The 47,781-nt window shown below is 72.4% G+C and carries 43 protein-coding genes; 18 read left to right on the forward strand and 25 right to left on the reverse strand.

Going from position 1 to position 47,781, the window contains the following annotated elements; translation table 11 throughout:
- Positions 1–140: 140 nt before the first annotated feature.
- From ACZ6TB_RS04215 to ACZ6TB_RS04240, 6 genes are all read right to left on the reverse strand, one after another.
- Positions 141–2,132: a tachylectin-related carbohydrate-binding protein gene (locus ACZ6TB_RS04215; protein ID WP_465550423.1), complete on the reverse strand. Its 1,992-nt coding sequence runs from the start codon at positions 2,130–2,132 to the stop codon at positions 141–143.
- Between the two features lie 129 nt (positions 2,133–2,261).
- On the reverse strand, positions 2,262–3,149 hold the full coding sequence (locus ACZ6TB_RS04220) for an SDR family oxidoreductase (protein ID WP_465550425.1): 888 nt from the start codon (positions 3,147–3,149) through the stop codon (positions 2,262–2,264).
- Positions 3,146–4,252, reverse strand: coding sequence for an amidohydrolase family protein (locus ACZ6TB_RS04225; RefSeq protein WP_465550427.1), 1,107 nt, complete (start codon positions 4,250–4,252; stop codon positions 3,146–3,148). The genes ACZ6TB_RS04220 and ACZ6TB_RS04225 overlap by 4 nt, the downstream gene beginning before the upstream one ends.
- A complete protein-coding gene (locus ACZ6TB_RS04230) occupies positions 4,249–4,701 on the reverse strand; it encodes a hypothetical protein (protein WP_465550429.1) in 453 nt (150 codons plus the stop codon). The genes ACZ6TB_RS04225 and ACZ6TB_RS04230 overlap by 4 nt, the downstream gene beginning before the upstream one ends.
- A complete protein-coding gene (locus ACZ6TB_RS04235; protein WP_465550431.1) occupies positions 4,698–5,183 on the reverse strand; it encodes a nuclear transport factor 2 family protein in 486 nt (161 codons plus the stop codon). Before ACZ6TB_RS04235 ends, ACZ6TB_RS04230 begins: the two co-directional genes overlap by 4 nt.
- A gap of 75 nt (positions 5,184–5,258) precedes the next feature.
- Complete coding sequence (locus ACZ6TB_RS04240; RefSeq protein ID WP_465550433.1) at positions 5,259–7,574, reverse strand: transketolase-like TK C-terminal-containing protein; 2,316 nt, start codon at positions 7,572–7,574, stop codon at positions 5,259–5,261.
- 96 nt (positions 7,575–7,670) lie between these two features.
- On the opposite strand from ACZ6TB_RS04240, the gene ACZ6TB_RS04245 reads away from it, so the two are divergent.
- From ACZ6TB_RS04245 to lon, 6 genes are all read left to right on the forward strand, one after another.
- The gene (locus ACZ6TB_RS04245) at positions 7,671–8,420 is read left to right on the forward strand and encodes a GntR family transcriptional regulator (protein WP_465550435.1); all 750 of its coding nucleotides are present in this window, start codon (positions 7,671–7,673) and stop codon (positions 8,418–8,420) included.
- Between the two features lie 202 nt (positions 8,421–8,622).
- Positions 8,623–9,486 carry a fumarylacetoacetate hydrolase family protein gene (locus tag ACZ6TB_RS04250; RefSeq protein ID WP_465550437.1) on the forward strand — a complete coding sequence of 288 codons (864 nt, stop codon included), beginning with the start codon at positions 8,623–8,625 and terminating at the stop codon, positions 9,484–9,486.
- An 8-nt stretch (positions 9,487–9,494) separates the two neighbouring features.
- The gene (locus ACZ6TB_RS04255) at positions 9,495–10,385 is read left to right on the forward strand and encodes an alpha/beta fold hydrolase (protein WP_465550439.1); all 891 of its coding nucleotides are present in this window, start codon (positions 9,495–9,497) and stop codon (positions 10,383–10,385) included.
- A complete protein-coding gene (locus tag ACZ6TB_RS04260; protein ID WP_465550441.1) occupies positions 10,386–11,942 on the forward strand; it encodes an FAD-dependent monooxygenase in 1,557 nt (518 codons plus the stop codon).
- 1,974 nt (positions 11,943–13,916) lie between these two features.
- Positions 13,917–14,726 (forward strand): hypothetical protein, encoded by an 810-nt coding sequence (locus ACZ6TB_RS04265; RefSeq protein ID WP_465550443.1) that lies wholly within the window; start codon positions 13,917–13,919, stop codon positions 14,724–14,726.
- 64 nt (positions 14,727–14,790) lie between these two features.
- Positions 14,791–17,100: an endopeptidase La gene (gene lon / locus ACZ6TB_RS04270; RefSeq protein WP_465550445.1), complete on the forward strand. Its 2,310-nt coding sequence runs from the start codon at positions 14,791–14,793 to the stop codon at positions 17,098–17,100.
- Positions 17,101–17,105: 5 nt separating this feature from the next.
- Here lon and ACZ6TB_RS04275 read toward each other — a convergent pair whose 3' ends face one another.
- From ACZ6TB_RS04275 to ACZ6TB_RS04290, 4 genes are all read right to left on the reverse strand, one after another.
- Complete coding sequence (locus ACZ6TB_RS04275) at positions 17,106–17,753, reverse strand: response regulator (protein WP_465550447.1); 648 nt, start codon at positions 17,751–17,753, stop codon at positions 17,106–17,108.
- The gene (locus ACZ6TB_RS04280; RefSeq protein ID WP_465550449.1) at positions 17,750–19,798 is read right to left on the reverse strand and encodes a sensor histidine kinase; all 2,049 of its coding nucleotides are present in this window, start codon (positions 19,796–19,798) and stop codon (positions 17,750–17,752) included. Before ACZ6TB_RS04280 ends, ACZ6TB_RS04275 begins: the two co-directional genes overlap by 4 nt.
- Positions 19,799–19,880: 82 nt before the next feature.
- Positions 19,881–20,549, reverse strand: a complete 669-nt coding sequence (locus ACZ6TB_RS04285; protein ID WP_465550451.1) for a hypothetical protein — start codon at positions 20,547–20,549, stop codon at positions 19,881–19,883.
- Positions 20,550–20,675: 126 nt separating this feature from the next.
- Positions 20,676–21,443: an Ltp family lipoprotein gene (locus ACZ6TB_RS04290; RefSeq protein WP_465550453.1), complete on the reverse strand. Its 768-nt coding sequence runs from the start codon at positions 21,441–21,443 to the stop codon at positions 20,676–20,678.
- A 285-nt stretch (positions 21,444–21,728) separates the two neighbouring features.
- On the opposite strand from ACZ6TB_RS04290, the gene ACZ6TB_RS04295 reads away from it, so the two are divergent.
- A complete protein-coding gene (locus ACZ6TB_RS04295) occupies positions 21,729–23,588 on the forward strand; it encodes an alpha/beta hydrolase-fold protein (RefSeq protein WP_465550455.1) in 1,860 nt (619 codons plus the stop codon).
- A gap of 4 nt (positions 23,589–23,592) precedes the next feature.
- On the opposite strand, the gene ACZ6TB_RS04300 is transcribed toward ACZ6TB_RS04295, so the two are convergent.
- Complete coding sequence (locus tag ACZ6TB_RS04300) at positions 23,593–24,357, reverse strand: DUF899 family protein (protein WP_465550457.1); 765 nt, start codon at positions 24,355–24,357, stop codon at positions 23,593–23,595.
- 121 nt (positions 24,358–24,478) lie between these two features.
- Here ACZ6TB_RS04300 and ACZ6TB_RS04305 point away from each other — a divergent pair, with 121 nt between their 5' ends.
- A complete protein-coding gene (locus ACZ6TB_RS04305; protein ID WP_465550459.1) occupies positions 24,479–25,282 on the forward strand; it encodes a hypothetical protein in 804 nt (267 codons plus the stop codon).
- Here ACZ6TB_RS04305 and ACZ6TB_RS04310 read toward each other — a convergent pair.
- Entirely contained in the window at positions 25,267–26,211 is a 945-nt protein-coding gene (locus ACZ6TB_RS04310; RefSeq protein ID WP_465550461.1) for a DUF3500 domain-containing protein, read from the reverse strand. The two genes, ACZ6TB_RS04305 and ACZ6TB_RS04310, sit on opposite strands and share 16 nt — an antisense overlap.
- A 75-nt stretch (positions 26,212–26,286) precedes the next feature.
- On the opposite strand from ACZ6TB_RS04310, the gene ACZ6TB_RS04315 reads away from it, so the two are divergent.
- Entirely contained in the window at positions 26,287–26,988 is a 702-nt protein-coding gene (locus tag ACZ6TB_RS04315) for a hypothetical protein (RefSeq protein ID WP_465550463.1), read from the forward strand.
- 6 nt (positions 26,989–26,994) lie between these two features.
- Here ACZ6TB_RS04315 and ACZ6TB_RS04320 read toward each other — a convergent pair whose 3' ends face one another.
- Entirely contained in the window at positions 26,995–27,483 is a 489-nt protein-coding gene (locus tag ACZ6TB_RS04320; protein ID WP_465550465.1) for a hypothetical protein, read from the reverse strand.
- Between the two features lie 78 nt (positions 27,484–27,561).
- Here ACZ6TB_RS04320 and ACZ6TB_RS04325 point away from each other — a divergent pair, with 78 nt between their 5' ends.
- Together ACZ6TB_RS04325 and ACZ6TB_RS04330 are read left to right on the forward strand one after the other, a co-directional pair.
- On the forward strand, positions 27,562–27,768 hold the full coding sequence (locus ACZ6TB_RS04325; protein ID WP_465550467.1) for a hypothetical protein: 207 nt from the start codon (positions 27,562–27,564) through the stop codon (positions 27,766–27,768).
- A 99-nt stretch (positions 27,769–27,867) separates the two neighbouring features.
- A complete protein-coding gene (locus ACZ6TB_RS04330; protein ID WP_465550469.1) occupies positions 27,868–29,262 on the forward strand; it encodes a right-handed parallel beta-helix repeat-containing protein in 1,395 nt (464 codons plus the stop codon).
- A 29-nt stretch (positions 29,263–29,291) separates the two neighbouring features.
- Here the strand turns inward: ACZ6TB_RS04330 and ACZ6TB_RS04335 are convergent, their stop codons facing one another.
- The 4 genes from ACZ6TB_RS04335 to ACZ6TB_RS04350 all read right to left on the reverse strand — a co-directional run bounded on the left by ACZ6TB_RS04335 (position 29,292) and on the right by ACZ6TB_RS04350 (position 32,945).
- Positions 29,292–30,329, reverse strand: coding sequence for an ABC transporter substrate-binding protein (locus ACZ6TB_RS04335; RefSeq protein WP_465550471.1), 1,038 nt, complete (start codon positions 30,327–30,329; stop codon positions 29,292–29,294).
- A 3-nt stretch (positions 30,330–30,332) separates the two neighbouring features.
- A complete protein-coding gene (locus ACZ6TB_RS04340) occupies positions 30,333–31,382 on the reverse strand; it encodes an ABC transporter permease (protein WP_465550473.1) in 1,050 nt (349 codons plus the stop codon).
- On the reverse strand, positions 31,379–32,143 hold the full coding sequence (locus ACZ6TB_RS04345) for an ATP-binding cassette domain-containing protein (protein ID WP_465550475.1): 765 nt from the start codon (positions 32,141–32,143) through the stop codon (positions 31,379–31,381). The genes ACZ6TB_RS04340 and ACZ6TB_RS04345 overlap by 4 nt, the downstream gene beginning before the upstream one ends.
- Before the next feature lie 73 nt (positions 32,144–32,216).
- The gene (locus ACZ6TB_RS04350; RefSeq protein WP_465550477.1) at positions 32,217–32,945 is read right to left on the reverse strand and encodes an SDR family oxidoreductase; all 729 of its coding nucleotides are present in this window, start codon (positions 32,943–32,945) and stop codon (positions 32,217–32,219) included.
- Between the two features lie 121 nt (positions 32,946–33,066).
- Here ACZ6TB_RS04350 and ACZ6TB_RS04355 point away from each other — a divergent pair, with 121 nt between their 5' ends.
- The 3 genes from ACZ6TB_RS04355 (at position 33,067) to ACZ6TB_RS04365 (ending at position 37,075) form a co-directional block, all read left to right on the forward strand.
- Positions 33,067–34,191: a serine hydrolase domain-containing protein gene (locus ACZ6TB_RS04355; protein WP_465550479.1), complete on the forward strand. Its 1,125-nt coding sequence runs from the start codon at positions 33,067–33,069 to the stop codon at positions 34,189–34,191.
- 99 nt (positions 34,192–34,290) lie between these two features.
- Entirely contained in the window at positions 34,291–35,577 is a 1,287-nt protein-coding gene (locus tag ACZ6TB_RS04360) for a cytochrome P450 (RefSeq protein WP_465550481.1), read from the forward strand.
- 34 nt (positions 35,578–35,611) lie between these two features.
- The gene (locus ACZ6TB_RS04365; RefSeq protein WP_465550483.1) at positions 35,612–37,075 is read left to right on the forward strand and encodes a tetratricopeptide repeat protein; all 1,464 of its coding nucleotides are present in this window, start codon (positions 35,612–35,614) and stop codon (positions 37,073–37,075) included.
- Here ACZ6TB_RS04365 and ACZ6TB_RS04370 read toward each other — a convergent pair.
- A complete protein-coding gene (locus tag ACZ6TB_RS04370) occupies positions 37,072–37,893 on the reverse strand; it encodes a class I SAM-dependent methyltransferase (RefSeq protein ID WP_465550485.1) in 822 nt (273 codons plus the stop codon). The two genes, ACZ6TB_RS04365 and ACZ6TB_RS04370, sit on opposite strands and share 4 nt — an antisense overlap.
- Before the next feature lie 9 nt (positions 37,894–37,902).
- On the opposite strand from ACZ6TB_RS04370, the gene ACZ6TB_RS04375 reads away from it, so the two are divergent.
- Entirely contained in the window at positions 37,903–38,115 is a 213-nt protein-coding gene (locus tag ACZ6TB_RS04375; RefSeq protein ID WP_465550487.1) for a hypothetical protein, read from the forward strand.
- Here ACZ6TB_RS04375 and ACZ6TB_RS04380 read toward each other — a convergent pair.
- Together ACZ6TB_RS04380 and ACZ6TB_RS04385 are read right to left on the reverse strand one after the other, a co-directional pair.
- Entirely contained in the window at positions 38,102–38,383 is a 282-nt protein-coding gene (locus ACZ6TB_RS04380; RefSeq protein WP_465550489.1) for a hypothetical protein, read from the reverse strand. The two genes, ACZ6TB_RS04375 and ACZ6TB_RS04380, sit on opposite strands and share 14 nt — an antisense overlap.
- A 5-nt stretch (positions 38,384–38,388) precedes the next feature.
- Positions 38,389–39,978, reverse strand: a complete 1,590-nt coding sequence (locus ACZ6TB_RS04385; RefSeq protein WP_465550491.1) for an MFS transporter — start codon at positions 39,976–39,978, stop codon at positions 38,389–38,391.
- A gap of 70 nt (positions 39,979–40,048) precedes the next feature.
- Between ACZ6TB_RS04385 and ACZ6TB_RS04390 the strand changes: the two genes are divergently transcribed.
- Positions 40,049–40,270, forward strand: coding sequence for a DUF6910 family protein (locus ACZ6TB_RS04390; RefSeq protein ID WP_465550493.1), 222 nt, complete (start codon positions 40,049–40,051; stop codon positions 40,268–40,270).
- Positions 40,267–40,416, forward strand: coding sequence for a hypothetical protein (locus ACZ6TB_RS04395; protein WP_465550495.1), 150 nt, complete (start codon positions 40,267–40,269; stop codon positions 40,414–40,416). The genes ACZ6TB_RS04390 and ACZ6TB_RS04395 overlap by 4 nt, the downstream gene beginning before the upstream one ends.
- Here ACZ6TB_RS04395 and ACZ6TB_RS04400 read toward each other — a convergent pair.
- Positions 40,394–42,649 (reverse strand): ATP-dependent Clp protease ATP-binding subunit, encoded by a 2,256-nt coding sequence (locus tag ACZ6TB_RS04400; RefSeq protein WP_465550497.1) that lies wholly within the window; start codon positions 42,647–42,649, stop codon positions 40,394–40,396. The two genes, ACZ6TB_RS04395 and ACZ6TB_RS04400, sit on opposite strands and share 23 nt — an antisense overlap.
- 199 nt (positions 42,650–42,848) lie before the next feature.
- Between ACZ6TB_RS04400 and ACZ6TB_RS04405 the strand changes: the two genes are divergently transcribed.
- Complete coding sequence (locus ACZ6TB_RS04405; RefSeq protein ID WP_465550499.1) at positions 42,849–43,616, forward strand: hypothetical protein; 768 nt, start codon at positions 42,849–42,851, stop codon at positions 43,614–43,616.
- On the opposite strand, the gene ACZ6TB_RS04410 is transcribed toward ACZ6TB_RS04405, so the two are convergent.
- The 4 genes from ACZ6TB_RS04410 to ACZ6TB_RS04425 form a co-directional block, all read right to left on the reverse strand.
- Positions 43,617–43,928, reverse strand: a complete 312-nt coding sequence (locus tag ACZ6TB_RS04410; RefSeq protein ID WP_465550501.1) for a hypothetical protein — start codon at positions 43,926–43,928, stop codon at positions 43,617–43,619.
- Entirely contained in the window at positions 43,925–45,589 is a 1,665-nt protein-coding gene (locus tag ACZ6TB_RS04415; protein ID WP_465550503.1) for an MFS transporter, read from the reverse strand. Before ACZ6TB_RS04415 ends, ACZ6TB_RS04410 begins: the two co-directional genes overlap by 4 nt.
- A 103-nt stretch (positions 45,590–45,692) precedes the next feature.
- Complete coding sequence (locus tag ACZ6TB_RS04420; RefSeq protein WP_465550505.1) at positions 45,693–46,853, reverse strand: sensor histidine kinase; 1,161 nt, start codon at positions 46,851–46,853, stop codon at positions 45,693–45,695.
- Positions 46,850–47,497, reverse strand: coding sequence for a response regulator transcription factor (locus ACZ6TB_RS04425; protein WP_465550507.1), 648 nt, complete (start codon positions 47,495–47,497; stop codon positions 46,850–46,852). Before ACZ6TB_RS04425 ends, ACZ6TB_RS04420 begins: the two co-directional genes overlap by 4 nt.
- Positions 47,498–47,781 lie beyond the last annotated feature (284 nt).

The following is a 47,781-nucleotide window of genomic DNA, read 5'->3' on the forward strand; positions in this document are numbered from 1 at the left end:
ACCCCGTTCGAGGAAAAAACAGGTTTGACAACGGAAAGCTACACCGAAAGGGGAAATAGAGCCGCCCCCTGCAGAAACGGGGGCGGGCGCTGCGGGGGGGGGGGGGGGGGGGGGCCCCCCCCCCCCCCCCGCGGCTCATCTCAGTTCGCCGGCTCGGCCGGCAGCGTGCGCGCGGTGAAGCCGGAGGTGGCCGACTTGCGCAGGCTCGTGGTGGTGCCCGAGACCTGCGTCCGCTCGTACACCCGGGTGGCGTCGTTGGCGTTCCGGAAGACGATCATCCAGGTCTGCCCGCTCGAGTTGCTGAACGGAATCACCGTCGGGTCGGTGGCCGCCGGGTCGGACGTGTCCGGGTTGAGGCGCTGCCACGTGCCCCACGTGCCCGAGCCCTGGGTGGTCTCGAACACCAGGTAGATCTCGCCGTCCGCGCCCCGGGCGACGACGGCCATCCGGCCCAGCACCGGGTCGAGGATGGCCGCCGGCGGACCGGCCGCCGAGAACGTGCCGACCGCGTCCCAGACGCCGGGGAAGACGCCCGCCGCGTCCTGCCGCTGGGTCACGATCTGCCCGTCCGCCGTGCGCGCGAAGATCCGCAGGCTCGGACCGGGCACCGCCACGATCGACGGCGTTCCCGTGCCGCCGGCGCCCAGGCTGGTCCAGGCCGTGAGCGTGCCGGCCCGGTAGGTGGCGGTCCGCAGCGTCCCGGCCGAGTCGGCGACCACGAGCAGGGCCGAGCCGTTCGAGGTGGCCAGCACGTACGGGTCGCCGGTCATCCCGGTGCCGCCGCCGGCGAGCGGGCGCCACGGCAGCAGGTCACCGGCGCTGCCGTCCTGCGACCGGTACCAGAGCTGACCGTCGGCGTCGAGGGCGAAGGCCGCCAGCGTACCGTCGGAAAGCTTGACCAGAGCGGGAGCGGACCGCATGGCGCCACCCAGCGACACGCCCGCCTGCCAGGTGGTGCTCGGCGACGCCGCCCGGGTGAACGACCAGATGTCGCCGTTGGCGTTGTGGATCAGGGCCTGCAGGTTGTTCTGCCCGTTCGCGACCATCGCGGGCCGTCCGGTGAAGGCCTGATCCGTGGGGATCGTGGTCCACTGCGCCGAGCTGAAAACATCGGGATTCGACTGGTACGCGTGACGCAGCCGCCCGATGTTGTCGGCGTGCAGGTACTCGACCGGCCCGACGGCCGCCGTCCCGGCCGGGCCCTGCACCACGGTGCTCGGGCTGTACTGGGCCACCGGCGTGGCGGTCGAGGCGGGCACGTGCCGGTCGGTGAGGCGGCACGTGTTGGTGAAGGCGAACGCGTTGGCGAACGTCTGCCAGCCGTTGTCGAGGTCGCGGGCCAGCAGCGGCCAGGTGTTCGTGTCCTCCCGGTAGCGGTAATGGAAGATGTCGCCGTCGGCCTGGATGCCGAACAGCGTGTCGCCGCCGACCGAGAACAGGCCCTTGGTGAAGCCGTTCCAGCCGGTGCCGACGTGGGTGCCGGTCGTCAGCCAGCGCTGGCTGTTCGGCTCGAACCGGTAGCGGTAGAGATCGCCGGCGGGCGTGCGGGCGAAGAGCACGCCGGGACCGGCGGCGACGATGAGGTCGTACTTGTCCCAGCCGTTGTCGAGCACGCGGGCGTTGATGGTGAACTGGCGGGTGCTCTCGTCGTACCGGTACCAGCGGAGCTTGCCGTTGCCGTCGACCAGGTAGATGTCGCCGATCTCGTCAATGGTGATCTTGTTGCGGAAGGCGGCCGTGGCGTACTGGGTGAAGCCCGTGCTCAGCTGGAACCGCTGGCTGCCGTTCACCGTGTCCCAGCCCGAGCCGTTGTAGCGGTAGCGCCAGACCCCGGTCGAGTTGATGCCGTAGACGCGGCCGTCCGGGCCGCCGAGCACGCGGCCGTACGTGTTCCAGCCGGCGCCGATGTCGGCCCGGGTGCCGAGCTTGCTGGTCGCCGTCCCCGGCGTGGTGAACGGGTATTTCCAGAGCTTGCCGCCGGTCTCGGCGGCGAGCAGGGTCGCGTTGCCGGTGCAGGCGAACGTGTCGGCCGCCTGGGCCGGCTGGGCGACGGCGAGCAGCAGGGGCGTCGCCGTCAGGGCGACCGCCAGCCCGGTGAAGGCGCGGCGCCATCGGGCCGCGTACGAGTTCATCGAGGGGTGTCCTTTCGCAATGCGTGGGGTGGCCCGGGGCAGGAGGTGCCCGGGTGAACCCGTGAAATGCGCATGCGAGATCCCCGTGACATGCCAGTCCTCCCCGTGTCGCTGGCAAGCACCACGAGGCTAGACGGTCGGCCGCGAAATCGACAGGCCTGGATCGAATTCCCGGCGGACGAACTGCTCGAACGTCGTCGGTGGACGGCCCAGCAGCCAGGTGAGCACGTTCGGGTTGCCGACGAAGTCGTGGCTGCTGTAGCGGGAGGTGATGGCGCGCAGCACCCGCACCTGGTGGGTGACCTCCCGCGGGTCGGCGTCACCGACCCAGGCCTTCAGGTAGGTGTCGGCGTCGATCTCGCGGACCTCGATCGGCCGGCCGAGCACGCGGGAGATGATCTCCCCCAGCTCGTACGCGGTGAAGCGTCCCGGCCCCACCAGCTCATAGGTGGCTCCGGTGTGCGCCGGGCCGTCCTCCAGCACCAGGCGGGCCACGTCGGTCACGTCGTGCAGGTCCACCATCGACTGGCGGCGCGTCAGCGACCAGGACAGCTCGAACACGCCGCGCTCGAGAACGGGCCGGAGCTTGAGCGGGAGCATGTAGTTCGCCGGCTGGAGGATCGTGAACTCGAGCCCGGACGAGAGCAGGTGCTCCTCGACGTCCCGCTTGATCTCGTGCTGGACGAGGTCGGTGGTGATCGCGTGCAGCACCGAGCTGAAGACGAAGTGCCCGACCCCCTCGGCCCGCGCGGCGTCGACGAAGGCGAGGCCCATCTCGCGCTCGCGGGGGTGGATGGTCGGCCCGACGTGGTAGACCTTCGTGACCCCGCGGATCGCCGCGGCCAGCGTGTCCGGTTCGGCTAGGTCGCCGGCGACCACATCGGTGACGCCCAGCGCGCGCAGCCGGGCGGCCGACGACTCCGAGCGCACGCAGGCCCGCACCGGCAGGCCGGCGGCGAGCAGCTTGGGTACCAGCAACCGGCCCTGGTTGCCGTGGGCCGCGGTGACGAGGATCAACGCTCGCCGCCGATCCAGACGCCGCGAACCGCCTTGGTGGCGGCGATGTCGCGGGTCGGGTCGCCGTCGACGAGCACGAGGTCGGCCCGGCGCCCGGCGGCGATCACGCCCCGGTCGTGCAGCCCGAACGTCTCGGCCGTCAGCACGGTCGCCGCCCGCAGCGCCTCGACCGGGGTGAGCCCGGCGCCGACGAGCCGGCCGAGCTCGTCGTGCAGGGACGGCCCGTGCGGGACCTGATAGGGCGCGTTCGGCTCGTCATTGGCGTCGGTGCCGGCCAGCACGACCTTCCCGGCGCGGTGGAAGGCGGCCACGGTCGCGACGGCGTGCCGGTAGCGCATCCGCAGCGCGGGGACGAACAGCGACATCAGCCGGACCGGCGGGCGCCCGCCGATCGCCCGGGCGACGCCGTCCATCATGCCCAGCGTCGGGATGATGGCGACCGGCCGCTCCGGGAGCCGGATGCCCTCCGCCTCGGCGGTCAGCGCGGTGTGGGTGACCACGTCGACGCCGGCGGCCAGGGCGGTGTGCATCGTGCCGGCGCTGACCACGTGCGCGACCGTGATCAGGCCGGCGTCCCGGGCCGCGGTGACGATCGCCGCGACCGTCTCCGGGCTCAGCGGCTTCGTGCCGGGGAACCGGGGATCCTCCACAATGATCTTGATGTAGTCGGACCCGTCGGCGACCCGGTCGGCGACGAAGCGGGCCGCGTCGTCCGGGCCGGCGACCGCCGACGAGGCCGGATGGCCCATCCTGGTGACGAACATCGAGCCCGGCCCGCTCGCCGGGCGCCCGGCGGACAGCAGCGCCGGCAGCCCGGGCTGGTGCTTCAGGGCCATCGTGGCCTCGAACGCCGGCGCCGCCATGTCGAGCACGGTGGTGATGCCGCAGGACGCCATCGCCGCCAGCTCCGAGCGCCGCTGGACGTGGGCGTGGGCGTCGATCAGGCCGGGGAGCAGGGTGGCGCCGCCGCCGTCCACGACGTCGGCACCGGCCGGCTCCGGGCCGTCGACGATCCGGCCGTCCGCGAACGCCACGCTCGTGCGGCCGGTGAGCTCCCGGCCGTCGAAGACGCGGACGTCGCGGATGACCGTCGGGCGGCTCATCCGGCGGGCCGGGTCCGGCGCTCGTACGCCGCCCGCACGCCGGGAAGCAGCGCCGACGCGGCGGCGAAGTCGGCGTGGGCGGCACGCAGGTTGAGGATGTTGGCGCCGCGCAGGTCGGCCGGCACGTCGGCGCCGCGGGCGGCGACCAGCGCGTGGAAATGCGGCCAGTTCTCGCCGAAGACCATCAGGTACGTGGTCGGCGCCGCGGTGACCTCGGTGACGGCGGCGACGAGATCCTGGGCGCGCCGCCCGAACGAGGCCAGCTCGGCCGGGTCGAGCCCGGTGATGCGCTCGGCGTGGCGGCGGGCGCGCAGGATGAACCAGCCCGGCACGTCGTACCCGGCGACGATCTGCGCCGCCCAGTGCTCGTCCCGGAACACGGTCGCGCCCGGGTCGGCGTCCTCCAGCTCGCACATGAGGCAGCCGGGCTCGCTCATCACGTCCCTCACTCGAACACTTCGACGTGCGCGCCGGCCGGGACGTCGTCGTTGACCCGGGCGGTGTCGTCGGCCCGCCGCCAGATCTCGTAGCCGTTCTCGCGGCAGATCTTCCCGTCCCGGCACTGGAACGCGTGCAGCAGCCGGATGCTGACCCGGGTGCCGACCGGGTAGGGGCAGTTGCGGAAGCCGTCGCCGGTGATCGTCCACTCGAAGATGCTGTCGTCGAAGACCCACTCCTCGGTCGCGAACCGGTAGAGGTTGGTGATCTTGTGGATGTTCATCGACCCGAAGATGGCGAGGTACTCCTGCTTCACGTCCTCCCGGTCGCGCAGCACGAGCCCGCGGGCCGGCACCTCCCAGACGATGTCGTCGGTGTACTCGGCGATCGCCTTGTCGATGGTCTCGGGGGTCTCGTTGTGGAAGTGGGACTCGACCGCGGCGAGGTTGCGGGCGATGAGCTCGTCGCGGGACAGGGCGCTCTCCGTAGCCATGGGTGCTGCTCCGATCTGAGATGGGGTCCCCGAAGGGCCGTGAACGTAACAAATATATGTGATAACAGCAACGGTTCAGACGAGGTCGAGAGCGGCTCGCACGATGCTGTCGGCGTCGACGCCGTGCCGCCGGTACACCGCGTCGAGCTCGCCGGACTGGCCGAACTCGCTGACCCCCAGATGCCGGGCCGGCACCCGGTGCGTGCCGGCCAGGAAGGCCAGCGTGTGCGGGTGGCCGTCGAGCACGGTGACCATCGGCGCGGCCCGGGCCGCGGGGAACGCGGCGTCGACGATCCAGGACTCGGCGACACCGTGCCCCGCGCGCGCCTGCACGGCCCGGAAGAGCAGGCCGGGGCTGGTCACGCAGACCACGTCGGCGGCGGCGCCGAGCGCGGCGAGCCGGTCGGCGGCGGCCAGAGCCTCGGGCAGCAACGCGCCCATGGCGGCAATGGTCACCGCCGGCCGGCTTGGGGCCCGGCGCAGCAGGTAGGCGCCCGCGACCGCCTGCCGGCGCCGGTGTTCCCGCGCCGCCGGGTCGGCCGGCACCGCGGCCAGCGCCTGGTCGACCGGCCGCGACGACAGGCGCAGGTAGGCCGAGGCGCCGCCGGGCCGGCCGAGGCGGGCCAGCGAGGCGAGCAGGGTCCACTCCAGGTCGATGGTGAAGGCCGGTTCGTACGCGACGCACCCGGGCTGCTCGAGGCCGATCGACGGCGTCTTCACCGACTGGTGCGCCCCGCCCTCGGCCGCCAGCGTGACGCCGGCCGGGGTGCCGACCAGGATCGACTGCCCGCCCGCGTAGATGCCGAACGACCACGGTTCGAGCGCCCGCTCGACGAACGGGTCGTAGAGCACGCCGATCGGCAGCAGCGGCCGGCCCCAGCGGCTCCAGGTGGCGCCCAGCTCGCCCAGCAGCCCGACCAGGTTGACCTCGGCGATGCCGAGCTCGATGTGCTGGCCCGTCGGCCGCTCCCGCCAGTGCAGGATGGTCTCGGGGTCGTCGTCGAACCAGTCGCGGCGGTCGTCGGCCGACCACACGCCGACCTTGTTGATCCAGCCGCCGAGGTTGGTCGACGACGCGACGTCGGGGGCCGCGGTCACCACCCGCCGCGCCACCTCCGGCGCCCGCCGGGTCAGGTCCAGCAGCGCGCGGCCGAGCCCGGCCTGGGTCGACGCGGTTCCGGCCGGGGTGCGGCCGAGGTCGGCCGGCACGTCCGGGGCGGACCAGGGCACAGCGGGCGTACGCCGCAGGCGCTCGGCCGCCTCGGAGCAGAGCCGCCCGGCCGGGGAGTCGGCGCCGAACCGGGCCCAGGGCGCGTCGAGCGACATGCCGACCCGGTCGGCGAGCAGCCGCATCTGGGGCTCGGTCAGCATCGACGAGTGGTTCTGCGGGTGGCCCTCGGTCGCCAGGCCGTAGCCCTTCACGGTGTACGCGAAGATCACCGTCGGCCGGCTGTCGTCGATCGCCGCCAGCGTCTCGCTCAATGTCCGCAGATCGTGGCCGCCGAGGTTGCGGAACGCGGCGGCCAGCGTCGCGTCGTCCAGCTCGTCCAGCAAAGCCCGCAGCGCGGGGGCGCCGTCCTCGCCGGGCAGCCGCCGGCGCAGCTCGCCGGGCGCGCACCGCAGCAGCCGCTGGAACTCGGCGTTCGACATCTCGTCGATCCGGGCCCGCAGCGCCTCGCCGCCGGGCCGCTCGAAGAGCGCGCCGAGCAGCCGCCCGTACTTCGCGGTCAGCACCTGCCAGCCCGCGGCCTCGAACATGGCCCGCAGCCGGCCGGCGGCGATCTGCGGCACGACCCGGTCGAGGGACTGGCGGTTGAGGTCGACGATCCAGCAGACCTCGCCGAGCCCGGCGACCATCGGGTCGAGGATCGCCTCCCAGCACGCGCCCTCGTCCAGCTCGGCGTCGCCGACCAGCGAGTACTGCCGGCCGGTGCCGGCGTCGCCGCCGACGTAGCGGCGGGCCAGGGCGCCCCAGATCGGGGCGGTGGCGCCGATGCCCACCGACCCGGTCGAGTAGTCCACCGGGTCCGGGTCCTTGACCCGGCTCGGATAGCTCTGCAGGCCGCCAAACGAGCGCAGGGTGGTCAGGTAGCGCTCGTCCAGGGCGCCGAGCAGGTAGTTGATCGCGTGCAGGACCGGCGAGGCGTGCGGCTTCACCGACACGCGGTCGGCCGGTTCGAGGTGCTCGAACCAGAGCGCCGTCATGATCGTCGCCATCGAGGCGCTCGACGCCTGGTGACCGCCGACCTTGAGCCCGCCCGGGTTGGGCCGGACCCGGTTGGCGTGATCGACCATCGCGGTCGCCAGCCACAGCACGCGCTGCTCGATCTCGCGGAGCACCGCCCAGCGGCCGCCATCATGGCCGTCCTCGTCGCCGTTATCACATATCACGGTAGTATCGTCGCGGACCGCCGCGACCCGCGCAAGGGCCGGGAGCGTCCGTGTCGATATAGTTGATGCCGTTCAACGCCCTGAGCAGGAGGCGGAGTGTCCGTGGAGCGCGCCGGCGCGGCTGTCCGCCCGATCGAGGACCGATCCGTCGCCGAGCAGGTGATGTCCGAGCTGCGCCGATCGATCCTGGCCGGCGACATGGAGCCGGGCCGCGAGTTCTCGCTGCGCGAGGTGGCCGAGATGCTGCAGGTCAGCATCATTCCCGTCCGCGAGGCGCTGCGCAGCCTGGAGAGCCAGGGCCTGGTGCAGATGCGCCCCGGCCGCAGCGCCGTGGTCGCGCCGCTCGATCTCGACGAGCTGCAGGGCATCTACCGCCTGCGCCGGCGGCTCGAGCCCGAGATCGCCCAGCGCTCGTGCCGGCTGCTGACCGCCGCCGACCTCGACCGGCTCCAGCACGACGCCACCGACTTCGGCGACGAGAACCGCACGATCCACGAGATCTACGAGGCCCACCACCAGTTCCACCTGGCCCTGCTGGCGCCCGCCGCGACCAGCTGGGACCTGCGCATCCTCATCACCCTGTGGCGGGCCGCCGAGCGCTACATCCGCATCGGCTTCGGCCGGCTCGACCCCGACCCGCACGAGCACTGGCGTCGCGAGAAGGCCCACCAGGAGCTGCTCGACGCCTTCCGGCAGCGCGACCCCGAGGTGGTGGCCGCCGCCGTGCACCAGCACCTCGCGCACAACGAGCAGATCGCGCTGCTCGCCCTGAAGGACCAGCCGCAGAACCCGCTTCCCCCCAAGCGCACCCGCCGCCGGACCGGCCCGCCCGCACCCGCCGCCTGAGCACCTGCCGGACCGGCCCGCCCGCACCCGCCGCCTGAGCACCCGCCGCCGCCCACCGCGCCCAGCCGCACCCGACCCACCCCTGCCCCGCACTCCCCTCCCGCCCTTCGCCGCCCCGGCCTATTGCTGTTATCACATATACGGTCTACGGTTCCGCTAGCCCGCCCCGCCGGATCGGAGGCGGTTCAGCGGGAGGCTCCGCATGCGCATCTACAACCTCGACGGCCGGCTCGCGCTCGGCGCCGGGGACGGCGGCGCCGTCGACGTCGAGAAGGCCAGCGACGGCCGGTTCGCCGCCGACGTCCAGGCCGTCTACGCCCGCTGGGACGAGTTCGCCGCCTGGGCCGCGGCGTTCGACGGACCGGCCACGCTGACCGTCGACGAGGACCGGCTCGGCCCGCCGGTGCCGCGCCCGCCGCAGGTCTTCGGCATCGGGCTCAACTACCGCGACCACGCCGCCGAGTCGGGCCTGGCGCTGCCGCCGCAGCCGATGGTCTTCACCAAGTTCCCGGCCTCGATCACCGGGCCGTACGGGCCGATCACCCGCCCGCCCGGCTCGGTCGACTTCGAGGCCGAGCTCGTGGCCGTGATCGGCCGCCGCGCCGAGCACGTGACCGAGGCCCGCGCCTGGGCGCACGTCGCCGGTCTGACCGCCGGCCAGGACCTCTCCGAGCGGGAGCTGCAGTTCGCCGGTTCCGCGCCGCAGCAGTTCAACCTGGGCAAGTCCTTCACCGGCTTCGCGCCGATCGGGCCCGCCCTGGTGACCGCCGACGAGTTCGCCGACCCCGACGACGTGGGCCTCGGCTGCGCCGTCAACGGCCGCACGATGCAGGACGGCCGCACCCGGGACATGATCTTCTCGCTGCCGCGGCTGATCGCGTACCTCTCCTCGATCGTGCCCCTGCTGCCCGGAGACCTGATCTTCACCGGCACGCCGAGCGGCATCGGCTGGGCGCGCGACCCCAAGGTGCTGCTGCAGATCGGCGACGAGCTCGTCACCCGCATCGACGGCATCGGCGAGATGCGCCACCACTTCGTCGCACCCCGTTCCGCCCACCAGAGCTAGGAGTCCCGATGGCCGACGACCCGCAGTCCCTCCTCGAACTCACCGTCGACGGGCTGACCATCTCCGCCCGCACCGCCGGTCCGGCCACCGCGCCGCGCCGGCCGCTGATCGCCGCCCTGCCCGGCGGCACGTACAACGGCAAGTACTTCGCCATAGCCGGGTCGGGCCGCGGGTCGTTCCTCGACACCGCGGCGAGCGCCGGGTACCGGGTGGTCGCCTTCGACCGGCCCGGGTACGGCGGAAGCACCGCGCTCGACCCCGCGGAGAACACCTTCGACCGGCACGCCGAGCTGCTCGACGCGGCGATCGCCGGCGCCGCCGAGCACTTCGACGCCGATCAGGTCTTCCTGGTCGGGCACTCGATCGGCGGCATGATCGCCATGATGATCGCCGCGGACGGGCCGTCGTTCCCGCTGATCGGGCTCTCGGTGACCGGCATGGGCGCGGTCATCAACAGCAACGGCGCGGCCGAGGCCCTCGCGAGCCTGCCCGCCGACGCCACCATCGACCTGCCGTACGAGGAACGCGACAAGGTCATGTTCGGTCCCGAGGGCACGTTCGCCTCCGAGGCGGTCGCCGCCGCCCACGAGTCGTACGCTCCGGTTCCGGTCCGCGAGCTGATCCAGGCGCCGCGATGGCCCGTCGAGCGCCTGCCCGGTCTGGCATCGTCGGTGACCGTGCCCGTCCACAACGCGCTCGCCGAGTTCGACATGCTCTGGGACAGCTCCCCGGCCAACGTCGAGCGCTTCGCCGCCATGCTCACCGGCGCGCCGTTCGTCGACGCCTCCGTCGCCCGCGGCACCGGGCACAGCATCGACCACCACCGGCTCGGGCACGCGCTGCACCTGCGCCAGCTCGCGTTCGCCGAGGAGTGCGCCGCCTGGGCGGAACGGCCGTAGGTGCTTCCCGACCACGTACCGGTGCTGATCGCCGGCGGCGGCCCGGTCGGCCTGGCCGCCGCCGTCGAGCTCGGCCGGCGCGGCATCCGCTGCCTCGTCGTCGAGCCGCGCACCACCGTCTCCCACGCCCGCCCGCGCTGCAAGACGGTCAACGTCCGGTCGATGGAGCACCTGCGCCGGTGGGGCATCGCCGACCGGCTGCGGTCCCGCGCCCCGCTGCCCGTCTCGTGGTCGCAGGACGTGGTGTTCTGCACCTCGCTGGCGGGCCGCGAGCTGTCCCGCTTCACCGGCGTCCTCGGCCTGAGCGCCGAGGGCGACCGGTTCCCGGAGCTCGGCCAGCAGGCGCCGCAGTACGTCCTCGAGGAGGTGCTGCGCGAGGCCGTCACCGAGCTGCCGGCGTGCCACCTGGCCACCGGCTACCAGGTCACGGGCGTCGAGCAGGACGACAACCGGGTCCGGGCGACCGTCACCGGCGCGGACGGCACGTCGTCGGTCGTCGAGGCCGAGTACCTGATCGGGGCGGACGGCCCGCGCAGCCTCGTACGCGCGGAGATCGGCGCCGGATACGTGGGCGGCCGGGCATTGCGCCCCAACTTCGGCATGGTCTTCGAGGCGCCCGGGCTCGCGGCGCACGTCCGGCACGGCCCGGCCGTGCACTACTGGGTCATCAACCCGCACGCCCCCGCGCTCGCCGGCCCGATCGACCGCACCGGCACCTGGTGGCTGATCGCCTTCGGCGTGGACCGGGAGTCCGGCGAGGCGAACGCCCGTGCCCTCATCGACGCCGCTGCCGGCCGGCCCGTCGACGCCCGGGTGCTCTCCACCGACCCGTGGACGGCGCGCATGCAGATCGTGGACCGGATGCGCGCCGGGCGGGTCTTCCTGGCCGGCGACGCCGCGCACCTGAACCCGCCGTTCGGCGGCCACGGCCTCAACACCGGCCTCGGCGACGCCGTCGACCTCGGCTGGAAGCTCGCGGCGGTCCTCGACGGCTGGGGTGGCCCGGCGCTGCTCGACAGCTACGAGACCGAACGCCGCCCGGTCCAGGAGCGGGTGATCCGCGAGGCGACCGCCAACATGGCCGTGCTCTCCACCGAGCTGCTCGCCGACAACCTCGAGGCCGCCGACCTCGCCGGCGAGCGGGCCCGGCAGGCCGCGCACCGCCGCATCCAGGAGACGAAGAAGGCCGAGTTCCACTCGCTGGAGCTGGTGCTGGACGTCGAGCTGACCGGCGGCGCGATCGACCACGGCGGCGGCGCGCGGCTGCCGCACGCCTGGCTCGGCGCGGGCCGCTCGATCTACGACGAGCTCGGCCCGGCCTTCACCCTGCTGATCCTGGACGGCGCCGGCGGCGGCGGAATCCCGGACGCCGCCCGCAACCTAACAACGCCCCTCGCGGTGCTCGACCTGCGCGCGCGCCGCCTTCGCGACCGGTACCGGGCGAACCTCGTGCTGGTCCGCCCCGACCAGCACATCGCCTGGCGCGGCGACGCGCCGCCAAGCGATCCGGCCGCGCTGCTGGACCGGGTCCGCGGCGCTTCGCCCCGGCCTCGGTGACGCGCAGAAGCGCGGGTCACCGGGCCGCAGCTCGCCCCGGCCGTCGATGTAGAGGCGGTCGGCCGGATGCCGCTCGATCAGGTCGCTCCGGCGCCAGTTCTCGATGCGGCCCATCCATTCGCTGTGGTCGAGCGTGGCGATCAGGACGGTCAGCCGGCACCGGATGGTCGCGCGGTTCTGCGCGGGCAGGATGATGTGCACGGCGACCACGAGCTTGTCCAGGTCGTTGTCCCGGGTCAGCTCGACCAGATCGCTGGCCGTGCGGATGCCGAGCTCCCGCAGCGCGCGGCGCACCCCCGGGCCGCCGGACTCGTCGGTGTTGAGATACATGGCCAGGATCGCCTGATCCACCCAGTCGACCAGCCGCGCCGCCGGGATCCGGGTCTTGAAGAACAGGTCGAGCAGGTCGTGGTGGGCCAGCGCCTCGACCGAGGTGATGCCCTCCTCCCAGAGCCGGGTGCGCTCGTAGAGGTCGATGCCCTCGAGCTCGGTGAGCTGCTGCTGCCGGTCCTGGTTGAGGACGGCGCCGAGCTTGGGCAGGGCCTTCTCCCAGAGCAGGTGCAGCACCCGGTCGGGCACGAAGCCCGCGGCGAACGCGAGCAGATACAGCGGCTTGGAGTTCGCGCTGGCGCCGGTCGTTCCCTCGATGAGCCAGGCGAGAACGACGACGACAAGCACCCGTACGGCAATCGTGGTGTAGGTCTTGGGGCGCAGGTCCGCCCGTACGTAGCCCTGCCAGACCAGCTGCAACGCGAAGAAGTAGGCGCCCAGGAAGGCGAAAGTGATCATGGATTGGTCGGGGTCGAGCAGCGCGACGAACGACAACGCCGGCCCGACGTCGATGTGGTCGCCGGCCTTGAGCAGGATCAGCAGCCAGCCGAACGCGAGCACGAGGGTGGCCAGGATGATCGGTGAACGGCGCCCGCGGGTGAGCCGGCCCCGGCCGTCGCCGAGTCCGCCGTACGCCTCCTCCAATTGTTTTCCGTATTTGGCGTAGACGTCGGAGGTCGTGGCCACCGCCGGGTCGAGCCGGAAGACGTTCTGGATCCACCGGTCGCGCAGGGTGCCGAGACGTTCGGCGTCGAACTGGAAGTACATGAGGGCCGGCAGCAGCGTGGCGACGGCGATGAACGTCAGCTGCATGAACCGCCCGATGAGCACCAGCGGCTGATCCATGTCGATGTGGAAGCCGTCCGGCCAGATCGAGATCACGTTGTTCAGGTCGGTGGCGAAGTAGAGAACGGTGACCGGCATCAGCAGGCCGACCAGCACGACCATCGCCATCGTGGCGTTGTACCAGGTGCGGCGGCGCGCCTGACGGCCCGCGCGGCGGCGGGACGGCCGGATCACCAGCAGCAGGAAGGCCAGCGCCGCGCCGATGCCCAGGGCCGTGCCGATCCGCAGCCACCACCACGTCGGCAACGGCCAGAACGAGGCCAGCCACAGGAACGCGACGACGAGGGTGACGCGTACGCAGGTGGACAGGAGGCCGTCGCCGACCGGGACCGCGCCGTGTTGCCCGATCTCCACCTGGCGCCGGTCCTCGAGCCGCCGCAGGTCCGGAAAGGACTCCCGGGGATCGCCGGTGCGCCACGTCCGCTCCTCGAGCGGGGCGAGGACGAAGACCCGCCCGCGATGCTCGAGCCAGATGGGGCGCGGCGTCTTGTTGCGCACCCACCAGGGCGGCGGCTTGGGCGGGACGGCCGGTTTCTTCTTCTCGACAGCCGGGGCTTCCACGTGGTGATAGCCGTTGGTGGGCTTGCTCTCCCAAACGATGGTCATGGCGGGTCCCCCTGTTGGATTGCCGATTACGGTCGTCGCCGCCCATCGGTCGTGTCCAAGGCCTGGTGTTCCGGCCTACGAGAGGAAGAGGACGGGATCGGCGCCCTGATACGTCAACCGCGACCGAAACACCTCCAGCGCTGGAGGTCCTACTCTGGAGCCACACGTCGGCGCGCCGGAGCGGAGGCCGAGATGGGCGACGACAACCTTTCGCCGGTGCTGGTCAACGTCGCCGCCGACGCGCGGCCGGCCACCCGCGAACGCATCGCGAACAGCCCCGAGACCCGCGAGTTCCTCGAGATCGGGTTGCTCCTGCTGCGCGACGACCTCCTTGATCACCGCGGGCCGGACCTCCAGGACGACCACGACAGCGGCACCTGCCTGTTCGCCGGGGTGTCGCAAGCCCGACTGATCGAACGGGCGCAGCGGGAGGGCGCACACGACGCGCGGCCGAAGATGCTGACCGTCGGCATGTTCCGCGATCGCTGGCGATACAAGAGCCGCTACACCGAGGACCTGATCTCCTACCTCTTCCGCCCGGCGATCATCGACGCGTACATGCGGGATCTGCGCGAGGTCGCCGGGAAGCTGGCCAAGGACGTCCCCTACCCGGAGCTGATCCGCCGGCTGGCCGACCAGGTCATGGCCACCACGGTGCGGGACCCGCTGTGGAGCATGCAGAACATCATCTGGGTGGCGTTGCCCAATCACCCGCGCATCCAGACCTTCATGCGGACCGGGTACGAGCGGTGGATCGCTCACTGGGCCGCGCTCTATCAAGAACTGGCGGCCGCGTACGGGCTGAAGCTCCGCCCCCGCTACACCTGGCTCGACGTGGCCGAGCTGTTCGACGCCGTCGCCGGCGGCACCCGCGTCCGCGCCCGCGCGATCGGCGCCCCCGCGCCCCTTTCCACCGGAGACAACGTCCTGGTCGGCGCCATCCAGGCAATGCTGCCCGAGTTGTTCCTCAACGCCTCGGGGGCAGTTTTTCGCTCGCAGTGAACGCCGGAAGAGGAGCGCGGCCTTCGCGGTTGAGTCGGCCGTACTCAACTTCTCGGAGGTACCGATGTCCGGCAAACGACTTCCAGTGCTGTTCCTCGACGACGTCGTCCTGCTCCCGGGCATGGTCGTCCCCATCGAGCTGGACGAGGGCGCCCAGGCCGCCGTCGACGCGGCCCGCACCTCGGCCGGCGACGAGCTGCTCATCGCGCCGCGGCTCGAGGATCGCTACGCCTCGTACGGCGTGGTGGCGAGCGTCGAGCGGGTCGGCAAGTTCCGCGGCGGCTCCCCCGCCGCCGTCCTGCGCACCGGCGTGCGCGCCCGCATCGGCAGCGGCGTGACCGGGCCCGGCGCGGTGCTGTGGGTCGAGGCCGAGCCGGTCGAGGCCGCCGCCCCCGGCGAGGCCGCCCGCGAGCTGGCCACCGAATACAAGCAGTTGGTCGTGTCGGTCCTGCAGCGCCGCGAGGCGTGGCAGGTCATCGACTCGGTCAGCGCCATCGACGACCCCGGTGACCTGGCCGACACCGCGGGCTGGGCCGCCTACCTGGCCAACGACCGCAAGCGCGAGCTGCTGGAGACCCCGGACGTCGAGGCCCGGCTGCGTCTGCTCATCGAGTGGACCAAGGACTTCCTGGCCGAGTCCGAGGTCAGCGACACGATCGAGAAGGACGTCCGCGAGTCGGTCGAGAAGCGCAACCGGGAGTACCTGCTGCGCGAACAGCTCAAGGCGATCCGCAAGGAGCTCGGCGAGGGCGAGGCCGACGGCACCGACGACTACCGCACCCGGGTCGAGGCGGCCGACCTGCCCGAGGCGACCCGCGAGGCGGCACTGCGCGAGGTCGACAAGCTCGAGCGGGCCGGCGACCAGAACCCCGAGGCGGGCTGGATCCGTACGTGGCTCGACACCGTTCTTGATCTGCCCTGGAATGTCCGCACCACCGACGCCACCGACCTCGCCGCCGCCCGCGCGGTGCTCGACGCCGACCACCACGGCCTGGACGAGGTCAAGGAGCGCATCGTCGAATACCTGGGCGTGCGGGCCCGGCGCGAGTCCCGTGGCCTGTCGGTCGTCGGTGGCCGCGGCTCGGGCGCGGTGATCCTGCTGGCCGGGCCGCCCGGGGTCGGCAAGACCTCGCTCGGCGAGTCGGTCGCGCGCACGCTCGGCCGCAAGTTCGTCCGGGTGGCGCTCGGCGGCGTGCGGGACGAGGCGGAGATCAGAGGCCACCGGCGCACGTACGTCGGCGCGCTGCCCGGCCGCATCGTCCGGGCCATCCGCGAGGCCGGCTCGATGAACCCGGTCGTGCTGCTCGACGAGGTCGACAAGGTCGGCAGCGACTACCGTGGCGACCCGGCGGCGGCCCTGCTCGAGGTGCTCGACCCGGCGCAGAACCACACGTTCCGCGACCACTACCTCGACCTCGACCTCGACCTGTCCGACGTGCTGTTCATCGCGACCGCGAACGTGCTGGAGACGATCCCGCAGGCGCTGTTCGACCGGATGGAGCTGATCGCGATCGACGGCTACACCGAGAACGACAAGGTCGCCATCGCCCGTGACTTCCTGGTGCCCCGGCAGCTTTCGCGGGCGGCGCTGTCGGCCGACGAGGTGACCGTGTCCGAGGACGCGTTGCGCGAGATCGCCGCGAACTACACCCGGGAGGCGGGCGTACGGTCGTTCGAGCGCCTCCTCGCGAAGGCCTTCCGCAAGGTGGCCCTGCGCGACCTGCCCGCGACGATCGAGGCCACCGACCTCAAGGAGCTGATCGGGCGTCCCCGGTTCACGCCGGAGTCGTTCGAGCGCACCGCCGTTCCGGGAGTGGCCACCGGCCTGGCGGTCACCGGCATGGGCGGCGACGTCCTCTACATCGAGGCGTCGCTGCTGCCCGGCGACAAGGGCGGCCTGTCGGTGACGGGCCAGCTGGGCGACGTGATGAAGGAGTCGGCGCAGATCGCGCTGTCCTACGTGCGGGCCCACGCCGAGGAGCTCGGCATCTCGCCCGAGCAGCTCGACCACCCGGTCCACCTGCACGTGCCCGCGGGCGCGGTGCCCAAGGACGGCCCGTCGGCGGGCGTGACGATGACGACCGCGCTGGTCTCGCTGTTGCTGGGCCGCGAGGTGCGGGCCGAGGTCGGCATGACCGGCGAGGTGTCGCTGACCGGCCGCGTCCTGCCGATCGGCGGCGTGAAGCAGAAGCTGCTCGCGGCCCAGCGAGCCGGCCTCACCGAGGTCTACCTGCCGCAGCGCAACGAGCCCGACCTCGACGACGTCCCCGCCGACGTCCTGGAGGCGCTGACCGTGCACATCGTCTCGGACGTGCGCGAAATCCTCGGCACCGCCCTGGAGCCGGTGACCGCCGGCCTGGTCGCCGCCGCCTGAGGCAGCTAGGAGCCCAGGCCGGCCTGTCGTGCTCGGACGACGGCCTGGGCTCGGTCCTCGACCCGCAGCTTCGCGACCACGTTGGACGTGTGGTTGCGAACGGTCTTCTCGCTGAGCCGGAGCCGGCGGGCGATGTCGGCGGTGGTGAGGCCGTCGGCGACGAGCCGGAGCACTTCCATCTCCCGGTCGGTCAGCTCCGGGAAGGGCCGCGCCGCGCGGCCGCCGGAGGGTGCGGCGGCGAAGTAGGCGAGAGCGCGCTCGGCGATGCCCGCGCCGAATACCGCCTCCCCGGCGGCGACGGCGACGATCGCGCGTACGATCTCGTCCTGCTCGGCGCCTTTGACCAGGTATCCGCGAGCGCCCGCGCGCATGGCGGTGAACAGCGACTCGTCGTTGTCGAACATGGTCAGCACGAGCACGGCCACGGCCGGCGCGGCGCGGTGGATCTCCCGGGTCGCGTCGATGCCGGTCGTGCCCGGCATGTGCAGGTCCATGAGGATCACGTCGGCGGTGCCGCCGAGCGCGGCGGCGACGGCCGCGGCCCCGTCGGTGGCCTCGCCCGTCACGGTGACCTCGGGGGCGTCGGACAGCGCGGCCCGCAGGCCACGCCGGAACACCGGGTGGTCGTCGGCGATGACGACGCGGACGGTCATGTCGGACGTCGCAGCGGGAGTCTTGCCCGGACGACGGTCCCGCCGGCCGCGCCCGCCTCGACGGTGGCCGCTCCGCCCAGTTCGGCCGCGCGCTCCGCGATCGACCGCAGCCCGAGCCCCGGTTGCCGGGCGGCCGGGAGCCCGATGCCGTCGTCGCAGACCTGGATCACGAGATCGTCGCCGGTGACGCACAGGGACACGGTGCATCGGGTGGCCCGGGCGTGCCGGGTGACATTGGTGACCGCCTCCAGCGCGATTCGGTAGGCGGCGACCTCCACCTCCGGCGGCAGTCGCAGTGTGTCCGGCGCCCGCACCGCGACGTGCAGGCCGCCGCCGCTGCGGATGGTGACGGTGTCGGCATAGCCGTGGAGCGCGGGGATCAGCCCGATCTGTTCCAGCGTGGTCGGATGCAGATCGGCGACCAGACGCTTGACGTCGTCCAGGCTGTCCTTGACCTCCGCTTCCAGGCTGCTCAGCAGTTCCTTGTTCGCCGTCGTGGTGGCGGCGCGCCGGGCCGCGCCGAGCCCGAGCGCGACACCGGCGAGTGTGGGGCCGAGCCCGTCGTGCAGGTCGCGCCGGATCCGATGCCGTTCCTCGTCCCGGGCCGTGGCCAGGCTGTCCCGGGATCGGCGCAGGTCATGGGTGAGCCGAACCCCGTATGCGGCCGGCCCGATCTGCTGGGCGAAGCCGTGCAGCAGCCGTTCGTCCCCGGGGTCGAGGGACGAACGACCGCCGGGCGCCCCGACGCTCAGGGTCCCGACCGCGGTGCCGGCGTGCAGCAGGGGCAGGTCGACGGTGACGGCCGGCGCCGTACCGCGGGCGGCGGCCGGTCGCGGCTCCCCGGCGAGGGTGACCGCCGCGTACGGCAGGCGCAGCGCGTCGGCGACCGCGTCCACGACGACGGGCAGCACCTCGTCGGGTGCGATCGTCCGGGCCAGCTGCCGGCCGAGCCGGGTGAGCACGGTGTACGGGTCGCGGGGCTGGCCGTACAGCATCCGGTCGACGCCGCGCTGGACCAGCTCACGGGCCGGCGCCACGCCCAGCGCGATGACGACCGCGGCGGCGACCGCGCCGGCGCCTTCGCCACCGAGCCGGTTCGACCCGAGCCCGATGGCGAAGCCGAACACACCGGCGATCGCGAGGGCGAGAGCGAGCGACACCAGCGTGCGGCTGAGCAGCCGGTCGCCGTCGAACAGGCCGTAGCGGAGCATCGCCACGCCCAGCCCGACCGGGAACAGGGCCCACGCCACCAGCGGAATCACCGGGCTCACCGAGTCGAGGAACTGGCCGATCACACCGACCAGGAACGCCACGAAGAACCACCCGAGCCGGCGTCGCCGCGCCGGGGTTCCGCGCCGCATCTGGATCAGCAGGGCCACGCCGCCGAGCAGCCCGCAGGCGGTCGCGGCCACTTGCAGGACGGTCGCTACCTGGGCGAGGACGGGCTGGGCCGGGGCGGGCAGTTCCAGGGGGCTGTCCCACTGCGGATAGGCGCCGGCCGGCAGGTCGATGAGCCAGACCCCGACGAAGGCGAGCCCGGCCACGACCGAACCGGCCCACACCAGCGGCCGCCACCGCTTCGAGGCCGGCCGCCCGTCCGGGAACAGCGGGGTCACCAGCGCGACGGCAATGATCGCGCCGGGCAACCAGATCCGCTCGCCGATCAGGCCGCCGAGGCCGGCCAGCGGCGGCGCCGGGCGGCGGGCGGCGTACGCGGCCCCCAGCCCCGCGACCGCCTCCAGCAGCGCGGTGGACAGGAACACCCAGCCGAGGGCCTGCGTGGGATGCCGTCGCAGCACCGTCGCGCCGACCGCACCGAACGACAGGGCGATGACGGCGCCGACCAAGTCATGGCCGGCCACCAGCGCATCGATGCCCGGCCGATTGGAGATCATCAGCGCCACCGACAGCACGACCGCGACGCCCGTGAGGGCGGCCGTCGCCATCGCGGCCCACCGCAGCGCCGCGATGCCGGCACGTATCGGGCCGTCGGACCCGACGCCGAGCGCCGGATCCGGCAGCCACATCGGGTTTGCGGTCGTCACGCCGACTCCATCTCGCGCCGGCAGGCCATCCGAGCGGACGCGCATCGCCGCCGCACCACCCGCAGGGTACCGCGGACGCCACTCATCGCGAGGTCGTCATGCCGACCGGCGCCGTGGGTGGGCTCGCCGTGGCGGAGCGTGCCGCCGAGCGCCCGGCGATTCCCCAGGCCCAGAGCATCGGCAGCAGCGCGGCGCCCATCGCGATCAGCGAGCTGAGCCCGAAGAACAACGGCAGCCAGGCGGCCAGCAGCCACGCCGTGGCGCGCGGCCGGAAGCCACGACGCAGCAGGACGACGCCGAGCACCGTCGAGCCCAGAATGCTGGTCAGAATGGCCGGGATGCCGACGAACGCGAACGTCTGATCCATCCACGGCGTGTAGTAGTCACCCACGGTCGACAGCGTCGCCACGACATAGCCGACGAGCGTGATCCACCATCCCCAGCGCTCCGCACCGCGCGGGCTGCGTTCCCGCCGCACGACGAAGGCGCCCGCCGTGGCGACCAGGATCAACGGAAACCACACGCGCCCGTACGTCACATAGACCGTGTCGGCGTCCGACCAGGACAGCAGCGGGCGAAGCAGCTTCGCGGCGGGTTCGGCCCAGGCCCGTACCACCGAGCTCTGCAGATCCCCCGCGCCGTCCGTCGTGGCGAACCGGCTCAGCGCGTGGATCGGAGCCAGCACCGACCCCACCCAGGCGCCCGTCCACGCGGCCATCCCCACCGCTCGATTGACTGTTCTCGTCTGCATGGCAACCTCCCGCCGTCGCCGCGACGCCGGGCGCCGCGTGTGCCTCACACATTGCGGCGGGACCTGTCCCGGGCACATCGGCATTCGTCCCGGCTCGGATCGGGACGCCACGACCCCGTTTCGGGGCTACAGCCCGGCCTTCTTGACGCCGTAGGCGGCCTGCTTCGCGGTGAAGCCTTCGAACGTGAGCTGGTCGACGAGGCCGGAACGGGAGAAGGAACTCATGTCCAGGTATTCCGCCGCCTTCTTGGCCGCCTGTTCGTTCCAGTTTGCTTTCTGCGCGTCCACGCCGAAGGTGGCCTGCTTGGTGGAGAAGCCTTCGAACTTGAGCTGTTTGATCAGCCCGGAACGCGAGAAGGAACTCGTGTCCAGGTATTCCGCCGCTTTCTTGGCGGCCTGTTCGTTCCAGTTCGCTTTCTGCGCGTCCACGCCGAAGGTGGCGTCCTTGGTGGAGAAACCCTCGAACTTGAGCTGTTTGATCAGCCCGGAACGGGAGAAGGACGAGTACGACAGGTAGTCGGCGGCCTTGTCGGCGGCGTTCTCCTGGGCGACGGTCAACTCCCTGGTGGGCTCGGTGGTCGGTTCTACAACGGCCTCGGTGGTCGGCTCGGCGGTCTCTTCGGCGGCGGGTTCTGTGGTCTCTTCGGCGGCGGGTTCCGTGGTCTCTTCGGCAGCGGGCTCGCTGGTCGGGAGCTTGTCGATCGCTTCCAGGCTTGGTGTGCTGGCGGACGCGATGGTCGTGTCCGCCGCGACGGGCGTCTCGCCGCCTCCGCCGGCCGCGATGCCGATGATGACCAGACCGGCGAGTACGCCGCCGCCGACCAGGCCGGCCTTCTTGCCGCGGCTCATTCTTTTCTTCGGAATGGGGGCGAGGGTGTGCTCGGGCATAGACATAGGAATTCTCCTCGCGTGTGGGCAGGATCAGCGGGAGCGCTTTCCGGCCCACCATTCGAACCCGGCCGCCCCCAGGCTAAATGCCACCGGCAGTGGGTCCATCCGTCGGACGTCCACGGGCCTCGGCTTCTTGACCGATTCGTCAATGCCGTTGGTGGTGCTTGTCCGACCGGTGGGACGACCCCGTTGGAGCGCCGGTCGGCGTCGATCGGGCACACCGGCCGGGCCCGCCGGGCTTATCGTCTTCGATGGCGGATGCGTAGGCGCGGCGACGGGAGACAGATCATGGCGGCAAGGCACGGCGGGTTCAGCCGGCGCTTCGTGTTGACCGGCTCGATCGCCTCGGTGGGCGGTCTGGTGAGCATGGCGGACGCCGGCGCCGCTCAGGCGGGTGGGCGGTCCGGGCCGGACTTTTCGCTCACGCTGGCCGCGGGGACGTACACCGGCGCCGGCCGGGCGTTTGTGATCATCGCGCGAGCGTCGGATCTGAGTCCCGACGCGCCGGAGCCCCGGGACAACCTGCAGAACCTCGAGCCGATCACCGTGCCGTTCTTCGGTCTGGATGTGGCGCACGCCGTGCCCGGCCGGCCGATCGCGCTGCGCTCCGGCGCCGCGGTGGTCGGCTACCCGTTGGCCCGGTTCGAGGACCTTCCGGCCGGCGATTACGTGGTGCAGGCGTTCTTCTGCACCTACGAGACCAACCATCGCTCGGACGGGTCGGTCGTCCAGGTGCATTGGCCGGAAGGCGACGGCGGCGACATCTGGCACTCGCCGGGCAACGTCTACTCCACACCTCGTACCGTCCACCTGAGCGGCCACGCGCAGACCGTGCGCCTGACGCTCGACCAGGTCATCCCGCCGATCGGCCCGATCCCGCCGGGCGGCACCGGCCAGCAGGGCAACCCGGTCGACTCGGCGCACGTCAAGCACCTGAAGATCCGCTCGGCGCTGCTGAGCCGCTTCTGGGGCCGCGACGTCTATCTCGGCGCCGACATCCTGCTGCCGGCCGGCTACGACCTGCCCGCCAACCGCCACGTCCGGTATCCCATGGAGCTGATCGCGCGCCACTACCCGCGCGCCAACCCGCACCGCTTCGACGAGTCGCTGGGCGATGCCTTCTCCCAGTGGTGGGTGTCGGCGGACGCGGCCCGGTTCATCTCCGTGCAGGTGCGCAGCGAGAACCCGTTCTACGACGACTCCTACCACGCGAACTCGGCCAACCTCGGCCCGTACGGCGACGCGATCAACAAGGAGCTCATCCCGGCCATCGACAAGGCGTTCCGGACGATCGGGCAGCGCTGGGGCCGGGTCGTCGGGGGCGGGTCGACCGGCGGGTGGATCGCCGCGGCGTCGCTCGTGCTCTACCCCGACACCTTCGCCGGCGCCTGGGCCGGCTTCCCCGACTCGATGGACTTCCGCGCCCACCAGGTGATCAACATCTACAGCGACGCCAACGCGTACGTCACCGGTAGCGACTGGGTGCCGGTGCCGCGACCGTCGGCCCGGGACTACAACGGCGATACCTTGTGGACCAACGGGCAGGAGAACGCGTACGAGCGGGCGGTCGCCTCACACGGGCGCAGTCAGGGACAGTGGGACATCTGGCAGGCGGTGTTCGGTCCACAGGGCAGGGACGGCTACCCGGCGCCGATCTGGGACAAGCACACCGGCGCCATCGACCACACCGTCGCCGCCTACTGGAAGAAGCACTTCGACCTGTCGTCGATCGTCGCGACCGACTGGGCGAGGCTCGGGCCGAAGATCGCCGGTCGGCTGCACGTCTACGTCGGCACCGAGGACACGTACTTCCTCAACAATGGTGTCTCGTATTTCGAGCAGCGGACCAACGCCCTCACCTCGCCGGCGCCCGACTTCCAGTTCCTCTACGGCGTGAGCCAACCGCACGGGTGGACCCCGGTCACCGACCAGCAACTGCTGACCACGATGGCCGATTTCATCGCCCGGCACGCGCCGAAGGGCACCGACGTCAGCGGCTGGCGCGGCCACGAGCAGCCGCCGCAGCTCATGCTGACGCGCGGCCGGCAGGTCGTGGACGACGGCGTCGACGCGACCCTCCCCCCGGCGCTGGCCTCTGCTCTGGCCGCGAAGGTCTCTCACCCGGCGGTGGCGAACCGGATGCGGTAGGAGTTCAGTGGTGCGCGCCGGTTCGGCCGAGGGTCGTCTCCGGCGTCGCTCCCGGGCGGGTCCACTGGGGCGCCGGGCGGCTCGTCCCGTCCCAGGTGGGCTTGCCGTCCACGTCCACGCGCCAGTACCAGCACGGGTCCTCGCCCTTGGGCCATCCCTCCGGGCTGACCTGCCAGGCTTCACCGCGCCCGTACGGCGTCATGTCGAGCAGCGCGAACGACCCGCTGGCCGGCTCGGTGCCCCGGTCGGTCGAGCGGTAGGTGAGGAACACGCGGTCGCCGTCGCGCAGGAAGCAGCTGAAATAGCCCATGTCGCCGCCGATCGGCTCCGGCGCGTCGCGCACCGAATACCACGGCTGGGTGTAGCCCATGAACGCGACGAACGGGGCCACCTCATCCCATCGCCCCGGGGTGAGCACGGCGAATGACACGCCGCGCGCGTTGAGGTAGGAGGCGTCCCGCACATGCCAGGCCGCCACCGTGCAGCCCTCGCACTGCCCCTGGTGCGGCGCGCCGTCGTGCCACATGTGCTGGTAGACGAGGAGCTCGTCACGGCCCTGGAAGAGGTCCCGGAACGGCACCGGCCCGTCCGGCCCGACGACCTCGGCGCCGCCGTCGATCTCGACCATGGGCAGCCGGCGACGCGCCGCGGCGATCGCGTCGCCCTCGCGGGTGTGCGCCTTCTCCCGGATCAGCAACTCGTCCCGCGCCGCCTGCCAGGCGTCCAGGTCGACGATCGGCGGCCGCCCGGAGAGTTCGTTCGTGGTCATGGTTGACTCCCTTCTCTGCTGAGTACGTCGAAGCTGCCCGCCCCGGCTTCGACATCATGACGAGAAAACGTTCTTGTATGCTCTCCCGTCGATGGCACACGGCCGGCGAAAGGTACCGAAGATGTGGGTGTCGGGCTGGCTGACCGGTGCGGCCATGGCGGTGCTCGTCGCGGCGCCGCTTCCGGCCTCGGCCCGTGCCGTCGAGGGTTCCACCCACCTGTCGGTGTCCGCGACGGACGCCAAGGGGCACGTCGGTGACACGGTCAGCATCCGGGTGACGATCACCAACCACGGCCCGGCCGTCGAGCCGGAGTGGGCGCTGACCGGGGTGCAGACCCAGGCGGGGACGAAGTTCGTCAGCGGCACCGGCTGCCGCCCGGATCCGGACGGCGGGCAGTACTGCGCCAGCCCGGGACCGCTGGCGGTCGGCAAGTCCCAGACGGTCGTCCTGCGCTACAAGATCACCAAAACGCTGGCCCACCCCGACTGGGAGATGGGCAGCTTCAGCTTCTACGAGGCGCTGGACCGCAAGGGCGGCACCGACGACGTCGACCTGTATTTCCACATCTCCATCTCGGGAACGGGAACCGGCACGCCGACCACCAAGCCCAGCGCCACCAAACCCAGCGCCACCAGGACCCCGGCCACGGTCCGCTCCACACCGGCTCGCTCATCGGCCGCGCGGCGAACTACATCACCGGCAGCGAGGCAGAGCGAACCCGCGGCGATCCTCACCACTGCGGAGACGGATCCGGCTCCGAGCCGCACGGCCGCCGCCGCACTACCGAAGATCGAGAACGCCGGTTTCCGTACGGGCGCAAGCCGCACCGCCTGGGCCGTGGCCGCCGGCGTCATCGCCGTGATCGGCGCCGGCGCCTTCGCCCTGGCGTGGACGCGGCGCCGCCGTGCTCACGGCGCGGGGTGACGTCGCGCGTAATGGTCGCGGAGCAGGTCGCCGCCCCAGTCGTCGCGCAGGTGCCGCCAGACGGAATGGGCGTGGTTGGCGCCGTCCTGGGTGTTGTCGTACTCGATGAGGAACTCGGGCGCCCGGACGCAGTAGTAGTGACCCTCGCCGGGCGTGGTCGGGCCCGCCCAGGCGAACCGGATCCGCTCCAGGCCCGCCGTCTCGGCGTCGTTCCAGCAGGCCCGCGCGTACGCCGCCGGGGCGCGGCCGAGGTAGAGCCGCACCAGCCGGCCGAGGATGTCCCGCTGCTCCGGACGCAGTTCGCCCCAGCCGATGCCGCCGGGCAGCACCGCCGGGTCGGCCACCGGATCGGCCCGGGTGAGGATGTCATCCGGCGCGAGCCCGGAGCTGATGCCGAGCGCACGCTGCTCCGGATCGAACCCGGCGGCCAGCCGCCGGGCGAGGTCCTCTTCCGCGCCGAGAATCCGGCGGCCGGACGGGATGGTGGCCGGCTCCGACCCGACGAAATGCGGCGTCAGCGTAACGGCGGCCGGCCCCACGATCACGTGTACGGCCAGGTGGTGGCCGTTGATGCGCCAGCCCCACGGCCGATCGCCGTCCGGCTCGCCGAGCACCCTGAGCCAGTAGCGGTCCCCGGCCGGCGGTGAGCCGGTCGCCAGTTCCCGCCGGACCCGCTCGACCTCGATGGCGCCGACGGCGAGGTCCCCGCCCGCCGGCGAGTGCGCCGACCGGAGCAGCTCCACCGCCAGGGCGTGCTGAGCATCGGTGAGCTGCTCCATCGGCAGCCCGGGCCGGTCGCCCGGCAGATAGGTCCAGCGCCGCAGCCCCGGGTCCCCAAGATCGCCCCGAACCAGCCCGCGTTGCCGTTCGTCCAGGCTGACGAGAAGCGCACGAGCACATCGCCCCGCGTCGATGGCAGCTGTCGTCATGAGCTGACCCTAGCCAACCGACCCCACCCCGGCCGCCGGCATGCGGCTTGGACCGAAGTCGTCACACTCGATTACATGGACGAGTCCAGCGACCAAGGCGCGGCAGTCTCCGACGAAGCGACGCGGGTGCATGAGCGAATCGTCGATCAGGCTCACGATCATTGGCACGAGTTCTCGGTGATCGTCGCCAGCGCGAATATCGTGCTCGCTCTGTTGCTGGTCGGCCGGATCGCCACGGCCGACCGAGGCGGCGACGTCATTCTTCTGGCCGTCCTGATCGCGATGGCGGCGACCGCGGCGGCGGTTCTTGCTTATTACTCGATCCAGATCGGCGCACTGTTCATCTTCGGGCCCCTGCGACTTGGGGACGTCCTGCTGTCGTTCTGCATCGCAGCGACGCAACTTGCGTTGTTCCTATGGCCGACGCACGTGTTGAGCGCCGGCCATGGGACCGGCGTCGAGGTGTTCCGGGGACTGCGTCACTGGCTGATCTTCTACGGCGCGTTCGGGCTGGTCGCGGCGCTGGCGAACCGGCACGCGGCGGTGGGGCGGAGACGGCGGCAACTAGCCGGTGTCAACGAGCTGTACGAGAAGCAGCAGGCATCCGACGCTGCCTCTGCCTCCGTCTCGTTCCTCATCGTCATGGTCTGCTGGGCGCTGAGTTGGTGGTGGCTGCAGGCCCCGACGTTCGTCGGTGTTCTCGTCGCGGCCGGTGGGGCGACGTTCGGCATCCTTTCCCAGGCGCGAATAGCGCGCCGGCTGGCGAAGCAAGAATGAGTACGGTCAGCGCAGGGTGCGCGACCGTATCGCGTCCTGCAAGGCCGTCTCGAGCTCGTCGGGCAGCTGGAACCAGCCCGCCGCCGCGTACAAACGGTGGCGCGGATTGTGCTGGTAGCTGCCCGCCACCGGCTCGGCGTCGCGTACCCGCACCGTTCCCAGGATGTCCTCGGCCGGCACCCGTCCGCCGGGGTTGCCGGTGCGCTCGTCGAGCAGGTAGACGAAGCCGTCGCCCTGGATTCGCGCCTGCCGGCGGATGGCCTCGCAACCGGCCACGTTCTCCCAGATCGTCCGGGACAGCAGGCGCAGGAACGGCGGGTTCTCCCGGACATCGGCCGGCCCCGGCTCGGTCGGATCGGCATCGGCGGGCACGACCGCCAGGACGACCTCCGGATGCAGACCGTGCTCGTCCACCCACGGCGGTTCGAGCAACGACACGACCGACCTGTCGCCGCCGCCGAAATCGACCCGATATCCGTAGACCGCCCGCGCCATGGCCAGGACCCTAGGGCAACGCGTGCTCGCCGCGATAACCCGGTGGCGCGAACGTCGCCGGCGGGACACGATCGAGGGGTGCTGATGATTCTCACGCCGACGCTGCGGGAGTACCGCCGTCGAGAGCCGGTGGTCTTCTGCGCCGGGCCGCCGCCCCGCTTCGAGCCGCCGCGCGCGCCCGAGCCGCTCCGGCACCGCCGGCGGTTCCAGCGGTATCTGCCGGGGTACGCGCGGTTCACCCGGGCCACGCTGCGCGCCCGGCGCCCCCTGCGCCGGCGCGACTGACGGCCGGGCCCAAACGACGCGACTGACGGCCGGCCCCCAAACGAACAGTCGATTTTGCACGTTTGCGCTGGTGAGGGCCGGTGCGCGATAGTACGCGGCATGTCGACTGTGCGCCGCATCACATCGATTGCCGCCATCGCGGCCGTCCTCGTCGGGCTGTCCGGCACGGGGGCTCAAGCACATCGTGACCGGACGCTGTTCGTGTCGCCGCACGGGTCGGATCACGCTGCCGGGACGGCCCGGCATCCGCTACGGACGCCGCAGGTCGCCGTCGACCGGCTCGGGCCGGGCGGTGGCACCGTGCGGCTCGGCCGGGGCACGTACGCCCGGCAGCGGATCGTCATCGACGGCCGCACGCACCTCACCGTGCGGGGCGCGGCGGGGGCGGTGCTCGACGGCGCGGGGCTGAAACCGCTCGCGGATCAGAGCGGCATGGTCGAGATCCGCGACAGCAGCGACGTCACGGTCGAGGGGCTCACGATCACCGGCTATCGGACGAAGTCGCTCGAGGCGGTGCCGATCGGGATCTTCGTGACCGGCGCCGGCCGTGGGATCCGGCTGCGGGGCAACCACATTCATCACCTCGGCAACGACAACGGGACGCTCGGCAGCTTCGACATGAACGCGCACGGCATCGCCGTCTACGGCACGGACGCGGGGCGGTCGCTCTCGGACGTCACGATCGCCGGCAACGAGCTCGACCACCTGGTGCTCGGCGCCAGCGAGACGCTCGTGCTCAACGGCAACGTCGACGGCTGGGCGGTGACCGGCAACGTCATCCACGACAACAACAACATCGGGATCGACGCGATCGGGTTCGAGGACACCATTTCCGGGCCGGCCCGGTTCACCGACGTCAACCGGGCGCGGCATGGGCTCATCGCCCGCAACCGGGTCTCCCGCATCATCAGCGAGGGCAACCCCGCGTACTGGGAAGACGGATCCTGGTGTAATTGCGCCGACGGGATCTATGTCGACGGCGGCGGCTCGATCACCATCGCCGACAACCACGTGGACGCCTCGGACATCGGCATCGAGGTCGCCTCGGAATGGCGGCAGGGCCGCACGAACGCGGTGCGGATCACCGGCAACACGGTGACCGGGAGCCGGTACACCGGGCTCGCGCTCGGCGGTTACGACCAGGACCGGGGCGAGGCGTACGACATCACGGTGACCGGAAATCTGCTACGCGGCAACAACACGCTGCGGGACGGCTCGCCCGAGATGCTGCTGCAGTACTACGTGCACGACACCACGATCACCCGCAACACGGTCATCTCGACGAACCCGGGCGAGTCGGTGCTGCTCTACCGCGACGAGCCGGCCGGGCCCGCCGCCAAGAACGCCAACCTGCGGCTCGATCACAACAGGTACGCGGGCCGGGTGCGCCCGGGCCGGGAGCTGTACTACTGGAACGGCGTCGAGCACCGGGGGCTCGCGGCCTACCAGGCCGCCAGCGGCCAGGACCGGGCCAGCACGTTCCGGCAGAGCTGAGGGGGCACGGCCGTGCCCCCTCAGAAGAGTCAGCAGCTGGACTTGTAGGCGGCCTTCCCGCCCTCCCCGCTCAGGTTCTCCTTCGTGATGGCCGTGAAGCCGGTCTGGATCTTCGGCTGGACCTGGCCACCGTCGAGGGCGGCGACGGCCTCGTCGATGCCGTACTGGCCGATGTCGCCCGGCTGCTGGGCGATCAGGGCCTGGACGGTGCCCTCCTGGAGGGCCTTGATCTGGTTCGGGCCGGCGTCGAAGCCCACGATCTTGACGGTGCTGGTCTTGCCGGCCTGGCGTACGCCGGTGGCGGTGCCCTCGGCCGCGAACAGGTTGGCCGCGAAGACGCCCTTGAGGTCGGGGTCGCGCTGCAGCGCGGAGCTGATCAGGTTGGCGGCCGTGGCCGGGTCGTTGTGGGAGTACTGCACGGGCAGGTACTGGAACTTCGAGTCGGCCTTGGCCGCGTCGGCGAAGCCCTTGATGCGCAGGTCCACGGTGGAGACGCCGGGGTCGGTGGACATCACCATGACCTTGCCGCCGTCGGGGTTGAGCCGCTTGATGGCCTCGAACGCGGCCTTCCCGCCGCCGATGTTGTCCGACGCGATGGCGCTGGCGGCGTAGGACGGGTCCTTGGTGGTGGTGTCGACGAGGATGACCTTGATACCGGCCGCGGCCGCCGCCTGCAACGGCGTCTGCATGGCGGTGACGTCGGTGGGTGCGATGAGGATCGCGTCGGGCTTGGCCGCCACCACCGAGTCGAGGATCGGCTTCTGCAGGGTCGGGTCGAACTTCTGCGGGCCCTGGGTCTTGACCGTGACGCCGAGCTTCGCGGCCTCGGCCTCGATCCCGCACTGCATGGTGATGTAGAACTCGTCGCCGGTGACGCCCTGGATGAACTGGATGTTGTAGTTCTTCTTCGCCTTCCCGGGCGCCACGGCGGCGGACGCGGCGGCCGCGCTCGGGTTGCCGGCGGCGGTGTTGGCGGCGCTGCCGGTCGGCTTGGAGCTCGTGCACGCGGCCAGCGCGACCACGAGCACGGCGCTTCCGGCGTACGGGATGATCCGGTTTGCTCTCATGCTTCACCTCGTGGATCTGAGCAGGGACAGGAGCGAGAAGCGGGAACTGCCGCGCAGGGCGGCGGAACGGCGGGACTGGTCGATGTAGACCGCGGCCACCAGCACCGAGCCGACGGCGACGCCCTGCCAGAAGGCCTCGACCCCGATGATCACGAAGCCGGCCTGGAGGACGGCGGGGATGAACAGGCCGACGACGGTGCCGAAGATGGACCCCTCGCCGCCGAAGATCGAGGTGCCGCCGATCACGACGGCGGCGATGACGTTGAGGTTGGTCAGCGACTGACCGGCGATGGTGGTGGTGCCGAACTGCGCCAGCGCCAGCACGGCGCCGAGCCCGGCACAGGCGCCCGACAACGCGTACACCCGGATGAGATGGCGGTCGACGTTGATGCCCACCCGCCGCGCGCCGAGCTCGTTGGAGCCGACCGCGTAGGTGTAACGCCCGAACCGCGTCTTGTGCAGGACGATGCCGCCCACGATCACGACGACCAGCGCGACGAACGGCAGGGCCGGAATTCCCAGGATTTTGATGTACGTGTTGAAGTCCGTCAGTGCCTCGGGGACCGAGCGGATGTCGATGCCGCCGGTGATCACCTGGGCCAGTCCGAGGGCGACCGACAGCGCCCCGAGCGTGACGATCAGCGGCGGGATCTTCGCCTTGGCGATGAGGAACCCGTTGAGCGCGCCCCAGGCGACGCCCGAGACGAGCGCACCGACGATGCCGACGGCCGCGGTCGACCAGCCGTCGCCGCCGATCGCCTCCATGATCTTCGCCGCCACGACCGACGAGAAGACCAGCACCGAGCCGATCGACAGGTCGATGCCGGCCGTGATGATCACGAAGGTCATGCCGACGCCGAGCACCGCCCAGACCGCGATGTTCTGCGAGATGAGCGAGAAGTTGCTGGTGGACAGGAACTTGGTGCCGGCCGCCGCGGAGAAGGCGGCGACGATGACGACCAGGACGCCGAGGATCCACACCGATTGAAGGCGGGCGAGGCGGCCGAGGTACGACTGACGCGCCGCCGGGTCGAGGACGGCCTGATCGCTCATGACGTGTTGTCCTTGCGGTCCAGGGCGCCGGTCATCGCGCCGACCAGCTGCTCGACGGTCGTGCCCGCGGCCGGCATGGTGGCGACCCGGGTGCCCAGGCGCATGACCTGGATGCGGTCGGCGACCTCGAGGACCTGCGGCATCGAATGGGAGATGAGCACCACGGCGATGCCCTTGTCGCGTACGCGTTTGATGGTGTCCAGGACGTTCCGGGTCTGCACCACGCCGAGCGCCGCGGTCGGCTCGTCCAGGAACACGATCTTGTCGGCCCAGCTGATCGCGCGCACGATCGCGATCTGCTGCCGCTGGCCGCCGGACATCGAGCCGACCGGCGAGCCGAAGGCGGTGACGGTGCCGCCGAGCTCGGCGAACCCGGCCTCGGCCCGGGCCCGCATCCGCTTCTCGTCCATGAAGCCCAGGACGCCGAGGATCCCTTTGCGGGGGATCTCGCGGCCCAGGAACATGTTCTGCACCGGGTTGAGGTGCGGCGCCAGCGCGAGGTCCTGGTAGACGACCTCCATGCCCATCGCCGACGCCTGGTGCGGGCTGGTGATGGTGATCGGCTCGCCCCGGAAGCGGAGCTCGCCGGCGTCGACCGCGAGGTTGCCGGTGAGCGCCTTGACCATGGTGGACTTGCCGGCCCCGTTGTCGCCGATCAGGGCGACGACCTCGCCGGCGTCGACGTCGAACGACGCGTCGTTCAGTGCGCGCACGTGGCCGAAACTTCGCGAGAGGCCGCGCGCCTCGAGCAGGGGTGCCATGGGAGCCACCTTTCGGTGGGGCTTACCTCTTGCCCATGAACACTAAGCCATTTGATCGACACATGCAGATTTTTCAGCGGCTGGTGTAGCCGCCGTCGATCGGCAGGCAGACACCGGTGATCATCGCGGCGGCGTCGCTCAGCAGGAAGACGATCGGCGCCGCGATCTCCTCCTCGGTGGCGAACCGGCCGAGCGGCATCTGCTCGAGGAACGGCCCCTTGATCTCGTCCCGCCCCCAGTACGAGGCGGACATCGGCGTCATGACCACGGTCGGGTTGACGCTGTTGACCCGGATGCCGTGCGGGCCGAGCTCCAGGGCCGACACCCGGGTGATGCTGTCGAGGGCGGCCTTCGAGGCGGCGTACGAGATGTGCCCGATAAGCCCGACGAGGGCGGCCTGGCTCGACACGTTGACGATCGCGCCGCCGCGCCCGGCGGCGATCATCCCGCGCGACGCGTACTTCGTGACCAGCAGCGCCCCGCGCGTGTTGACGGCGATCGCCCGGTCGAACACGGCCAGATCGGCGTCGGGCGGCGGCGCGATCTCGCCCCCGAACCCGGCGCAGTTGACCACGCCCCACACGGGTGCGTCCCGGAGCGCGTCGCGGACCTCGGGCTCGCTGGTGAGGTCGAAAGGCAGGGTGCGGGCGCCGGTCTCGGCGGCGATCGGCGCGAGCCGTTCCGCGCTCGACCCGGAGGCGATCACCTCGGCGCCGTGCGCGGCGAGCAGGCGGACCACGGCCCCGCCGATGCCACCGGAGGCGCCGGTGACCAGGACGGTGCGGTCGCTGAAGTCGAACATTCGGCACTCCTACGGGTACAGGCTGCTGTACCACGGGTGGGCAGCAGGCGGGATGGTTCGCGGGTCCGCGGTGATCAAGGCTGGAAAGCGTTCATCACCGTCGATCCGCAAGGAGCGAACCATGCGTTCCCGATTCTCCATCGCCATCGCGCTCGCCGCCGCCGCCGCGGTCGCCGTGCCCGTCGCCGGGCAGGCCGCCGCCCCGGCCGACACCGTGCAGCGCACGCTCGACCGGCTCGTTCACGACGACCACTTTCCGGGCGCGCTCGCCTCCGTGCGCGACAGCCACGGACACGTCCGGCAGTACACGGCCGGCGTCGGCGACCTCGCCACCGGGCGGCCGGTGCCGCGCGACGGCCAGGTGCGCATCGGCAGCAACACCAAGACCTTCACGGCGGTCGTCGTCCTCCAGCTCGCCGGCGAGGGCAAGGTCGACCTCGACCAGACCGCGGCGCACTACCTGCCCGGCGTCGTCGACGGCAAGGCCACCGTGCGGCAGCTGCTGCAGCAGACCAGCGGGCTGCCCGACTACGACGACGTGCTGTTCACCAAGCCCGAGGACCTGGTCGGCAAGAGCCACTCCTACTACGAGCCGCGCCGGCTCGTCGACGCCGCGCTCACCCGGCCGGTGAGCTTCCCGCCCGGCGCGAAGTGGGAGTACAGCAACACCAACTACGTGCTGCTCGGGCTCATCGCCGAGCGGGTCACCGAGCGACCGGTCGGCGAGGAGATCACCCGGCGGATCATCGAGCCGCTGGGGCTGCGCGACACGTACTGGCCGGGGGTCGGCGAGCAGCGCCTCCGCGGCGTCCACCCGCACGGGTACGTCGCGGTCGCGGCCGGTGACCCGTGGGTCGACGTGACCGAGATGGACCCGTCGCTGGGCTGGTCGGCCGGGCAGCTGGTCTCGACGCCGGACGACCTGCGCACGTTCCTCGAGGCGCTGATCCGCGGAAAGCTGCTGCGGCCCGCACAGCAGGCAGCGATGATGACCACGGTGGCGGCGCCCGACTTCGAGCCCACGCCGGGCTGGGAGTACGGGATGGGCCTCGCCCGGCACGCGCTGCCCTGCGGCGGTGTCGCCTGGGGTCACGGCGGCGACATCCAGGGCTTCGAGACCCGGAACCTGGTCACCGAGGACGGTCGCAGCGCCGTCGTCGCGGTCACCGGGCTGCCGACCTCGCTCGATCAGGTAGCCGACGTCTCGGACAGCGTCGACGCGGCCCTGTGCGCCGGGGTTTCCTGACCGGGTCGTGATCGACCTCACTGCGCCGTCAAGATCTTGGGGCCAGTATCAGGGACGCCTTTCTTCACGGGGAAGAACAGCAGCTGTCTGGAGGGCGACGTGCAGACGTTCTCTTCGGTGCGCCTCCGCCTGCTGGGCTGGGTCGGCCGCAAATTCACCGGCAAGTCCGGCGCGGTGTCGTTCGACAACGCCCTGTCGATGCTGCCCGACAGCTCGCTCTTCCCGCTGTTCCGCGACGGCCTCGACCCGGTGGCCGAGCTGCGCCGGCGGCCACCGGTCGGCCGGCTTCCGGTGCCGCTCGGCATCCGCGCCTGGCTGGTCACCGGCTATGAGCCGGTACGGGCGGTGCTCGGCAGCACCGACGGGTTCAGCAACGACTTCGGGCAGTTCGCCGAGCGGGTCGGGCTGACGGCGGCGCGGCAGCCGGGCGGGCTCGGCATGATCGACCCGCCGATGCACACCCGGCTGCGCCGCCTGATCATGCCGGAGTTCACCATGCACCGGCTGGCCCGGCTCCGGCCGCGGATCGAGGCCATCGTCGCCGACCGGCTCGACGCGATGGCCTCGACCGGCGGCCCGGTCGACCTGCTGCAGGAGTTCGCCCTGCCGGTGCCCGCGCTGACCATCTGCGAGCTGCTCGGCGTCCCGTACGCCGACCGCGGCCTCGTCGAGCGGCTCAGCACCGCCCGGTTCGACCTCGGCGACGGCGCCTACGCCCCGCTCGACGCCATCAACGAGTCCCGGGCCTACCTCGGCGACCTGGTCGCCGACCAGCGCCGCAAGCCGGGCGACGGGCTGATCGGGTCGCTGATCCGCGACCACGGCGACGAGCTCGACGACCAGGAGCTGGCCGGTCTGGCCGACGGCGTGCTCACCGGCGGGCTGGAGACCAGCGCCAGCATGCTCGCGCTCGGCGCCCTGGTGCTGATGACCCAGCCGGAGCTGGCCGACCCGCTGCGGGCGGGCGAGCCGGCCGACCGGCTGGTCGAGGAGCTGCTGCGCTACCTCACCGTGGTGCAGGTGGCGTTCCCCCGGTTCGCCGTCCGCGACATGGAGATCGCCGGTGTCGCGATCAAGGCGGGCGACATCCTGATGTGCTCGCTGAGCGCCGCCGACCGCGACGAGGTGCTCGGCCCCGGCATGGACACCATCGACGTCGCCCGCACCACCCGGTCGCACCTGGCGTTCGGGCACGGCCTGCACCGCTGCGTCGGCGCCGAGCTGGCCCGGATGGAGCTGCGCATCGCGTACCCGGCGCTGGTGCGGCGCTTCCCGGCGATGCGCCCGGCCCTCGACCCGGCGAGCCTGCCGTCGCGCCGGGCCTCGATCGTCTTCGGCCTGGACGCGCTGCCGGTCACCCTGGAACCGGTGCCCGCCGCCGGCTGATCATCAGGCGCGAATGCCGCTACACTGCCCCGCCATGAACGCTTCATCGGCATCGGTCAGCCCGCTCGACGAGGCCTTGGCGCTGGTGCGGGACGGCCGGGTGGCCGACGCCGAGGCCGTGATGAAGCGGGCGGTGCGCCGGGCCGCCGAAGCGCACGGCGAGCACACCGCCGCCTGGGCGGCCGCGCAGTCCGACATGGGCAACCTGCTGCTGCGGGCCCAGCAGCCGGCGTGGGCGGCCGAGTGCTTCCGGGCCGCCGCGTCGGTGGACGGGCCGGCGGGCGAGCGTCTCGGATACCGGCTCAACCTGGGCATCGCGCTCACGCTCAGCGGCCGGCTCGAGGAGGGCGCCGAGGCGCTGCGAGAGTCGCGGGCCGGGCGCCTGGAGCTCTACGGCGCGGAGCATCTGGCGTACGCGGCCGGTCTCGAACCCCTCGCCGACGTGCTGTTCCGCCTCGGCGACCACGCGGGGGCGCTCGAGGCGATCGACGAGGCGGTGCCGATCTTCCTGCGTGCCGGGCACGAGCGGGTCGCGAGCGCGGTCGCCCTGCGCGCGGTGATCCTCCAGGCCGGCGGCCACGACGGGCCGCTGTTCCCGGCGTTCAAGGAGCTGCCCGGCCACCTGGTCGAGCGGGTGGCCGCGATCGCCGCCGTCCGGGTGCGGCAGGGCGTCGACCCCGAGGCGGCGTACCTGTTCGTCGCCCATCTCGCCAACGCGCTGCGGGCACGTCTCGGCGCCGACCACGCGGCCACGGTCGCCGCGTTCGGCGCGCTGGCCGCGCAGGCCGGCGAGCGCGGCGATCACGTCGGCCGGATCGCGGCGCTGCGCCGGGTGCTGGCGGCCTACGACCGCCAGAACCGCGCCGAGGAGGGACTCGAGGCGACCATCGGCCTGGCCGAGGCGCTCAGCGCCGCCGGGGAGACCGAGACTTCCCTGTTGACGTACGCGGACGCCGCCGCCCGCGCCGAACGGATCGGCAGCGCCGAGCGGGTCAGCCAGGCGCTGTTCGACTGGGGTCTCGCCCTGCAGGACGCGGGTCAGGCCGAGCCCGCCGCCGACCGGCTCGGCGAGGCGCTGACCGCCGCCCGCCGCGCCGGCGACCCGGTGCGGCTCGGCCACGTGGCGGCCGCCCACGGCATCGGCCTGCAGCACCTGGGTCGCCCGGCCGAGGCCCGCGCGGCGCTCGAGGAGAGCCTGTCCGTCATGGACCCCCGCGACGAGGCCGCCCACGCCGCCCGCGGCCACCTGACCGCGTTGCTCGACGACAAGGAGTGCGACTGCGCCGGCCGGCGGGCCGCAGTCGAGGACGCGTACCGCGACTTCGTGGTGTCCCGCCTGCCCGACGGCCTGCTCACCCGCTTCGACGTGCGCATCGTCGGCAACAGCTTCATGGTCGACGTCGAGTTCCAGCGCCAGCCGGCCGACGACGAGGTGCGGCGGCTGAACGAGGTCGTCCGGGCCGGCCACGCCGAGTTCAGCCGCCAGGTCGCCGGCTAGCCCGGGTCGCTTCCGCTGCTCGCCGGCGCGGTCCCGGTGACGAGCAGGTGACAGCTCGCGGCGACCAGGTCGCGCTCGGCGCCGTAAAGGCGGGCCAGGTGCAGGGCGGCCTCGAAGACGGCCGCCGCCGAGGGGCCGCGGACGGCGGCCTCGGCGGCGGGCCAGGCCGGGCCCTCGACGCCGTGGATCGTCACGTCCCGCAAGCCCGCCGACCGGCACTCGGCCAGCAGCTCGGGCACCCGGTGGAAGTAGGCGTGGGTGAAGCCGCCCCCGGCGCTGTTGACGCCCTCGGTGATCAGGCGGCGGGTCTCGGCCAGCATGCGGTCGTCGAAGCGGGCCGTGCTGGCGTAGTCGATCGGGCCGGCGAACCGGGAGATCGCCGCGACCGCGACCGGGCCGCCGGGGCGGGTCACCCGGATCGCCTCGCGGATCGCCCGCACGCGGTCGGCGCTCTCCTGCAGGTGGTAGACCGGGCCCAGCAGCAGTGTGGCGTCGAACGCCGCGTCCGGCTCGGGCAGGTCGCGGGCGTCGCCGACGACGGCGTCGATCGGCGGGCGGCCGCCCCGGGCCTGATCGACGTGGGCCGGCACGAGGTCGACCAGGCGGATCTCGTAGCCGGCCGCCAGCAGCTCGCGGGCGTACGCGCCGGGGCCGCCGCCGACGTCGAGCACCCGGGCCGGCGCCGGCGGCAACAGGTCGCGCAGCAGCTCGAGGGTGCGGATCCGCTCCAGCCGGGCCTGCGGGCGCCCGTCCAGCCGGGCGGCCTCGGAGTACCGGTTCTGGTAGAACGTGACGATCTCGGCGGTCGGGCGGTCCATACCGGAATCGTGCCGGTGCCGACCGGACACGGCCAGCCAATTACGACGTCGCGCGGCTTTCGCCGGCCCCGCCGCGGGCGAGGAGGGCGGCACGTTCGGCGGTTCGGCCTCTCCGGCATCGGCCGCGAGAACGGGATCGCGGCCGTCGAGGAATGCCTGGAGACCAAGTCGGTGTACGTCGAGCTGACCGGCGAGCTTCGGGACCCGTTCAGGCTCGGCTGAGCCGCCAGCGTGCGATCGCCGCGCTCACCTCGGCGGACAAGTCTCGATGGTCGCGGACCCAATAGCGATCCGGCCAGTACGCGACCTTGGCCGCGAGGTACTCGGTGAAGGTGCGGCCCAGGGCCCGCAGCTCGGTCTCCTCCTCGGCCTCGAGCCGGATCAGGATCGACACGTCCACCATGGGCAGGTGGCAGTTGACGTCCAGATAGTGCCGCTCGGCGTCCCGCAGCAGAAACCAGGCCCCGTCGACGTGATCCTGAACCTCCACGGGCCTCAGCCTAGGGCCACACCGTCGCTGCTGGCGCGGGCCGGATCGGGCAGGCGGCGCATCCGGATGGAGTTCAGCAGCCCGAGGAGGGCGGCCAGCAACGGAATCAGCAGCGCGATCTGGAGGGAGATGGGCCGGGCCGTCGTGTTGATGCGGATGATCTCCGCGCGTACGGCCGGCGTCTGCTCGGCCAGAAGTTCGTCGAGATGGGTGTTGGTCATGACCTCGGCGTTCTCGTCCAGCACCTGCGCCACCTGGGTCTGCTCGGCCGGCGACAGAACGGTGCTCGCCTCGGCCTCGGCGGTGAACGAATGGGAAAGGGTGGCCAGCATGATGGCGCCGGCGAAGGCGAGGCCGAAGGAGAGGCCGAACGAGCCGCCCGCGGAGTTGACGGCGGCGGCCTCGCTCACCCGTTCCTCCGAGATCGGCGCGAGCGTGTAGTCGTTGAGCTGCGACACCAGCAGCCCGAGGCCGCCGCCCGCGATCGCCAGCGGGATCAGCAGGGCCCAGCCGAAATCGGCCCGCGGCACGATCGGGATCAGCACCGCGACCCCGACGGTGACCAGCAGGAACCCGGCGCCGACGATGGTCGCCGGGCGGCGCCGGCCGGCCCGCTTGCCGGCCAGCAGGGCGATCACGAACATGCTCAGCGACAGCGGGGCGAGCGACAGGCCGGCCAGCATGGCGCTGTACTCGAGCACCATCTGCAGGTAGATCGGCAACGCGATCATCAAGCCGCCGAGGGCGATCTGCTGGAGCAGTTGCTGGGAGATGCCGACCCGGAACATCGGGGACTCGAACAGCGCCGGGTCGAGCAGCGGGGGCCGGCCCGCGCGCTTGCGCCGCACCAGCCAGTAGGCCAGTCCGGCCAGCGCCGCGATGCCGAGCGCGATCAGCGCCAGAACCGACTCGCCGCCCTCCTGCCAGACCAGGATGCCGAGCACGATGCCGCCCATGCCGATGACGGAGAGGATCGAGCCGACGACGTCGATGGACCGCGGGCCGGTGTAGGGCACGTTGCGGACCAGCCCGATGCCGGAGAGCACGCCCGCGATGATGACGACCTCCAGCGCGAACCCCACCCGCCAGGACAGGTACGTGGTGATGAAGCCGCCGAGCAGCGGGCCTACCGCGGCCGCGATCGCCGCCGCGGCGCCGACCAGCGCGTAGACCCGCCGCTGGGCCGGGCCCTGGAAGTTGCCGTGGATCAGCGACTGCATGGCCGGCAGCAGCAGCGACGCGCCGATGCCGCCGACCAGGGCCCAGAAGATGATGACCACGGTGAGGCTCTGGGCCAGGGTCATCGCCAGCGCGCCGACGGCGTAACCGAGCAGGCCCAGCACGTACGCCCGCTTGCGCCCGATGAGATCCCCGACCTTCCCGCCGATCAGGATGAAGGCCGCCGACACCAGCGCCTCGAGGGCGATCGCCGACTGCACGCCGCTGGTGGTCGTGTCCAGGTCGCGAACCACCGCCGAGATCGAGACGTTCATCAGCGACGTGTCCACGACCAGCACGAACATCGCCATCGCGAGGAGGATCGCCAGCCGCATCTGCTTGCCGGCCAGCCCGTCGGTGCCTTCGCTCGATGCCATCTGCACGTCCCGGGTCGTCGTGTCGCCTCAGCATCGGTGCCACCATGCACGGAGACCTCATCCCGGGAAGATGACGTGCCGGAGGGCGGGCGAGCGATGCGGGTGCCTGCTCGGCTCCGGTTCGAGCGCGGCGCGCATGCGGGCGTCGCTGGTGACCACGGCCGGCTTCACGGTGGCCGACCTGCGGCCGGTCTACCACGACGTCGCGGCCGCGCTCGGCATTCCGGTCGAGCGGCTGAACCTGGAGGGCGCGTGCCTGGTCGGCAATCGGCTGCGCAGGACGACCGCGTGATCGCCACGGCCGATCTGGGGCCGCGCAAGGTCGAGGGCCTCGCGGTCGGCGAGACCCTGGCGGACGGGCTCCGGCTCGTCGGCGTGGTCGACGCCGACGAGCCGGAGATCCCGTCCGAATGGCTCACCCTGCGGTTGTGGTGGTGAGCGCCTCCTCGCGCTCGTGGAAGTCCAGCCCGGACTCGCCGGCGTCGACCACCGTGACCCGGCCGGGGCGCAGCTCGTCGTGCAGGATGCGCTCGGCCAGCACGTCCTCGACCTGACGCTGGATCGTGCGGCGCAGCGGCCGGGCGCCGAGCGCCGGGTCGAAGCCCTCGGCCGCGAGGTGGCGGCGGGCCGCCTCGGTCACCTCGACGCCCATCTCCCGGTCGCGCAGCCGCAGGTCGACGCGGGCCAGCAGCACGTCGACGATGGCCAGCACGTCGGCCTCGGTCAGCCGGGGGAAGACGACCGTGTCGTCGACCCGGTTGAGGAACTCCGGGCGGAAGTGCTGCTTGAGCGCGTCGTGGACCTTGGCGGTCATCCCGTCCCGGGCGCCGGCGGCGGTCTCGAAGCCGAGCGAGAACGGCTTGGCCGCGTCGCGGGCGCCGAGGTTGGTGGTCATGATGATCACCGTGTTCTTGAAGTCCACGACCCGGCCCTGACCGTCGGTCAGCCGGCCGTCCTCCAGGATCTGCAGCAGCGTGCCGAACACGTCCGGATGGGCCTTCTCGATCTCGTCGAACAGCACCACCGAGAACGGGTTGCGCCGCACCCGCTCGGTCAGCTGGCCGCCCTCCTCGTGGCCCACGTACCCGGGCGGCGCGCCGACCAGCCGCGCCACCGTGTGCCGGTCGTGGAACTCCGACATGTCCAGCTGGATCAGCGCGTCCTCGGAGCCGAACAGGAACTCGGCCAGGGTCCGGGACAGCTCGGTCTTCCCGACGCCGGACGGCCCGGCGAAGATGAACGAGCCGGACGGCCGCTTGGGGTCCTTGAGCCCGGCCCGGGTGCGCCGGATCGCCCGGGCGACGGCGCGGACCGCCTCCTCCTGGCCGATGATCCGCTTGTGCAGCTCGTCCTCCATGTGCACGAGCCGCGCGGTCTCCTCCTCGCTGAGGCGCTGCACCGGGATGCCGGTCCAGGTGGCCAGCACCTCAGCGACCTGCTCCCCACCGACCTCGCCGTCGCCGGTCGACCTGATGTGCGCCCACGCGCCCGCCTCGTCGATCAGGTCGATCGCCTTGTCGGGCAGGAACCGGTCGGCGACGTAGCGGCCGGACAGGGTCACCGCGGTGGTGAGGGCGACATCGGTGTACGAGACGTGGTGGTGCTCCTCGTAGCGTTGGCGCAAGCCCTTCAGGATCTCGACCGCCTCGGCCGCGGTCGGCTCGTCGACCGTGACCGGCTGGAAGCGGCGGGCCAGCGCCTTGTCCTTCTCGAAGTACTTGCGGTACTCGGCGATCGTGGTGGCGCCGATCATCTGCAGCTCGCGCCGGGCCAGCAGCGGCTTCAGGATCGAGGCGGCGTCGATCGCGCCCTCGGCCGCGCCCGCCCCGACCAGGGTGTGGATCTCGTCGATGAACAGGATGACGTCGCCGCGGGTGCGGCACTCCCGGACCACCTTCTTGAGGCGCTCCTCGAAGTCGCCGCGGTAGCGCGAGCCGGCCACCAGCAGGCCGAGGTCGAGGGTGTAGACCTGCTTGGCGCGCAGCGTCTCGGGCACGTCTCCGGCCACGATGCGCCGGCACAGCCCCTCGACCACGGCGGTCTTGCCGACGCCGGGCTCGCCGACCAGGACCGGGTTGTTCTTGGTGCGGCAGGAGAGCACCACGACGATGCGGTCGAGCTCACGGCCGCGGCCGACGACCGGATCGAGGCCGCCGTCCCGGGCCCGCTGGGTGAGATTTTCCCCGTACTGGTCGAGCAGGGCCGAACCGGTCGGCGGCGCGGCGGCCAGGGCCGGATGCCCGGACAACAACTGCAGGACCTTCTCCCGTACGCGTCGCGGCTCGGCACCCAGAGCGACCAGGACCTGAGCCGCCACGCCGCCGCTCTCCCGCACCAGCCCGAGGAGGATGTGCTCGGGACCGATGTGGTTGTGCCCGAGCTTGAGCGCCTCGCGCAGGGCCAGCTCGAGAACGTTCTTGGCGGTCGGCGTGAAGGGGACGTGCACGCCCGCCGCCTCCGGGCTCGCGCCGATGGCGTCCTCGACCTCGGCGCGGGCGGCCTCGAGCGTGACGCCGAGGGCGGTCAGGGCCTGCGCGGCCACGCCCTCGCCCTCGCTGATCAGGCCGAGCAGCAGGTGCTCGGTGCCGATGTAGTGATGGTTGAGGAGCCGGGCCTCTTCCTGAGCCAGGACGACCACCCGGCGCGACTGATCGGTGAACCGTTCGAACACGACACTCACGTCCTCGCGGCGAGGCCCCACGCACCCCACCCGGTCGGCGCACGCGGGCGCGCGTAAGGGTGGTGTGCGCTGAGTCAGAGCCTCTTGGCGTCGACGCGGGCCCGCGTGGGGGGCTCGCACGCTCGTGCAGGCGCGGCTGCCCCCTCAACGTACAACGGAAAACCTACGATGGCCTCAGGGAGGGATCGCCATGACCACAGCCGAACGCCGCCGCCAGGCCAACGACCGTGCCCGCCGGCGCGCCATCCGGGCCCTCGCCGCCCAGATGGGAGTGCCTTACTCGGTCGCGGCACGGCTGATCGCCGACCCGCACCGCGCGCTCGTGTTCGCCCACCGCGAACAACGCCCGTTCCACGCCCGGGTGCGCGACACCCGGGACGCGGCCGCTCCCCCGCTCGGTCGCGCCGCCCACCTGACGGCCCGCTTCCCGCGCCTGCGCACGGCCGCCGGCCGGCTCTACGACGGCCGCGACCGGCAGACCGTCCTGGCGATGCTGTACGTGGTGGTGGCGCCCGCCTTCATGCCGGCCGCCGAGGAGCTGGCGTGGGTGGCCGAGCTGGGCGAGGAGACGGCGGTCGACATCACCTGCGCGGGCCTCGACCGGGCCGCCCGGCTGCTGCTCGACGACGACCCGTGGCGGCTGTGGACCCGGGTCGAGGCCGCCCTCGACGCCGGCGACCCGCGCGGCGAGGCGGCGATCACCCTCGGCCGGGAACTGCGGTCGGTGAGCCTGCGCGGCTCGCTGCCGGGCGCCCGGCAGACTCTCGACGCGGTGCTGCTGGCGGCGCACCGGCTCAAGGCGCCGGGGGCGCGGGTCACCCTCGGCGGCCGGGCGGCGACGGTGGTGGGCGCGCGCTGGCCGCAGAGCGGGCCGCCGACGGCGTACGAGGTGCGGCTCGACGACGACCCGCGGGTGCACCTGCTCGATCTCTTCGACGAGCAGCCGATCAGCCACTGACTACCGGGTGCCGGGCCGCTGCATCTCCCAGGCCGCACGGATCGCCGCGTCGACGGCGGCCGGGTCGGCCTGCGGCAGCCGCGCCACGACCATCATGTGCGCGTCGAACCGGGGCGGCACGAAGAACGTCCCGGGATGCGCCGCCAGCAGCCGTTCCCGCTCGTCGAACCCGCTGCGCACGACGATCTGCTCGCCGTCGAGCTGCCGGGCCACCAGCCGCCCGGCCACCGACCACCGGCGCCGGCCGCCGGTCGTCGTCTCGCGCACGCCGTCGAGGGCTCCCATGATCGCCGCGACGTCGTCGACGTTCACCCGGCCGAACCCAGCGGGTGGGGGCACGGGGTGCCCCGGTCGAGCGCGTAGCGGGCGTGAATGGTGAAGGTGCCGCCGGCCGGCGTGACCAGCTCGGTCCACGTGCCGTTCCGGGTGAGGCAGGCGCGCGGGATGGCGCCGTCGTCGACGCCGTCGATGGCGAGCCACGGCGACCAGGCGACGCGCAGCAGGGCCGAGCCGGCCCGGGGCAGGTGAACGGTGAGATCGGCGGGGCCGGCGTACATCACCGTGGCCGGCGCCGAGGCGAGCGGGGCGGTGTCCGCGACCCGGTAGACCGACCATCCGGCGTCCTTCCAGACCGGGGTCAGCCAGGTCTGCCCGGCGGCGATGATCCGGGCCTCGGCGATGCCGGCGCTGTCCGGCTCGGTCGCCGGCAGCACGACGTACCCCACGCTCCAGTTGCGCAGCCACTCGCGATAGGCGGCCGCGCTCAGCGTGCCGTCGTAGAAGATCGGGTTGCGCTCGACGTCGGCCTGCCGGTTCCAGCCCCGGGCCATGTTGAAGTAGGGCGCGATGCCGGCCGCCTCCCAGTGGGTGCGCAGCGGCACCACCTCGACCCGGCCCTGCTGGGCGTTCCGGTGGAGGAGCTCGGAGATCAGGGGCCGGGCGTCGGCCACGGCGGCGGTCACCGGGGCGGTGCGGACGAGGTCGGTGACCGGCTGCACGACCGTCCAGGCGGCGAGCCCGGTGGCGGCCGCGCGGATCGCGATGACCCGCCACGGGCGGCCTTCGTCGGCGGTCGCGGCGCAGATCAGGACGGCCGCGCCGGCCATCAGCGCGAGCCGTTCGACGTTGCTGCCGATCGGCGTGGGCAGCGCCCAGCACAGCCCGACGCCGGCGGCGTACACCCAGGCCGCGGCCCGCACCGTGCGCCACGCGGGCCGGGCCAGCACCGCGACGGCCACCGCCGCGCCGACCGTGAGCAGGGCCGAGTACCACGGGAACGGCTGCACCCCGGAGAACGGGAACAGCAGCGACGTCGCCCCGATCACCACCGGCGGGCCCGGCGCCAGCAGCAGGGCGTGCCGCCGGCGGCCGACCAGGAACAGCGCGGCCGCCAGGACCTCGATGAACAGGCCCGCGACCGGGCTGCACAGGGTGGCCACGACACCGACCGCGGCGGCGGCCACCGGCCGGGACCGGCGCCCGGAGTCGCCGGTCAGCACGAGCGTGGCGGCCAGCAGCGCGAACACCATGCCGAGCAGGTAGGTCACCCGCCCGGCGGCGAGGTTGCACCAGACCGCGACCGCCAGCCAGATCGCCGGCAGCATCGGGCGGCGCAGGCCGGACCGGGTGACCAGGAGGCCGCCGAGGATCGCGCTGCCGGTGCAGGCGAGCACGCCGGTGGTCCGCACCCCGATCCAGGCCATCAGGTACGGCGAGATCACGCTGTACGAGGCCGGATGGATGCCGCCGTACCACGACAAGTTGTAGGCCGAGCCCGGGTGGTGCCGGACGAACGAGGTCCACGCGTACTGGGCGGCGAGGTCGCCGGCGTCGCGGGCCAGCCACAGCGCCCAGATCAGGCCGAGCGCGCCGGCGATCAATCCGGCCAGGAACGGGGGCGCGTTCCACCGCGTGCGCCACCGGTGCCAGGGCGCGACGACGGGGCCGCGATATACGCGATCCAGCAGTGACATGGGTGGCCCCGCCCCGTTCGTCCGATTCGCCGGCGAAATGTCGGCCGGCCGCGGACCGTAGCATGCGCGATGTAAGAACCGCCTGAAGCGCGACCGGCTTCGTTCAGCGCGTGGGCAGGCTCACCGTCACGGTCAGCCCCCCGCCCGGGCGCGCGCCGGCCGTCGCCTCGCCGCCGTGCGCGGCCGCGATCGACGCGACGATCGCCAGCCCGAGCCCGAATCCGCCGTCGCTGGTGCGCTCGTGCAGGCGGCGGAACGGCTCGAACAGCGTGCCGACCGCCTCGGGCTCGACGACCGGGCCGGTGTTGCCGACGGTGAGCACGGCCCGCCCGCCGACGGTGGTCGTGCTCACCCAGACCGCGCCGCCCGGCACGTTGTAGCGGACCGCGTTGTCCACGAGGTTGACCGTGAGCCGCTCGAGCAGGATCGCATCGCCGCTGGCCGGCGCCGGGGTGAGCGCGACGTGCAGCTCGGCGGCGCCGGACGCGGCCCCGGAGGCGTCGAGCGCGTCCTCGGCGACCGTGGCCAGGTCGAGCTCCTCCCGCTCGAAGCGGCCCTGATCGGCGCGGGCGAGGGTGAGCAACGCGTCGATCAGCGCCTGGGACTGGCAGACGCCGGCCCGCAGGTCGCGGCCCATGCCCAGCAGCTCTTCGCGGGTCGGGTCGGGCTTGGCCAGCACCACGTCGACCGTGGTGCGCATGACCGTCAGCGGGGTCCGCAGCTCGTGGCCGGCGCTGGCGATGAAGCGGCGCTGGCTCTCGAACGCCGCCTGGAGCCGGTCCAGCATGTCGTCGAACGTGTCGGCCAGCTCGCGCAGCTCGTCGCGGGGGCCGGTCAGCGCCAGCCGGGTGCTGAGCTGCTCCTCGGACGCGTTGCGCGCCGCCTCGGTGATCCGGTGGACCGGGCGCAGCACCCGGCCCGCGGCGATCCAGCCGGCCACCGCCGACAGGACCGTGACCGCCAGCAGCGTGCTCAGCGACAACCACAGCAGCCGGTCGAGGACCTCCTGGCGCTGGCTGGTCGCGCCGGCGGCGAGGCCCTCGTCGTACGCCGCCTTGCATTTGCGCGCCGTGGCCGGATCGGCCTCGGGGTTGGTGGTGATCTTCGCGCACATCGCGCTGAAGTCCTTCGACGGCACCTGGTTGGGGTCGACCGGATCGGAGAGCCCGGCGGCGAGCAGGCCGTAGGTGATCGCGACCAGGATCGCCCCGCACACCGCGAACAGGCCGCTGTACAGCAGCGTGAGGCGGACCCGGATGGTCATATCCGGTATCCCCGCCCGACCACGGTCTCGACCAGCGGCGGCGGGCCGAGCTTGCGCCGCAGCCGGGCCAGGGTCACCGACACCACGTTGCTGAACGGATCGGCGTGCGCGTCCCAGACGTGCTCGAGCAGCTCCTCGGCGCTCACCACGGCGCCGTCGGCGGCGACCAGCATCTCCAGCACGCCGAACTCCTTGCGGGTCAGCGAGAGCGGGCGCCCGGCGCGGCTCGCCCGGTGCCGGGCCCGGTCGACGGTCAGATCGCCGCGGCGGACCAGCGGCGGCGCCGAGGGGGCACGGCGAGCCAGCGCCCGTACGCGCGCGACCAGCTCCGGGAAGGCGAACGGTTTGCCGAGATAGTCGTCGGCGCCGAGCTCCAGCCCATCGACCCGGTCGTCGACCGACGCCGCCGCGGTCAGCAGCAGGATCCGGGCCGGGACGCCGCCGGCCAGGGTGCGGCACACCTGGTCGCCGTGCACGATCGGCAGGTCCCGGTCGAGCACGATCACGTCGTACTCGGTCGTCGCCGTCCCGGCCAGGGCGGCGGCGCCGTCGTGCACGACGTCCACCGCCATACCGGCGTCGCGCAGGCCCTCGCCGATCCGGGCGGCCAGCGTGACGTGGTCCTCGACCACAAGTACCCGCATGCCGACATTGTGCATCGATCGAGGTGACATCCGTCCAACATGGCGCGTAGCGCTGGTGTCACCGCCCGGCCGCTAGACCTGTGCGGCATGAGGAAACCATTGCTCGTCGCCATCGCGGTGCTCGGCCTCGGCGCCTGCAGCAGCCATCCCGCCACGTCCTCGGTGCCCCGGCTGGCCGGGGGGGGGGGGGGGGGCGGGGGGGGGAGGGGGGGGGGGGGGGGAGGGGGGGGGGGGGGGGGGGGGGGGGACAGAACCCTTCGGAAAGAGAGGGGGGGAATGATCAG

Source organism: Actinoplanes sp. NPDC051537, assembly GCF_055586105.1.

Excerpts from the sequence above, each read along its gene's own strand:
- ACZ6TB_RS04300 (WP_465550457.1), bottom strand. The coding sequence starts at position 24,357 with ATGACCACGAACGAACTCTCCGGGCGGCCGCCGATCGTCGACCTGGAC.
- ACZ6TB_RS04250 (WP_465550437.1), top strand. The coding sequence starts at position 8,623 with ATGCGCATCTACAACCTCGACGGCCGGCTCGCGCTCGGCGCCGGGGAC.
- ACZ6TB_RS04425 (WP_465550507.1), bottom strand. The coding sequence starts at position 47,497 with ATGCGGGTACTTGTGGTCGAGGACCACGTCACGCTGGCCGCCCGGATC.
- ACZ6TB_RS04335 (WP_465550471.1), bottom strand. The coding sequence starts at position 30,329 with ATGAGAGCAAACCGGATCATCCCGTACGCCGGAAGCGCCGTGCTCGTG.
- ACZ6TB_RS04255 (WP_465550439.1), top strand. The coding sequence starts at position 9,495 with ATGGCCGACGACCCGCAGTCCCTCCTCGAACTCACCGTCGACGGGCTG.
- ACZ6TB_RS04355 (WP_465550479.1), top strand. The coding sequence starts at position 33,067 with ATGCGTTCCCGATTCTCCATCGCCATCGCGCTCGCCGCCGCCGCCGCG.
- ACZ6TB_RS04290 (WP_465550453.1), bottom strand. The coding sequence starts at position 21,443 with ATGTCTATGCCCGAGCACACCCTCGCCCCCATTCCGAAGAAAAGAATG.
- ACZ6TB_RS04225 (WP_465550427.1), bottom strand. The coding sequence starts at position 4,252 with ATGAGCCGCCCGACGGTCATCCGCGACGTCCGCGTCTTCGACGGCCGG.
- ACZ6TB_RS04295 (WP_465550455.1), top strand. The coding sequence starts at position 21,729 with ATGGCGGCAAGGCACGGCGGGTTCAGCCGGCGCTTCGTGTTGACCGGC.
- ACZ6TB_RS04340 (WP_465550473.1), bottom strand. The coding sequence starts at position 31,382 with ATGAGCGATCAGGCCGTCCTCGACCCGGCGGCGCGTCAGTCGTACCTC.
- ACZ6TB_RS04330 (WP_465550469.1), top strand. The coding sequence starts at position 27,868 with ATGTCGACTGTGCGCCGCATCACATCGATTGCCGCCATCGCGGCCGTC.
- ACZ6TB_RS04405 (WP_465550499.1), top strand. The coding sequence starts at position 42,849 with ATGACCACAGCCGAACGCCGCCGCCAGGCCAACGACCGTGCCCGCCGG.
- ACZ6TB_RS04385 (WP_465550491.1), bottom strand. The coding sequence starts at position 39,978 with ATGGCATCGAGCGAAGGCACCGACGGGCTGGCCGGCAAGCAGATGCGG.
- ACZ6TB_RS04310 (WP_465550461.1), bottom strand. The coding sequence starts at position 26,211 with ATGACGACAGCTGCCATCGACGCGGGGCGATGTGCTCGTGCGCTTCTC.
- ACZ6TB_RS04315 (WP_465550463.1), top strand. The coding sequence starts at position 26,287 with ATGGACGAGTCCAGCGACCAAGGCGCGGCAGTCTCCGACGAAGCGACG.
- ACZ6TB_RS04345 (WP_465550475.1), bottom strand. The coding sequence starts at position 32,143 with ATGGCACCCCTGCTCGAGGCGCGCGGCCTCTCGCGAAGTTTCGGCCAC.
- ACZ6TB_RS04390 (WP_465550493.1), top strand. The coding sequence starts at position 40,049 with ATGACGTGCCGGAGGGCGGGCGAGCGATGCGGGTGCCTGCTCGGCTCC.
- ACZ6TB_RS04305 (WP_465550459.1), top strand. The coding sequence starts at position 24,479 with ATGTGGGTGTCGGGCTGGCTGACCGGTGCGGCCATGGCGGTGCTCGTC.
- ACZ6TB_RS04350 (WP_465550477.1), bottom strand. The coding sequence starts at position 32,945 with ATGTTCGACTTCAGCGACCGCACCGTCCTGGTCACCGGCGCCTCCGGT.
- ACZ6TB_RS04365 (WP_465550483.1), top strand. The coding sequence starts at position 35,612 with ATGAACGCTTCATCGGCATCGGTCAGCCCGCTCGACGAGGCCTTGGCG.
- ACZ6TB_RS04275 (WP_465550447.1), bottom strand. The coding sequence starts at position 17,753 with ATGACCGTCCGCGTCGTCATCGCCGACGACCACCCGGTGTTCCGGCGT.
- ACZ6TB_RS04265 (WP_465550443.1), top strand. The coding sequence starts at position 13,917 with ATGGGCGACGACAACCTTTCGCCGGTGCTGGTCAACGTCGCCGCCGAC.
- ACZ6TB_RS04320 (WP_465550465.1), bottom strand. The coding sequence starts at position 27,483 with ATGGCGCGGGCGGTCTACGGATATCGGGTCGATTTCGGCGGCGGCGAC.
- ACZ6TB_RS04415 (WP_465550503.1), bottom strand. The coding sequence starts at position 45,589 with ATGTCACTGCTGGATCGCGTATATCGCGGCCCCGTCGTCGCGCCCTGG.
- ACZ6TB_RS04285 (WP_465550451.1), bottom strand. The coding sequence starts at position 20,549 with ATGCAGACGAGAACAGTCAATCGAGCGGTGGGGATGGCCGCGTGGACG.
- ACZ6TB_RS04370 (WP_465550485.1), bottom strand. The coding sequence starts at position 37,893 with ATGGACCGCCCGACCGCCGAGATCGTCACGTTCTACCAGAACCGGTAC.
- ACZ6TB_RS04235 (WP_465550431.1), bottom strand. The coding sequence starts at position 5,183 with ATGGCTACGGAGAGCGCCCTGTCCCGCGACGAGCTCATCGCCCGCAAC.
- ACZ6TB_RS04215 (WP_465550423.1), bottom strand. The coding sequence starts at position 2,132 with ATGAACTCGTACGCGGCCCGATGGCGCCGCGCCTTCACCGGGCTGGCG.
- lon (WP_465550445.1), top strand. The coding sequence starts at position 14,791 with ATGTCCGGCAAACGACTTCCAGTGCTGTTCCTCGACGACGTCGTCCTG.
- ACZ6TB_RS04420 (WP_465550505.1), bottom strand. The coding sequence starts at position 46,853 with ATGACCATCCGGGTCCGCCTCACGCTGCTGTACAGCGGCCTGTTCGCG.